The following is a 57,671-nucleotide window of genomic DNA, read 5'->3' as shown; positions in this document are numbered from 1 at the left end:
TTTTGTCAAATATCCCTTATTCCCAAAAAACTGATTATGGTGCTTTATATAAATTAGATACAGATAACGCTGACGCAGTGTGTGTAAAACATATGTGGGACGCATTAAAAGACGGAGGAAGAATGGCGGTTGTTGTGCCAGAAACTTTTTTATATGAGGAAGGTATAATTAAATTACTACGTGAACATATCTATTTTAATTCTGATGAAATTACAATAATTTCCTTACCTAGAGGGGTGTTTAATCCATACACCCCTACCAAAACTTCGGTGATAATTGTTAAAAAGCGTCACAATAACAAACCTGAAGGGATATATTTCAAAGTAATAGATAATGATGGATTTGAATTAGGAGCAAGAAGAAGGCCATTGAAAAAAGCTTCCGATTTAACAAACCTAAAAAATAATATAGAAGAAAAGTGTAATGACCTCCCCAATAACTATTATTACAAAGGTGATTTAAATGATAATTTTTCATTCCTACCATTTGATTATTTTGAAGATGTACCTAAAGAGATAAAGAATAACAATGTAAGTTTATCCAACGAGATTATCGCTTTGCCTAAGAAAAAATTGAAAGACTTAGACGATATAAAACAAATAGCAATACTGACTATATCTCAAAATGGAACTTTTTTAAAAGAACTAACCGAGGATTATGAAGACTACATGAATCACACAATAGTAAAAAAAGGAGATATAATTTATAATCCACACAGAATTAATGTGGGTAGCATTGGTAGTGTAACTTTAAACTATGACATAATGGTTGTCAGCCCGATTTATGAAATATTTAAATTGAAAAATCTAGATCATAATTATTTAGTGAGTCTATTAAAGACAAAGCCCTATTTACAAGTAATAGAGCACTATACTAAAGGTGGCGCTAGACCGACTTTGAAGATAGAAGATTTAGGAAAAATAAAAGTCCCAAAATTAGGACAGCATGAGATAGAAGAACATAGAAAGATAACTTTAAAGATTGAATCTTTATTAGAGCAGATAGAGAATCTGGAAAGTGGGTTTAATTTAAATATTTAAAAATAACCCACATCTGCGTAGTGTACTTGAGGACAACTGTTGCGACGGTTGCCATTTCCCCACCACACCCCATCGGTGTGGTATTTTTTATGAGTAAAATTTAAAAAAGTTAGTGAAAAGGGTTGTATTATCACGAAATTCGTGATATAATTAATATAGAAATTAGGAAAGGGGTGAAAAAATGAACCGAGTCGATAGAGAGGAAACTCTCAAAGAAAAAAAGATAAGGCTTTATAAGGACATTACAGAAATTGTGAGAAATGTAATGGTTATCCTTACAAGCCTTATCGCAATAATCAAAATGATAGTCGGGGGTTAATCCCCCCTCGGCTTCATTATATAATGAGGTGATGAAAATGACAAACAAACAGAAAGATATTATTTCGATAGTCTTTAATGTAGTAATAATTTTGTTGTGTGTCTTTGGCGTTGTGTATATGCTAAGTAATTAAGTATCGACTCGGTTCGTTTAAAATATGGAAAAAGAAATATTGGCAAAAGTTAACGTACTTCTTAAGAATCAAACAAGTTATAAGATTTCTAAAGAAACCAAGCTACCATACCAAACAATTCAGGATATTAAAAACGGTAAAACTAAACTATTAGAATCTAAGTTTAAAACTGTAATACGTTTATACGAATACCAAAAACAACTCGAACGAGAAAACGAATAAAAACCGCCCCGCCTGCAATAGGTGGGGCGGTTTTTATTGGCTGTCGAGAAGTTAGTTTGGTCAACATTTGGTCAACATTTGGTCAACATTTGGTCAACATTTGGTCAACGAGAGGTCAAAAAAATGAAAAATCCCCTTATTTGACCAAATTTTGACCACTTTATTTCAAAACGGATAATAAGGGATATTAAGTGAAAATAAAAAGAACGCCGTCATAACAGCGTTCTTGGTGATTTTAAGGAAACAAATATTAGCCATTGTTTCCTATCTAGCGGAAACGGAGGGATTCGAACCCTCGCGCCGCTTTCGCGACCTACACCCTTAGCAGGGGCGCCTCTTCAGCCAACTTGAGTACGTTTCCATGGCTCCACAGGTAGGACTCGAACCTACGACCGATCGGTTAACAGCCGATAGCTCTACCACTGAGCTACTGTGGAATAACTTTTCAATCACAAATATTATTATATCAACATCATTGGAGAAATCAAGGGTTAATAACAAAAAAGTTAACGGAACATTTACACTATGCGTATATAAATTCCGCTAACTTTACACTTTGTTAAAGAAATAGTCTAGATGAAACATGTTGCGTTTTCTCTCAAGTCATACCATCATGATTCATTCAATACAAGAATTCAAAATAACATAGCTACAAGTAAGTCGCTTTTTTCTTCTTTTCTTCTAATTCTCTCTTTGCATTTTCTAATAAAGCATATTGCGATAGTGCTTCAAAAATATTAAAAGGTTGCTGGTCGTAATCAATAGGTTTTTCAGGATTATGTGTTTGTACTTGATTAGACCTTCCTACTAAATAAGCGAAATAAACACAATTCAAAAATTGATGTTTAATACTATGATGCGAAATAGGCAGCGTGACAGTTAAATCATTGGCAAAAGTGACTTTACAACGGGCGCCTTTTAATGGTTTAAGTTTGACTACGTAATGCATGTTCAGCCAACTATTTTCAGGAACCCTATCCGAGTGAGTGGGGAAAAAGTAGGTTTGATAAATGGGAGTGAGCAATATTGGTGTCTTGTTAGAGATATTGGCGATACGTTTAGCTTGTGCTTTTCTTCCAGAGTACGATTCACCATAATGTCTACAACTGCGCTCAATAATACGTTGGGCACGATCGTGAATAATAAAATGATCACCATCATATCTATAGATTTCCGTACTCGTGAGCGCACCATCAGGACCATCTACTGGTCTCAAAAACATATCTCCTTTACTAATTGCATACATGATGTTGGATTTTTGGTCCATAATAGAACCCTCCTATCTCTTAAGGTGTCGGGTCTCTCTGTCTAATTCTCATTATATGAATATTCTGAATTAAGTCAACGTCGTTTTGTAAATATATGGATAATATTACAAAAATCAGATAAAAATTTGACTTAATTACTTTAAAAATTCAGAAAATTCGTTGCGTTTTGCGCCATGTTTCGTTATACTATTTAATAACTTAATACTATGCATTTAACACAAAGGAGTGACTCAACATGAAAAATCAAACTGATGTAAAGAAACAAATGGTTGCTGACCCGGTCCGTACGATTAATCAGCTGGGCGTTGAACTTGTGATTGCACATGCATTGAAGAACCAAAGAAAGCAGAAATTGCAGTATTTAATTGATGAAGCATTGGTCAATAAAAATGAACAAGCATTTCTAAAGTATACTGATGAATATTTAGAGTTGGAGGCAGTCAACGGTGAGTAGTCAAATTGTATCCACGTCTTCAAATTAAACAGGACTATCCGTCATGTATGGGGTAGTCCTGTTTTTACGTCATTATGTTAAATTTTTAACCCTCTTATATTCAGAAATTAACTAATGAGGTGATATTTACACTTTAAGCAAAAGTAAAATATACTACATTTGCCTCGGAATCAGACGAAGTTAATATACAATATGATTAATGACAGTGTCGTTTACGTGTATTAAACCATCATGTCGATGAGACCATCACGAGGAATGTCACCAAAGTAATGATAAAGATCATAATCTTTCAGCGCTTCTTGAATGGCTGCTCTTTGGTGTAAAACGTCTGTCAGTGCATTTTCAAGTTCGGTCACATCACCTTCACCGAAAAAGTCTCCGAAAATTTTAGCATGCGCAATACGACCTTTTTTGACATCAAGTTTAATTTGAACAAAACCTTTTTCAAATTTATGCTCACGCTCAAAGTTATATTTTGGATTTTTACCGTAATTCCAGTCCCACGCACGATATTTTTCGTTGCTTAACTTTTCAATATTTTTCCAGTCTTCCTCTGTCAAAATATAAGATTCGACTTCTGCTTCACCGAACAATTTTTTGAGTATAATGGCTTTGAATGTCTCAATATCGAGCGGTTCATCTAAAAATTCTTGAATGTTAGCGACACGTTTACGGACAGATTTGACGCCTTTAGATTGAATTTTTGCAGGATTGACACGCAATGCATTTTGCACTTCATCTAAATCGCTGTTCAACATAAGTGTCCCATGACTAAACATACGGTCTTTTACTTTGACCATCGCATTGCCCGAAATTTTAGCTTGACCCACTTGAATATCGTTACGGCCTGTGAGTTCAGCCTTTACACCTAAATCGTTGAGGACTTCAACAATCGGCTGCGTGAATTTTTTGAAGTTATGAAAACTATCGCCATCATCTTTAGTAATAAAGCTGAAATTTAAATTACCGAAATCATGATACACTGTGCCACCCCCAGAAATACGGCGTACGACATCAATCGCATGTGTTTCGATGTAAGGTTGATGCACTTCTTCAATCGTATTTTGATTTTTGCCCACAATGATGGACGGTCGGTTAATGTAAAATAGAAAATAACTATCGTCGTCATCCATAGGTACGGTTTTTAATACGTACTCTTCCATCGCTAAGTTTAATGTTGGATCAGTATGGTTTTGATTACTAATAAATTTCACTCAGAAACACTCCTTTCCCAAAATATGCCCTTACTTATGTTATGCATGATTTAATTCGATTTTTCCAATCATTTATCTTAAAAAGACACTGAATGTAAATAATTTCTGACAATTGACGTAAATTGTTTATTTAAAATGTAAATTTTAGTACAATATATGCTAGTAAATTTCTAAGGGGGACAGAAAGATGACAATTGCAGAAGTAGGAGACATCGTAGAATTCTATGATGGGATACGAGGAAAAGTTGAAAAAATCAATGATAACTCTGTCATTGTTGATTTAACAATCATGGAAAATTTCAGCGAATTAGATTTGCCTGAAAAAACAGTGATTAATCATAAGAGATATGAAATTATTGAACAAAAAGGATAAACGTATATGAAAAAGATCAACAAACCGCTACTTTGGTTTATACTGAGCTTTATTGCTTTCCACATTATTTTAATGTTGTTGTGGGGTGAGCATGGTGTATATTGGCAACTCTATACAGGAATTATGTTAATCGCAGGCATTAGTTATGTTTTTTATCAAAGAGATTTTGCCTCCAAACGACTATTAACTTCCATTGCGATAGGGTTAGCGACTGGCGTTGGGCTTGTACTGATACAAGTCATTTTCTCATGGATCACTTCAGAACTGACGTATGCTTCGTTGATTAAACAATTATCACGAACAGGTGTTTATTTTAAATGGCAAATTTTAGTGACGCTCTTATTTGTTATGCCATGTCATGAATTATATATGCGTACCATTTTACAAAAAGAAATCGTGCGTATGACTTCAAAACCGTGGCTCTCTATATTAGTCGGAGCTTTAGCTTCAGGTTCATTTTTCATCTATTTAGATCAATGGTGGATTGTGACATTCATTTTTGTTTGCCAATTGTTGCTCGGTTTTAGTTATATGTACACACGTCGAATTATCACCACAACAGTCGCTCAAATTGTAGCGGTCGTCATTTTATTGATTTTTCATGGTTAAACTTTACACAGTAAATGTTGTCATTCGTGCAATGTTTGCTGTGTTTTTATGTTTTTTAATGTGATAAAAAGTTATCCAAGTCATCTTTTTGAATCAAACGGTTGCATCTTTTTTCAAATCAGGGTATAGGATAAAATCAAGTCCATCACGCGATGAGATTGCATGCGCGATACTATTCAATCGCATACAATTCGTTCAACCCGATGACTAATCGATCAGTGCGGCGTTCGTTCGTAAGCACCAATTCGTTCGTCAATGTATCGATACTCGCGATATAGCCTTGAATGGTATGGATATGTCCAGCACGCCAATAGTAAATTTTACTAAAAGCGTTGTGCGATATTTTTAAATGCAGCATTTGGTTCAGTTCGTTGATTTGATCTTCACTTAAGTCAGGCCGGTCGATTTTAAGTTGATTGGCTTCGAATTGTTTAATTGCTTCAAACTGTTCGGGCAATGTTGCGAAAGGGGCCCATTTCACAATGCCGCGCCCTCTAGGAATTCGAGTGTTAAGATATTGTCTTGGAATTTTTCGATAGTCTGTTTCGGATTGGTATGCTGTAGGGAGCGTACGATCATGCATGGAAATCACCTCAACTCAATTATAGAACATTTGTTCCGTTTTGTGAAGTATTTTTAGAACGTTTGTTTGTATAAATATTGGAGTATTTTTAAACGTCGGATAAATAGGCTAAAATGTAAAGAGTGAGGTGACTCAAATATGATTAGAAAAGCAACACCCCAAGATGCGCGTGCGATTGCAGAGTTAACATACATCGTTTGGCAAGATATGGAACTTGAAATTGTGCGTCGTTATGAGAAAGAAACCGTGATAGCAGCACTTGTTAAAAGCGCAACAGAAGTTCATTATCGCAATCATATTGAACACGTAGATATTTATGAAGTTGCAGGACAAGTGGCAGGCATCTTGATTGCGTATCCGAGCCAATACGAAACGACATACGAACAGGCTTGGCAAAATTTAACTTTAGCTGAAAATATTCAATTAGAAACAGGCACGCCATTACCTGTATTAGAGGCAGAGTGTGGAGATGTCTATATTGAAACGATTGCCACTTTCCCTGAGTTTCGTGGTCGAGGCATTGCAACAAAATTGATTCAAGCAAGGCTCCAATCGAATCCAGAAGCGACATGGAGCTTGAACTGTGATGAGCAGAATGAACGTGCCTATCAACTGTATCGTAAGTTAGGATTCCAAGAAAAAATGAAAAAAGTACTTTATGGGCATGAATACCGCTATATGATTTATCAAAATGAGGGAAACGCCTATGCTTGAGTTAACAAATGTCAGCTACGAAAGCGGTGAACGCAAAATTTTACACAATATCAGTTGTCATATCGACAAAGGTGAAGCGGTGGCTGTTGTCGGACCGTCTGGAAGTGGTAAAAGTACGCTGTTGAGGTTAATTGCAGATTTAATGAGCCCAACTAGTGGAAATATTGAATTTAAAGGACAACCTTATGCACACTATTCACCGGAAATATTGAGACAGCATATCAGTTATTTGCCGCAAAGTGTGGAATTGTTTGGTGAGACGATTCAAGATAATTTAGCTTTTCCAGCAAAGGTGCGTCAAGTTTCGTTTAATAAGTCTAAAGCAAAAAAGCTGTTAGAAAAAGTAGGTTTAAAAAAATATAAACTTTCGGACAAGGTGCAACATATGTCCGGGGGTGAAAAGCAACGGATTACGATTGCACGCCAGCTCATGTTTACGCCAGATATACTGATGCTAGATGAAGCGACGAGTGCGTTAGATGACAAGAGCAGTCGTCAAATTGAAAAATTGGTGTTTGATTTAGTTCAAGAGGGCATGTCCGTTTTGTGGATTACGCACAATGATGCACAAAGTCAACGCCAATTTCACCGCAAAATGGAAATTCGTGATGGTATGTTAACGAGGGAGGCGCGTTTGTCATGATGAGTACGACTTCGCTATTACTGACATCATTATTGCTACTCATTCCCATTTTAGTTTCGTTTAAAGAGCGATTACATATTGCTAAAGATTTAATTATTGCAGCGATACGTGCAGTGATTCAATTAGTGATCATTGGTTATTTACTGGAATTTGTTTTTAAATTAGAAACGACATGGATTGTACTGTTACTCATTTTAGTCATTATGGTTAACGCGGCTGCCAATACACAAAAGCGAAAACCAGAAGTGGTGCGTCATGCATTTTGGATTTCTTTAGCAGGGATACTCACAGGCGCAACTCTATCTTTAGGTGGTGTGCTTTTAACGGGCGCTATTGACTTTAAACCGAATGAAATTATTCCAGTTGCAGGCATGGTGGGCAGTAATGGCATGATTGCGATTAATTTAAGTTATCAAAATTTAGATCGTATTTTTACGAAAGAGACAACGGTCATTGAAGCTAAACTTTCTTTAGGTGCAAGTCCAGCTATGGCAGCAAAAGAAGCGATTAGGGAAAGTGTCAAAGTCGCGATTGTGCCGACGATTGATTCTGTCAAGACATATGGCCTTGTGTCGATTCCGGGTATGATGACGGGCATGATTATTGCAGGTGTGCCACCGATACAAGCGATTAAGTTTCAGTTAATGGTCGTATTTATTCATACTACAGCGACGATTATTTCAGCATTGGTTGCGACGTATTTAACCTATCGACAATTTTTCAATGCGCGCCATCAATTAGTACAAGCGTCTCAGAATTAGCTGAAGTCGATCATTTGAGGTATGACGTTTAACAGATACATGCATACCGTTATGGTGCAGTATGCGGGACACTCAGAAAAGCTTCTCGATTTTATAAAGTGCGTGAAAATATCAAAAGCGTGGCATTTCTTTAACCTTACGTATGAAAATAGGGGATGACACGAGTGAGAAAAATGGTAAAGTAGAGATATATTAAAATTTCGTAAATACATTTTCGTTTATAAGCGAATAGTGTGGTACGATATATAAAAATGTAAAAAAAGAATCGAAGCCTTTGTTATTCTAAGACCACGATTCTATCGAGTATTTTAACTTATACGCCACCAAGCAGTGCACTAATGTAAATACCCAATGCGTAAAGTAGACCGAATAATGTATTCGTTTTACCTGAAGCCGCCATTGCAGGCATCATTGATTGCGGTGTATCATTCTTTTGGAAGCGACGATACACTTTCACTGGTAGTGGGAAACTCAGTAACACGAGCAAATAGAACAGTGAACCGCCATCTTTGAATAGTGCAGTGTAAATGACAAACAGGTAGGCAATCGCGTAAAATGTTGCTAAAAAGATAAGCGAACCACGCTTTCCTAATAAAATAGGTAAAGTGCGTCTACCACTTTGACTGTCTTTAACTCGGTCACGAATGTTGTTTGACATGTTGATGAGCCCAATCGTAATGACAATAGGAATACTAATCCAAAAAGCATAATTTTGAAGGTTGCCTGTTTGGATGTAAAAAGCGATCACGATAATAATCATACCCATGAAAACACCTGAGAATAATTCGCCAAACGGTGTCCATGAGATTGGGAATGGACCGCCTGTATATAGGTAACCAATAGCCATACATAACAGACCAACAGGAATAAGCCAAAATGAACTTTGAATTGCTAAGTAAAGCCCAAGTATTGCTGCAATGATATAAAAAATAATTGCAAGTCTTAATACATGTTGGGGTGTCATCCCATTACGTACGATGGCGCCACCAATACCTACTGATTCATGGTCATCTAACCCTTTTTTGAAGTCGTAGTATTCATTGAACATATTCGTTGCGGCTTGAATTAACAAACAAGCGAACAACATTGCTAAGAATAAACCGAAATGGAGATGGTCCTCGCTACCTAATAAAAAAAGTTTTGCAGTCGCTGTTCCGACTAAAACAGGAACAACGGATGCTGTTAATGTATGAGGACGCATGAGTTGCCAATATTTGTGAAACGTTGAATGTTTTTCAAATTGAGACGTCATGTTAGTCAACCTCTTTTTTATAATATTTATATTACATTGATATTATAAAAAAGTTCGTCAATGAAATCAATAACAATATTATGGAAAAGACACTTGTGCACACAATCGTCTTTAAAAATGTTAAAATGTAATAATGGATAAAACTTGATTATGATGAAAGAAGTGAGTATGGGATGAGTGTTGATGTCTGCGAACAGGCAATCATCGACGCGGTACAACAAACAAAACAACAATGGGTCTCAGTTGAAGTCAAATTAGAACAACAATTAGATCCGATTACGTTGTTCGATATGTCGAAAGAAGATGCAGGGGACCGTTTTTATTTTCGATTAAATGATAACGAAACTTCTTTTTTTGGATACCGTGTTGCAGCAAAAATAAAAAATGATTTTACAAATAAACGTTCTATTTTTAAAGAATGGGAAAAATTTAAAGATGATATCGCATTAATCCATCCCGATTCTGAACGCCATCATTTACGTATTTGCGGTGGATTTCAATTTTCTACCAAGCGGATGGGGGATGAATGGCGTCGCTTTGGTGTGAATCATTTTATTTTACCTGAAGTCTTAATATCGCAAGTCAATCAAGAAACGTTTTTAACATATACTGTACAAAAAGAAGCGTTTTCGATTGAACAATTATATGAGTTAGTTGAAAAGTTAAATCATTTACCGCGTGTGGTCGTGCAAAATACAACGCCGCCACAGATTAAGCGGATTGAAGATATATATAAAGATGAGTGGGAAGCATTAGTCGAGGAAACGACAGCAAAATTAGCACATGATGAAAAGGTCGTGCTCTCTCGACGTCGTATGGTGCAATTTGATGCGGATATTGAAATCGGGGCCGTATTATATCGTGCACTTAAAAATGAAAAAAATAGTTATTTATTCGCGTTAGAGTCAGAAGATGATATTTTTATTTCTCAAACGCCCGAGCAATTATTTAAGGTTACAAATGGCATGTTATCAACGAAAGCCGTTGCGGGAACAATTCCAAGAACACACAATGAAGCACAAGATCAGGCGCGTATTAATGCGTTGTTAAAAAATGAAAAAAACTTAATTGAACACGGCATTGTCGTCGAAAGCATTCTTGAAGATATTCGACCGTTTATTCAGTATGCCGATTATAATCGTGAGCCACAAGTATTGAAAAATGACCATTTATACCATTTATATACTGAAATTGGAGGCCCATTAGCGCATAAATCCTATATTGAGCTGATAGATGATTTACATCCAACGCCTGCGCTAGGGGGATATCCGAAAGCACGTGCATTAGAATATATTGAAATGCATGAATTTGGTGCACGTGGCCTTTACGGTGCGCCAGTCGGTATGATTGATATGTACGATGATTGTGAATTTATCGTGGCCATTCGCTCGATGTTAATGAATCATCAGCAAGCGTTACTCTTTGCAGGTGCGGGCATTGTGAAAGATTCGGATGCAGCAGAAGAAGTCGCTGAAACAGAATTAAAATACAAACCGATGATGGTAGCTTTAGGGGTGAGTGAACATGACTAATCAGCGCTTTTTGACGGAGCAAGTGTTTCATTTTGTATCAGAATTATATGCATATGGATTACGTGAAGTCGTGATCAGTCCGGGGTCACGCTCCACGCCTTTAGCACTCGCGTTTGAATGTCATCCGCATATTCAAACGTGGATCCATCCTGATGAAAGAAGTGCGGCTTTTTTTGCGTTAGGTTTAATCAAAGGGAGTCAACGTCCGGTCGCGATTCTTTGTACATCTGGCACAGCTGCTGCAAACTATGTGCCTGCTATTGCTGAAAGTCATATTAGTCGTTTGCCCCTCGTTGTACTGACAAGTGATCGACCGCATGAATTAAGAGGTGTAGGTGCGCCACAAGCAATCAATCAAGTCAATATGTTTCAAAACTATGTGCGTTTCCAATTCGACTTACCGATTGCAGATGGTACGCCTAATACATTGGATGTGAACAAATACCAATTACAAAAGGCGAGTCAGTTTTTCGACGGTCCACACCAAGGTCCAGTGCATTTCAATTTACCTTTCCGTGAACCGTTAACACCGGATCTGTCGCGTCAAGATTTGTTGACGTCATTGCATTATGAACGGCCCCACTATCAAAAAACGATGGATTTCAGTGCAATTCTTCCAGTGTTAAAGCAATCTAAAGGGCTGATTGTTGTAGGGGACATGCAGCATCAAGATATTTCACAAATTTTAACTTTCGCGACGATATATGATTTGCCGATCTTGGCTGATCCACTTAATGGTATCCGCGCGACACAACATCCGAATGTCGTCACGGCGTATGATTTATTATTACGTTCAGGGCTCGACTTGTCGGCTGATTTTGTCATTCGTGTCGGTAAACCAGTCGTCTCTAAAAAGTTAAATCAGTGGTTGAAAACGACAGATGCGACACAAATTTTAGTTCAAAACAATGCAGATATCGATGCGTTTCCGAAAAATCCCGATTACTTTTTTGAAATGTCGGCCAATGACTTTTTCAGAGCATTAGGAGATATTCCTGCTGCTTACCGAAAAATGTGGTTGCGACAATGGCAAAGTATGGAAGAACAGGCGCGTCATACGATTAAAGCACACCAAGAAACAGCGAATGATGAAGCGGCGTATGTCAGTCGTGTACTCGATAAATTAGGCGCTGACGACGCGTTATTTGTCAGCAATAGTATGCCGATTCGTGATATCGATAATTTATATATTGACCATCAAGCACGCATTTATGCCAATAGAGGGGCGAATGGCATCGATGGTGTGGTTTCTACAGCACTCGGTATGGCTGTACATCAAAAAGTGACATTGCTTATAGGCGATATTGCATTTTATCATGACATGAACGGGCTATTAATGTCGAAACTGAACGATATCCATATGAACATCGTCTTATTAAACAATGACGGTGGCGGTATTTTTTCTTATTTACCACAAAAAGAAGGAGCACCTGAACATTTTGAACGGTTGTTTGGTACGCCGACAGGTTTGAACTTTGAACATGCAGCATTGTTGTATGACTTTAACTATAAACGCTTCCAAGACTTACAAGCGTTCGAATACAGCCATTTGACGACGATGACACCGACATTATTTGAAGTTGTGACGCAACGTGAAGCCAATTACGAAGCGCATCAAAATTTATATCAGAAATTGAGTGAAGTTGTGAATGTTACATTATAACTGGTATAGAGCACAGTCAGAAACGAACAAAATGATCATCCTCTTGCACGGCTTTATCAGTGATCAACGCACATTTTCATCTCATATTGAGCCATTGACCCAAGCGGCGCACGTCTTATGTGTGGATTTACCTGGTCACGGTCAAGATCAATCATCAGAAGAAGTTGTGTGGGATTTTGACTGGATATGTACGCAATTAAATGCTGTGTTGGCACAGTTCGGAGCCTATACGCTATACCTTCATGGCTATTCAATGGGGGCGCGTGTTGCATTAGCTTATGCATTGCAATATCAAGATGCGTTGGCAGGTGTCGTGTTAGAAAGCGGCTCACCTGGAATTGAAGATGATGATGCACGTCTTGAACGTCAACAAGTGGATGCAGCTCGGGCGCGTGTTCTTGAAATTGCGGGCATTGAAGTGTTTGTGAATGATTGGGAAAAATTGCCATTGTTCCAAACACAGCGGTTTTTAAAGGAGACAACACGCCAACATATTCGCGAGCTGAGACTTGCGCAACAACCGAAGCGATTAGCGAAAGCATTGCGTGATTATGGGACAGGACATATGCCAAACTTATGGCCACAATTAATAAGTTTGAAATTGCCTGTGCAACTCATCGTAGGGGAATGGGATGAAAAGTTTGTGCATATTGCTGAACGTATGTCTGACGTGCTTTCAGAGGCACAATTGACAGTCGTACCGCAAGTCGGTCATACGGTAAATGTGGAAGATGGCGTTAAATTTGATACAATACTATTAGAGTTTATAAAAGGTTAACTTGAGGAGGTCCACCATGGAAAGACAATGGGAAACATTAAAAGAATATAAAGAAATCAAATATGAATTTTTTGAAGGGATTGCGAAAGTCACAATTAATCGTCCGGAAGTACATAATGCATTCACACCGAATACAGTACAAGAAATGATTGATGCATTTACACGTGCAAGAGATGACGAACGTGTAGGTGTCATTGTATTAACGGGTGAAGGCGACAAAGCGTTCTGTTCTGGTGGAGACCAAAAAGTACGTGGCCATGGCGGTTATGTCGGCGATGACCAAATTCCACGTTTAAATGTGTTAGACTTACAACGTTTAATTCGTATCATTCCAAAACCAGTTATCGCGATGGTAAAAGGGTATGCCATTGGTGGCGGTAACGTCCTTCAAGTCGTATGTGATTTAACAATTGCGGCTGATAATGCAAAATTTGGTCAAACAGGGCCTAAAGTAGGTTCATTTGATGCTGGTTACGGTTCAGGTTATTTAGCGCGCATTGTCGGCCATAAAAAAGCACGTGAAATTTGGTACTTATGTCGTCAATACGATGCACAACAAGCGTTGGATATGGGTATGGCGAACACAGTCGTACCACTTGCTGACATTGAAGAGGAAACAGTGCAATGGTGTAAAGAAATCATGCGTCATTCACCAACAGCGTTACGTTTCTTAAAAGCAGCGATGAACGCAGATACAGATGGTCTAGCTGGTTTACAACAATTCGCTGGTGATGCGACATTGTTATACTACACAACTGATGAAGCGAAAGAAGGCCGTGACGCGTTTAAAGAAAAACGTGATCCTGATTTTGATCAGTTTCCTAAATTCCCATAAGTCTTTAATTTAAAGATGTAAGATGAAAAGTCCGTTTTATTCATTAAGTGAGTAGAATGGGCTTTTTGTTTTGACATTGAATATTTTTTGAACATAAAACGTGACATTAAAAAATAGCAGATATTGCTGTTGAATAATCTTACAATATCCGCTACTTTGATCATGTATTAAGTTAATTATAGCGTAATTCCAAATATTGTCGTAACCGTGCCATACCTTCTTGTAATTGTGCCATATCATAAGCGTAGGAGATGCGGACGTAGCCTTTACCAAAATCAGTAAATGCGGAACCTGGTACCATCGCAACGCCTACATTTTCTAATACATCGACACAGAAGGTAAAGTCATCTTCGGCAAAGGCTTCGATGTTTGGAAAAATATAAAATGCCCCCTGTGGCACGCCGTCTAAGCGAAAGCCCATCGATTGTAATGCGTTGATGAGATAATCTCGACGTTCGACATAGGCTTGGTTCATCTCTTGAGGTGCATCGACGGCTTCACGTAATGCAACTATGGTTGCCACTTGTGCGGGTACGTTGGCACAAATACAGTTGTACGCGTGCATAAATGTCAACTTGTCGATTAAGTATTGTGGACCTGATAGAAAACCAATACGTATCCCTGTAGCTGAATGAGATTTACTTAACCCATTGATTAACAATAATTGATCACGTATGTCATCAAATTGCGCGAAAGATGTGTGCGTGTGACCAAAAGTGTTCTCGGCATAAATTTCATCGCTTATCACAAATAAAGGGTGTGCCTTTAATACGTCGACAATAGCTGCCACTTCTTCAGCCGTCAATATTGCTCCAGTTGGATTGGAAGGGTAGTTGAGTAATATCGCACGTGAACGTGGTGTGATATGCTGTTGAATTGCTTCAGGTGTCACTTTAAAACCTGTCTCCCGTGTATCGATAAATACAGGTACGCCACCTAACGTTTGAATTAACGGAATATAGCCCGCATAAACAGGTCCAGGTAATAAAATTTCGTCTCCTGGATTAATAATACAACGGAGCGCCGTGTCTAACGCTTCAGACGCCCCATTTGTAATAATGATTTCTTCTGGATCATAATGCACGTTGAAGTGGGATTGATAATAATGTGCGACAGCTTCACGTGTGTCACGACGGCCTTTGTTGTGAGAATAAGTTGTATAATCATTCGCAATCGCATCTTGATACGCTTGTTTAACGACATCAGGCATGTGAAAATCGGGTTGTCCAATTGTTAGATTGATTACATCGTCCATGTCATTGATTTTACTTGAAAACTGGCGGATACTTGGTGCTTTTAAAAATTGTGCGTATGTATTGAGTTCTAATTTCATCCTATCACGTCCTAAAAAAAGAGAAGTTAACATTTAGAATAACACGACCGTATAGCCAAAATCTAATGTAAAGTGATGACTATAGGCGATGTCTTCTCATGTTAACTTCATGATTTATTGATCATAAGGTTTAAATGCAGAAGGGCGTTGTAAATGAACGGCAGGATTCGTCCATTTCGCCACAATGTTAGTCGACCATATCCAAACGATAAAACAAGCGAGCAAGAAGTTATAGATTAACCCTAACCCAGGTTGTTCAATAAATGGATAAATTTGATGCCCACGAATGACGCCGATAAATAGACCATGGAGCAAATAGATATACATCGTCCGTGAGCCAATATACGTAAATACATGGTGTGCTCTCGGGACTAGATTAAGAAAGGCACACATCGTACCTAAAATAATGACATATAAGCTTAACCTTTTTAATGGGCTAAATAAAAATTCGATGCCTTCAATATTTTTATACGGTGAGCTCGCAAGTAACCAATCTGAATCGATAGGATGTAAAGTATAAAAAACAAAAAAGCTCACGAATACCATCACTGATACTGGCATAAAACGTCTGAATCGGATATAACGACTAAACCTGTCATCCATAATGTAACCGATATAAAAAATAGGGAAAAAGACGAGTGTACGTGACCAACTCAGATACCCGTTGACATCAGTGGAATAACCCGCCAATACTGCAATTAAGATCGCAATCGGAAGCACATAAATCGGTTTGAATTGACGGACAATGACAATAATGACATTGAAGAAAAAGAGTGTTAATAAAAACCAAAGCGCAAATACTGGGTCAAATGGATCTAAGTCTAGTGAACTATTTTTACCGGTAATAAAGTAATAAATCGAGAAAAATGCGAAAAAGATTAAGTAAGGGCCTAACAATTTTTTGCCGACTTTTTCGATATAACCTGCACGTCCGACATTTTTAGCGAAGTAACCAGATATAAATAAAAACGTTGGCATATGAAAGCTGTAAATGACTAAATAAAGTGCATACACCGTTGGATGTGTATCAGTATAAGGTTGTATTAAGTGTCCGAACACAACGAGAAATATTAAGATTGCACGTGCATTATCAAAAAATGCGTCTCTCTTTTTAGTTTGTGCCATAATCTTGTGTGTCTCCTTTTTAAAATCTCAACATTAGATTATTATAAACGCTTTTCATAATGCAAAGAAAATGAATATTAAACAGTATCATTTGCACGAATATGAAAGGTACAGTGTTGAGAAAGATAAAATTTAGCTTATAATAATTAAGAGGATTCAAAATCATCGTTAAAGCGAGAACAAAGCATACGCCGCTTCGACATCTCGTGTCATCATCGTATGAAAATCAAGTGATGATATGCAATCAAGCTTTGACGCTACATCATATATTTTCTGTTTTATTTAGAATGATTTTGTGGTAAATTGAATATCATATACCTTCAAATCGTTTCTTAATAAATCATCAATTAGGAGAATGTTGTTATGTTACATCATAATTTTACTGGAATGAAACGATTGCAACATCCACCACGGTATTTGCCGGGACTAGATGGGTTGCGTGCAATTTCAGTGATCGCGATCATTATTTATCACCTTAATGCACAGTGGCTAGCTGGAGGATTTTTAGGTGTAGATACATTTTTTGTGATCTCTGGTTATTTAATTACATCACTATTATTATTTGAATATGAAAACTATCAAACAATCGATTTAGCAAACTTTTGGATTAAACGTTTTAAAAGGTTAATTCCAGCGATGTTATTCGTGACTTTAGTATCAGTCTTGTACGTCGTTTTATTTGCTCCTCAAATCTTACATTCGATCAAAGGGGATGCGATTGCAGCGTTGTTATATATATCGAACTGGTGGTACATTTTCCAAGATGTAGACTATTTTGACCAGTTCAAACCGATGCCATTGAAACACTTATGGTCATTGGCTGTTGAGGAACAATTCTATATCTTTTTCCCAATTGTTTTAACGTTATTTTTTAAAATATTTAAAAGAAAAAGATGGATCGTACTCGCGTTTTTCATCATTTCTATTGCGTCGGCAGTATTAATGTTTTATATGACAACACCTGATACGAACCATGCACGTACATATTTTGGGACAGATACCCGTTTACAAACATTATTACTAGGTGTCATTTTTGCATTTATATGGCCAGCTTTTCGATTGAAAGAACATCCGCCTAAATTTGCGGCTAACATTATCGATAGTCTAGGCCTTATCGCATTACTCGCTTTACTTACATTATTCTATTTTGTAAACGAACAGCAATTCATCCTTTATAGCGGTGGATTTTACTGTATTTCATTACTCACATTGATACTTATTGCAAGCCTTGTACTTCCGAATGGGCGATTAGCTAAAGTGATGAGTAACCCTGTATTTTTGTATATCGGTAAAAGGTCATACAGTTTATATTTATGGCATTATGTCATCGTGACATTTGTACATCAATACTTTGTGGCAGGTCAATATCCCTATTATGTTTATATCATTGACATTGCGTTAACATTTTTGATGGCAGAAATTTCATATCAATTTATCGAGACACCATTCAGACGCTATGGTTTCAAAACATTCTATTCAAAAGATAAAATTTGGATAACGGTGATTCGTACACCAATCGTTTTGGCTATTATCGTTACAGCCGCATTAGTACTCAATGGTCAATTTGACTATCTCGCTAAACAAGAGAAAAAGGCGAGCAGTTATCAAACGAATCATAAAAATAATGGTAAAGACAATGAAAAGCCAGCAGAAGATCCAACTGAAAAGGAACAAAAAGTAGAAAAGTTTGATCCTAAAAAGCAATCACCGCTCTTTATTGGCGACTCCTTAACAGTAGGGATGGGCTATTATCTGGATGAGCATTATCAAAAGCCTACCATTGATGCACAAGTCGGTCGTTCAATGGGCGCAGCGATAGAGGTTGCGAGAAACTATACGTCATTTAATCAAAAAGGGCAACCGGTCGTCATTCAGATTGGTACGAATGGTGATTTTGACCAAGCCCAATTAGAAACACTTATCAAAGATTTTGATAAAGCCGATGTTTATTTAATCAATACGACAGTGCCGCGTGACTATAAAGATCACGTGAATCAATTGCTTAAAAAAGCAGCAGATAAACATAAGCATGTGACGCTAGTAGATTGGAATAAAGTTGGTGTCGGTCATACGGAATATTTTGCGTATGATGGCATACATTTAGAACATCCAGGTATTCAAAAGCTCGTGTCAGAGTTGGATAAAGAGATGAAGGCGAATCAGAGTAAGCCTAAAAATAAAGCAGAAGCGAAATAAAGAGAAGCGGTTGATGGTGAATGCCATTGACCGCTTTTTAGTGCGCCCGGCATGGGTAACATCTTGACGGTGAAAGTCCGTTACAGGCTTGGTAGTGGGAACTGTTAGCGAAAGACAAGGGTGTCCATTGCGAAGTCAGACTGCTACTGCGTTAAATAGTAAGCATTAGGTTGAAAAAATCATTGACATTTTAAGGGAAGTATGTTTATGCTTTAATTGTCTGAAATATCTGATAATTAAAGGAGGAATAACTATGAATATTACATTAAGTATCAAAAAGGTGGATTTGGGAAAGTTAATGTGTTGTAATGCGTTTGCTAAAGGCGATGGATGGAGTGATAATTTATAACTCTAAAAGCACCTCACCGAGTGAGGTGCTTTTAATAAAATGTTAAAAATTATTGTATTCCGCCTTTTCAACTCATTTACACTTGCCTACACCTTTTTATTTTTAATCTATTTAAAAGATATTGATATTGATGTTTTTCATATTGGGATTTTATTTTCAGTTATTTATACCTCTAATATAGTCGCAGAAATTCCATTTGGTTATTTTGCTGATACAAAATCAAAAAAATTAAGTTATTACATTGGATCGCTTTTTACTATGTTTTCATTGGCCATATTGATCGCGTATAGAAGTTTTAATCTTTTAATAATAGGGTCAATATTGTACGGGATAGGTATGTCTGGAAAATCCGGTTCAGCTGAGGCTGTTCTTATTAACAGTTTAAATAAAGATGATCAAAAAGTTTACTTTGAAATAGGAAACACAATCAATTTATATTCAAATGCTTTCATGGCCATATTGATAGGATATCTATATAAGTTGAATATGGTGTCACCATTTTATATTTCTTACATAGCTGAGTTGCTCTTATTTACTTTTTTAATATTCATCAAAGAGACAAAAGTGACTGAAGATAAAGAACTAATAAAGCGTTCGGTATTTCGTGATACTAAGTTTTCTATATTAAAAAATTATGATGTATACGTATTTTTGTCTTTTATATATTTAGTGATACCGCAACTATCAGTTTACTTACCCGCTTATTTAAAAACGCATATTGAAGTTGAATATATTAGCATGCTTATATTTTTGTTTAATATCATTCCTATATTTGGCGCTAAGATATACAATAAAAAACTTAGAAATATTGAGAATAAATATGTGCTATATATGACGCTCATATATTTTACAGTGTTATTATTCATGATGAGTATTTCTAATTTCTATCTCTTTTTATTTCTATATGGCTTATCAAGAGTGGCTAATGGATGGATTTTTATGGTGATTTCAAAAATGATTAATTCTATTTCAACCGATGAGAATAGAGCGACGATGTTATCTATAAAGAGTACAGTAATGAGTTTAATGTTTGTTTTTTCAGACCCATTATTCGGATATATCATTTCAAGGCATAGTATAAAATTTAGTTATTTCATTTCTGGATTGATTATTCTAACAGGAATCATCATTTTTACATTTTCAAGGAGGGATAAGGATGTTTAAATTAAGTGATAAATATTTAATTAGAAGAGAATTTTTTGGTGGACTTGCTATTATCTTAGGTGGTGGCGAGTATGAGTTAGATGAATTAAGTACAGAAATACTTTTGTTTTTTGAGCATTCAAATGATATAAATCAATTAAAAATATTCTTGGAAAATGCTATGAATTTAGAACTTAGCTTAGAGGAAATTAAAAATCTATTAAAACAATTGGGAATATTTTTCGAAAGTACCACAACTATATACAAATTGTATGACATTGAGAAATATATTTCTCATATGAGTTTTGAAAGGAATTCAATAAATAAAACAAACTATTTATCCGCACCATTATCCTTATCTATTTATCCAAATATGAGATGTAACTTATCATGTGTCAATAGCGGTTTGAAAATGTCGTTTTTTGGCGGTTTAAGAATGACGTATGTTTAAACTTTTTTCACTTTTATAGTCTTTAAGTCGGTATGAATCGCCTGTAATTTTAAATATTTTTGAATGGTGAATAAGTCTATCAATAATGGCTGCTGACGCTATCTTGTTACTAAATGAGTCGCCCCAACTAGAAAAAGGGATATTCGTCGTTATAATCGTGGATTTCATTTCATATCTTAGTGACATCAATTGATAGAAGAGGTCTGCCTGTTCTTTTGAAATGGGTGTATAGCCTATCTCATCAATGATAAGCAGATCAATTCTGTTTAATTGTTTTAAAGTTTTATTGAATATTTCTTTTCTGATGTAGTTAAGAATTCAATTAATTCTTTAAAAGTATAGAATCGGGTTTTGATATTTTGTTTACAAGCTTCTACGCCTAGCAATATTGCTAGATGTGTCTTACCGACACCACTATTACATTGGATAGCAGTCAGTTGCTTGCGATATTTCGTTATGGTTCATTTCATGACAAAAGTGATTGACAAGACTGATAAGTTCAACAGCGTTATAAAATTCGTAATCGTAGGGCCTTAAACGTTGTTCCACAAATTTAGCTAAAGATTCCACAGAGCCCTTGGTTTGCGGCCTATAAGGCCTACACGCGATGGGTTCAAGGTTTGCATCTTTTCTATATTGTGTTCTAGGACAATCAACGACCGTTTTCATATTATCGAACCATATTTCCTTAGGAACACCTCCAGTGTACTCAAAAGATTCTTTCAAACATTGAAATAATGTATCTTGTTTTCTATCCCAAGTTAATGTGATATACTTCATTTTTGAATAGTGTAGAACGTAAAGAAAGATATTGAATTGATAACGTTTCCCAAATTTATCATGCATGATCATATCTTCTTTCCAGTCTACTTGAGCAGCTATACCGTGGTGTGTTTCTACCCGTATAGTTGCTTTTTTAATTTCCTTCCCTTTTTTATTCTTACAATATTCTCTTAGAATCGTATATTTGCCTTCATACCCTTTTTTAGTAATATATTTATAAATCGCCATAGCCGTACAACCTATCTCTAATTTTTCGTCTATGAGCGTTTTATAGGGTTCTAATTTTGATACTCTCTTTGTCGTTTTCCTTGTTTTTAATTTTTTCAACTCATTGCCTTTCCCAGCTTCATAATATTTTTTTACTGTCCTTGGATCGCAATGATATTGTCTAGCCAGCTCAGCGTAATTTGGTTTTATACCTTTCATAATGTAAAATGACACTCCTTCGTATATATCATGTCTCAATCAAACAACCTCCATTCAAAGATTGAGTTAAGACATGATTATATTATTTTAGAAAATAAAAATGCTGTTTTTGCTACATTTTATTTTCAAATGCTATCAACATAACTTAATTATAGAAGTTTTAATAAAAAAAGCTCTAATCACCGTGAAGATGACTAGAGCTGCTTTCGTTATATTTACTTCTTATACACATCGACGTCGAAGTATTTACCTGTTTCACCGATTTGATCATAGAAATATTTCATACGTTGTGCGTTCACATTTGCCCAATTAATATCAGTCGCATATTGATGTGTGGCAGGGTGTTCTGGATTCCAACGCATACGATACAATGTGTTTTGTCCTGAACCGATGTATTGATCACGGATGAATTTCGCGCCACCGATAATCGCTTTGCTGACCGTATTCCAACCATATCTTTCAGCAGTTTTAAAGCCATTGCGTAAAGCGTCTGTATCGATTGCCCCGATACCGAACATGTTGTAATACTTCGGTTTACCTGTTGTTACGACTTTATTATTTTTATCTACGTGACCGCCATTCGCAAGTTGAGAAGTCCCGTTACCTGTTTCTAAAAATGCGTGAGACATTAAGTAAACCTCATTAATGTTATGCTTTTGTGCGGCTTCTTTAAACGCGGCACCTTGACCTTCTAAAATGCCTTTACCTCTTAACAATTTATTGAGTTCTTCCGCGCCGAGACCTTGGTATTGATCAAGTTTTAAAAATTGATACATGAGTGTCGGATCTTTTTCAAGTGCTGCGGTATTCATTGCTTTTTCAGTTTCTGAACGATTCGCATTGACCCACTTACCAGCTACACGTTGAACTTGAGGCGGGTAAGTCAACGCCATTTGTTTATCGAGTGCTGCTTTCAATGTGCTACTGACTGCAGTGTGTTGAATGAATGATGAGCGTACGTCAGCTGCTTTAATCCATCCTTTCGTACCATTTTGGAATGCGCCATAGTACCAAGTAATACCATTCAGTAAAGATGATTTTTCGACTTTAAAAAGTTGTTGATAAAAGCCTTTTAAAGCACCAGCCGATTTCGAATCTCCAACTTTAGTGTAATAATAACCGTTTTTGTTCGTAATCACGTAATCTTCTACTTTTTTCAAAGTTGTGATTGCGGCCCCTTTAACAGCGCTGTTCGATGCGGTTTTAATGTTTGCGACTTTTGCCGCTACAGCTGTTAAGTCTTTTTGATTAATCCAACCCAATTTTTGATTCACTGTACCGAATAAGAATGTATCATTACCGACTTTAACTGATTTTGAAGCTGTAAATAAACGACTTGCTCCATTTTTTAATGTATCGACACGTTGTTTCGTTGTACCCCAAGGCATAGCGTAGAGGCCAGATGTTTTACTATTGACTGTGTAATTACCTTTAATAGCTGTTTCTGCACCTAAGCTACGTGTTGTGACATCTTTTGCATAAAACCAACCGAGTGGCGTGCCTCCTGTATTGTTTTGCAGTAATACATAGTCTTCGTTATTGGCAGAAGCTGTTTTTGTAATTTTATAAGTTTGACCTGCCCATCTCGCTGCACTTTTTGCTGTTTTGTCATAAATAGAAGCCTTGATACCGCTATTTTTCGTGTTCAGTTGACCGATTTGAGAAACTGCTTTTGTGACGCTACTTGCTGCTGCTTTTTGTACTGTTAATGCTGTTGAATTAATCCAACCCGATAATTTACCAACTGTACCGTACAAGTAGGTTGCTTTACCTACAGTTTGGGATAGTGTTGTTTTGAATGTTTGTGTTGCAGCACCTGTCACTGTACCGGCAACCTGTTTACTTGTACCCCATGGCACTTGATACAATTTCGCGCCTGATTTAATCGTATAATTTTGCCTCACTTTAGAAGGGGCTTTACTTGTTTGATATTCGACATCAGCTTGTTTAGCCCAACCGACATATGTTCCTGTGGCATAGTCTGTTACTAAGTAGAATGATTGCCCATTTAGACTTGCTTTTTTCGTTACTTTTAAGGTTTGGTTTGTGGCTGAAGTGCTTTTACCAGTTTTATCATATACTGTTACATATAAGCCACTATTTTTATCTTTAATGCGACCGAGACCTGTGTCAGTTGTTACTTTTAATGCGGTATTCGTTGATGGTTTTTGGTCGTTTGCTGCAACACTGCTCGCATTAATCCAACCCGATAATTTACCAACAGTACCGTACAAGTAGGTTGCTTTACCTACAGTTTGTGATAGTGTTGTTTTGAATGTTTGTGTTGCAGCACCTGTCACTGTACCGGCAACTTGTTTACTTGTACCCCAAGGCACTTGATACAATTTCGCGCCTGATTTAATCGTATAATTTTTGCTCACTTTAGAAGGGGCTTTACTTGTTTGATATTCGACATCAGCTTGTTTAGCCCAACCGACATATGTTCCTGTGGCATAGTCTGTTACTAAGTAGAATGATTGCCCATTTAGACTTGCTTTTTTCGTTACTTTTAAGGTTTGATTTGTGGCTGAAGTGCTTTTACCAGTTTTATCATATACTGTTACATATAAGCCACTATTTTTATCTTTAATGCGACCGAGACCTGTGTCAGTTGTTACTTTTAATGCGGTATTCGTTGATGGTTTTGATGGTTTTGAAGACGAGTTAGCAGGTGAAGCATAACCCATTTTCACTTGGTATTTTTCATTGATTAAATCATATAACTCATCATACGAATAACCATGTTGTTTTAAATACCCATGTGGATCGGTATGGTCTGTACCACCTAAAAATCTAGAAACAGCATCATGTGTCCAAACTGTACCACGACCATCATATTCAGCACTATCCGGTACAAGGCCATAATATTGTAAGTTTGTTGCTGCGTAATCCGCCATATTGTTCATTTGACGTGCAAAATCTTCTTTCGAATGAACGTGAACAAGCTCGATATGAATAAAACGTTCATTGGCAATGGCACCAGCACCCCATGCTAAATAATCTGTCGGTTGTGTTTCAATAATACGTTGACCATTAATAAAACCGTGCACGAATGCATTCTGATAATTTCGTTTCATGTAGCTGATTTCGCCATCAATGGTAGAGCGGTCATTTGCTGTATCATGCACGATGATGCCTTCAGGTTTACCGACTCCATTACGATAACCGTATTTAGGGAAGTAACTTGAATAATCTTCTTCGTATACCGGCACTTTATAGTTTTGCTTACGAATATAGTCATTGATAGACGATTTCACTTTAGGTTGATATGCACTCGGTTTACTAGCGACAGCTGAACGGAATGCGGTTTGACCAGTCGATTGGAGTGAAAGTGAAGCAGGGGGACCGCCTTTACCGCCAACGCGTGGAGGTGTTGGACCGTCCGGATTCGCATTGATGTCTTTGTCAGTTGCTGTTTGTGCACTGTAAGTTGTTGCCTTCTTGTCTGTTGTCGTTTTCGCCTGTGTATCAGCTTGACGTGTTGCTGAAGCAGGTGCTTCTGTTTTCGCTGTTGTAGCATCCGTTTTTGTTTCGTTTGTCAATAATGCGCGTTTTGTGACTTTGTCAGTATTGTCTTGATTCGTCGCTGCTGACTGTGTTGTATTTTGAGTTGCTGTTGCTTTACTGTCAACTTGCGCTGTGTCTTTTGTGTCAACTTGAGGTGTTTTATTTTGAGCTGTTTCCGTCGTTGCCTTCGCTTCAGGTTGTACAGCTGCTTGAGGTTGTGTAGCATATACATCTTCTGTTGTCGCAACAGCCTCTTTGTTATTTACATTTGTTGACGTATTTGCTTGCGTCGCTTCAGTTTGTGCTGTTGTTGAATCGCTTACATTTGTTGCTGAAGGTTGTTGCGCAGGCGTGTCCGATGCTTGATATGTATCTGGTGACACAGTTGCGTCTTCATGTGTATCGATTTCACTTGAACGATAAGGATATTTTGTCGCATCTTCAGTAGCGTTTTGTGTACGGTTACTAGCCATTTCATCTGAATTGGCTTGGGCGTTTAATGTGCCTTCATCTATAGAAGCTGTTGCAGGTGATGCACTTTCATCTGTACTTTTTGATGCAGTATGATTTGTTGATGTCGCTTCATCAGTTGTAGCAGGTTGTTGTGCGTCTTGTTGTCCTTCTTCTACGGGCGTTTCAGTTTGTGCTGCTGTATCGACTTGAGCCGTATCAATTTGTGAAGGATCCTTGTATTCTTTTGAACCTGCAAGTGTTGTGCCTTGTGGCGTTTGTTTCGCATCATCAGCTTGTTTTAAAGCGTATTGATCATCAAGTACATTCGTAGGTGTTTTTTCAGGTGCAACTTGTTCAGCGGCATTGGCTTGGTGCCCAGAAAATGCAGTTCCAGCCAAAGTAAGTGCAACGATTGTAGGTGTTTTATAACCAAATTTTTTGACCATTTTATTGCTCCTTTTAGATAAAATAATAAAGTTGATTATTCACATTATAGAGTTATTGGGAGGCGATTTGTGTATTTTAACTGGATTGTAATTTAATTTTAATAATCGTCCTCCGTATTTATATTTTTACGTTGTTTTTAATTAGGAGAATTTGTTAAAGTTAACATTTAATAATTTAAAAGTGAATATTTTGGAAGAAAGAAAAGTTAGAGAATTAATGTTTACGGAGATGAATTGATTGAATCACAATATTAAATGATCGAATTGAAATCGCCTAAGTTAGGACATATCTCAATTCGAACCATTAATATGAATGGAGTAGGAAAAGTCTATGATGTGAGGTGCTTTTCCATATGATAGTGAGGGATTCCTGCATCTAAAAATTCTTCGCCATACGTATGATAGCCTAAAGATTCATAAAATGGGATCGCATGTGTTTGGGCACCTAATTTGAAATGACGGTGGCCTTGTTCATATGCGACTTGTTCAAGATATTGCATGAGTTGTTTGCCAATACCTAAGCCACGAGCACTTTGCAACACGGCGACACGTTCAACTTTAGCACTGCCATCTACATGACGAAAACGCGCTGTTGCGATAGGCTGTTGGTCATCGTTGTAGGCAATGACATATTGTGCGGTATGTTCATGTTCATCAATTTCTTCTTCTCGAGAAACACCTTGTTCATCGATAAATACTGTTTCACGAACGAAGAGAACGTCTTGATATTCTTGTTCCGTTTCGACTGTTTTAATCATAGGGCGCATTCCTTTCATAAGAGAGTGAGTTTAATGTTTATCATAATCGATTGAGCTGTAGAATAAAAGTGTTTTTCAAATTGAAATGACGGCGCGACAGATGATACGCGTTGAAGACTTGTTGTAATGAGATAAAAAAGTACCCGACATCGTAAAAATGACGGATACTTATGATTAATTCGTATTTGACGGTGTTACATCGCTTGTTGGCGTACGAGGGCAGTATATTGCCAGAAAAGGCGCATTTGTACGAGATTCCAGTTGTTCATGCCCATTGTATAGCCAGAAGGTTTGAAAATATTCACGTCTGTCACTTCTAATGCCGCAGCGACAAGATATTGAATCGGCACGCTTAAGTTTTGCATTGCGGGTGTTAAGCCATTCTCATCATAAACCCAAGAAAACGGTAGCGGCGATTCAAAGACATCAATCGCATCAAAAATTTCAGGAAGCGCGACGATATAACATGCGGCATTGATGACAGGGTTCGTTTCACTTTCCTGATAATAAAGCAATAGCGCTTCATAATTTTCACGATGTGTATGATTCACATAGAACAACTCTTGGCGAAAATGCGCCATGTCTTTACTGTGAATGATTTGTTGCTCGAGCATATTAAAAATGCCATTGATATGTCTAATTTTATCTTGTGTATGACGTGCCATGTGTGAACCTCCTATTAGTAGTATGAACCATCAGGATTTTGGCTTTGCTCCGGTACGCCTTGTTCCTGATTATTCGTTGCGCCACTGGTGTTATCAGCTGCTTCACCTGTATTATTTTGATCATTTTTCTCATCGTTCGGGATTAACTTTTTAACGTCCTGTAACAATGATTCTTCTAAATATGTGAGCGGTGGGATATCACCATAGTATGCTTTCACACGCTCCACTAAAAATTGATTTCTGTCTTTAATAGGTGCTAAACCTAAGTCTTTACGTAAAGTGTTAGACGTTTCAATTAAATTATCAACGTCAGGATTAATGTAATAAATACCATTCAGTAATTCATTTTCACCTTTAAGTTGTTGCGATTGAATGTCTACATCATTTGCTAAGTAGTTTGTCGCGAGTGCCTTGATTTCTAAGTAACTTAAGTTGTGTTTTGAATTTTTTCCTACAATTTCAATGATATCATCTAATTTGTGTAAAGATTTAGTCTCTTGGGCTTTTTTGAACAATATTTTTAATACTTCCATTTGTCGTTGCCCACGTTTTAAATCAGAGTCTTGCTTACGTGTACGTGTCACAGCAAGCACTTCATCACCGTTAAGCTGTTGCTTTCCTTTTTTAAGTTTGATACGACCTTTGTCCTTTGTGTTCGGTTCGTTCAGATCGTATGGGACATCATATTCAATACCACCAAGTTCGTCTACAGTTTTGGCAAAAGCTTCCATATTAATACGCACATAGTAATCAACTGGGACATTTAAATTCGCTTCTACCGTACGCATTGAAGCTTCTGGTCCACCGTATGCATGCGCGTGCGTAATCTTATCATAATAACCGACCTCTGGAATGTAACTTAGCGTGTCACGAGGGATACTGAGCAAACGTATTTGATGTTTGTCAGGATTCATGGTTGATAAGATCATTGCGTCGGTACGCGCATTTTCAGGGTTTTGCCCGTTTTTTCTTCTTGTACTGCTATCATCTATACCTAGAAATAAAATAGAGATAGGTTGTTTGGCAGCATTGACTTTTGAATCTCTTAATTGGGATTGACGCTCATCCGATTGTGAGAATGAGTCGTCAAAAGCATTCTTTGATGAGTTAAAAAGAATGAATGCGAAAATTGTAGGAACAATGATAAGCATGAAAGCTAATAAATTGAGTAAAAATTTGAATCCTTTATTCATAGTGAATTGCTCCTAACAGGTATTTTACATATGATTATATATTGTAATGAAGTGCTGATGACTTTTCAATCATTTCATACATTTTCATCTATTTTGTAGAGGTTAGTCGAATTCTATGTTGGAAGCGTGTCGTTCATGTATAATGAAGTTATTATTATGAATGAGGGATATCAATCACATTGGCGTCCCGTTAATTTTAATCAATGAATCATATGAGGATGGTGGATGTTTTGAAAGCACAATGGATGTCAAAACTAGATGAAAGTTTAGTACGCGAATTTTATGAAGGACAAACCGAAGAAGAACGACAAGCAGGCTTTGAAGATGTACTTACATTTGGGACTGCAGGAATTCGAAGTACTTTTGGCATTGGACCTGGACGTTTAAATAAATTTACAGTTCGTAAAGTTGCGCTTGGTCTAGCACAATATTTAAACGCGAAACAATCAGATGCGACGGTGGTCATTCATTTTGATACACGCTTTTTATCTGAAGATTTTGGACGTGAAATTGCACGTGTGTTAGCGACTGAAGGTGTCAAAGTAGTACTGGCTGACAGTTATAAATCAACGCCGGAGCTGTCTTTTGCGGTACGTCATTTACAAGCGACAGCAGGTGTGATGATTACAGCAAGCCATAACCCAAGCAATTACAATGGCATTAAAATTTATGGTCCAGATGGTGGTCAATTGTTGCCAGCTGCTTCAGAAGATTTAAGCCAATATATTAATGCGATTGAATCACCATTAGACATTACGGCAAATGATTTCGAAGCTTTACGTGATGCCGGCATGATTTTACCATTAGCGGATGAAGTCACTGAAGCGTATAAAGCGGGCGTTAAAGCATTAGTAGGTCCAATTGAATCACAAGGCGAAAAAGTCGTACTAACAAGTCTTCACGGCACAAGCCTACCATTAGGTGCGACATTATTAACGGAGCTTGGCTTTGAAGATTTTGTCATTGAAACAACACAATCACAACCAGACGGACGTTTCCCGACAGTTAAAAGTGCGAATCCAGAAGAAGCAGCGGCATTTGAGTATGGCATACGCCTTGCTGAACAAGAAGACGCATCATTAATCATTGCGACTGACCCAGATGCTGACCGTTTCGGCTTTGTTGAAAGATATGAAGATGGGACAACACGTTATTTCAATGGTAACGAAATCGGCTTAATTTTGATGAAATTGCGCTATCAAGAACTCCAACCGACTGGTGATGCATTTTATATTATCAAATCGATTGTGACAGGTGCTTTAAGTGAAGCATTTGCGAAAGCTTTAAATATCGAAGTGGTCAACGTTTTAACAGGCTTTAAATATATTTCTGAACAACTGCAACAACGCGAAACAGATGACGCACAACTCGTTTTAGCATTTGAAGAAAGTCACGGTTACCTTGCGAAAGATTTATCACGCGACAAAGATGCCATTCAGTTTATTCCGTTATTAGTGAAATATAAGCAAATGTTAACGCAAAATGGTTTAACGTTTAAAGAAGTGTTAGAGGATATTTATGCACAAATTGGTCGTTATGATGATCTGACACTTTCACCGACGTACGCGGGTCAACAAGGCAGACAGAAAATTGATCAGCTTATGACGCACTTTAGAAATGATACGAGCGATACGTTACTTGGTTTAAACATTGTGACGAAAGAGGATTATTTAGCACAACAAACGACGCATTTGGCAGATGGTACGACGACTGTGATTGATTTACCACAGGCTGATGTGATTCGTTATACATTTGAAGAGGGCTTTATTGCTTTGAGACCGTCTGGTACGGAGCCGAAGATTAAAGTGTACTTCTCGTTGAATGTGGATGATTTTGAAGGTCTAGTTGAGGCATTTAAGTCGACGTATTTAAGTGAGTAAAAGCGACATTCGTACATGAGTTAATAGTACAGTTTATTTAATTGCTACCTATGGTCTCGCGTTCTTCCCGAGGGACTTGCCTCGACTAAATTTGGCTTAATTAAAGTGTACACTTTAATTAAGCTAAATTGGATTTTCGGGAGCAGTACAGAAATCTCATGTGTCTCAAAGATTTCGTCGTACTGCCCCCGCAAGGCTGACTAGACTTCTCAAAAGCATCAGCATTGAGAAGTCAGACAGCTACTGCGTTAAACAGTAACTACTATTAGAGTAAAGAAGTAACTGTTAGTAATATGCACGTATCCCTCGGGAGTCCGACCGGGTAGCAATATATAAAAAGCGACATTTCTCTTAATGTGAGGGGTGTTGCTTTTTTACGTGGCATGGTTATTTAAACGCTTATGCATCAAAATGATTTGTTTCAACTGAACTTTAACTTAGTCTCATACCTATCTTGAAATTGACCAGTGTGAAAGATAGCTCAACGGTATTTTTCATTTTTTACCGCTACTTACACTTCACTTGTTGACGAGGAAAAGTGGTGACAATTTTTGAACGGCCTAATCAAATTTTCCAAATGGTTGTGTTTTTGGCTTGAATCCGTATTTGCCATCACTATAACCGACTTGTGCATAATACCTTTTGCCATTTTTTTCAAAACCAAGCCATACGTAACCATCATGAATATATTTGTAGTCGTAGATTAAATGTTGATCCTTCTTCAATGTAGTGAACTGTTTTTCATCATTGTTCGGTTGCTTGTATATTGCCACACCTTTATCTTTAGTGACTTTAAATCTGCCATTTTCGTAACGCATGGTGATACCTAATTTTGTTTTCTGCCATTTGCTTGTGATTGCATTACTATTATAAAGAACGTCTGAATAGCTTGGTTCAGCAAAGTTCACTTTAGTAAAAGCACCGAACGGCTCGCTATCGATTTTGTAGCCTCTGTTCCCATCACTGTAACCGGTTTGAATATAATAACGTTGATGATTTTTCATAAAACTGACCCATACGTAGCCATCGTTTACATATTTATAATCATAATTGAGTGTTGTAGCAGCCTTCAAATTCGTGGTCACTTTCCCGTTAATGCTAGGCGTACTGTACACTGTTAATCCATTGTTTCTCGCTACAGTATATTGTCCGTTTTCATGTCTATAGGTCATGCCACTTTTCGTTTTCATCCAACCACTGACAACGGCATTTGAATTTAAAGGTGTATCGGAATAGGAAGATGGTGGTGGCTGATTTTTATTTGAAAAGTGAGGCCTGATAAAATAAGCGACACCTTTATATTGATGTTTCACTAACGCCCCCACGCCGCCAAATGATAAGTTACCTTTCGTATTCTGTTCTAAAGTCGTAAAGTGTTTAGAAGAGGCTTCTTTCACAATACCAATGTGACCATAATGTCCATTCCATGCTTTTGGAGACCAAACGACAATGTCCCCAGTCTTTGGTACAAAACCAGATTTTTTTGAATACACTTTTGCATAGTTGCCCAAGTCGTTATTCTTCGCTTGATAGGCATTGCCGTTTAAGCGGACATTGCCATTGGATAATTGATACATATAATCCACAATTAAGTCCATGCATTGATAACCGTAATCACCATCAAAATCGATACCAACTCCGATATGTTGTTGTATATATTGTGTTGCATTTTTTTGTGACCAATTAAGTTTATACGTCGTTTCAGCATAAGCGCTTTGATTGTTAAATACGTTTATTAAATTGAAAGCTGCAACGATTTTTTTGTGTTTTAATAAGAAGTTTTTAAAATAGTCATCTTCAACGTTGTAAGCATTTGCAAAAGTAAATCCTCCTAAAATCAGAAATGTCGTCATACTTACTTTTACATTACGTTTGAATGCTTTTGAGCGACGTTTCATCCACTTTCCTCCTTGAGCATGTCATCATTCTAATCTATTTATATCAAACGACTATTAAAATCAAATTATAAAACATTAAAATTTTATAATTATTTCATTAATGTACCACTGTTTATGTTAAAAACTTTTTTATTTCATTCGACTCGAAAATGTATTAAACCTCTTTGTATTCAACGAGTGAAAGAGAGTAGTTACAACAATTCACTCATTTCAAAGTAATAAAAATATCAATGCATCTCTAATCATCCTCAATATCAATACACGCTAAAAAAGGTAAATTAGAACGACATTTTTTAAATATAAAATTTACATTTCAGTCTCTTTTTAGCACGTTTTGTAAACTTAATGCAAAGATTGTTTATTTAATGTTTATCTGATTATAAAATATAGTAAAATAATAGATTATTTTCTGTTTTTAATTGAAATAACAGTTCATATACTTAAAAATTGACATAGAAATCTTATTTAACTAAGAGAGGTCATTTGAACTGAGTTAATAAATGAAAGCTCCAAAAATTTCTATGGAAGAAAGGTGTATGAAAGTGAAACTCACAACTGTAGGATTAGGTTACATTGGTTTACCGACGTCAATTATGTTTGCCAAGCATGGTGTAGACGTTATAGGTGTAGATATTAAAGAAGAAGCTGTTAATAGTTTAAACAACGGGCAAATTCACATCGAAGAACCAGGTTTACAAGAAGCCTACGAGGAAGTTTTAGCGACAGGAAAATTCAAAGCGTCACAAACCCCAGCTGAGGCAGATGCATTTATTATTGCAGTGCCCACACCAAATAATGATGATCAATACGAATCTTGTGATATTTCCATCGTCATGAGTGCAACTAAAAGCATTATCCCATATTTAAAAAAGGGGAATACTGTCATTGTTGAATCGACTATTGCACCGAGAACGATGGATGACCATGTGAAACCATTATTAGAAGAACATGGGTTTACGATTGGTGAAGACTTATATCTCGTCCATTGCCCAGAACGTGTGTTACCTGGAAAGATTTTAGAGGAGCTTGTGTACAACAATCGTATTATCGGTGGCGTGACGCCTGCTTGTATCGAAGCGGGTAAACGTGTCTACAGTACATTTGTGAAAGGTGAAATGATTGAAACGGATGCGCGTACAGCTGAAATGAGTAAATTAATGGAAAATACGTATCGTGATTTAAATATTGCTTTAGCGAATGAGTTAGCTAAAATCAGTGACCACTTAAATATTAATGTGTTAGACGTGATTGAAATGGCAAATAAACATCCGCGTGTGAATATCCATTTGCCAGGCCCAGGTGTCGGGGGACATTGTTTAGCTGTAGACCCGTATTTCATTATTGCGAAGGATCCTGAAAATTCTCCATTGATACAAACAGGGCGTCAAATTAATCGTTCCATGCCAGCATATGTCGTGGAAAAAACGAAAAAGATTTTGCGTGAATTAAATGGGAATAAAATTGCAGTATTTGGCTTAACATACAAAGGCGATGTGGATGATATTCGTGAATCACCTGCTTTCGATATTTATGAATTGCTTTGTCAAGAATCGCATCTTGATGTTGTGACATATGATCCGCACGTCAAACTTGATTTTGTAGAGAAAGATATTCAAAAGGCAGTTGCGGATGCTTCTCTCGTTTTAATTTTAAGTGACCATTCTGAATTTAAACAATTGACGGACAACGATTTTGTAAATATGAAAGATAAAGTTATTTTTGATACTAAAAATGTCATTCAAAGCCAATTCGAGACAGTTCAATACTATAACTATGGTAATTTATACGAATTTGATAATCAAAAGCAATTAATTTAATTTGAAGAATAAGTGAGTTTGTATGAGAAGTCATTCTAAAACCATCTTGATAGAGGATGATTGCGTTTTTGATTGAAATGTCTGCAAGCTCATTTTTCTTTAAAAATATATTTTAAGAGGTTAGTTTATGGATGATTTAAGATCATATTTAATTGAAAACCAAATTCTGTTTAACGTTTTTTTAGATGAACCGGGGTATCAATTTATATATAGTGATGTCAATTTGAAAGAAGAAGTCGGCACAGTAGAAGCATTTAATCATAAAGTTTATCAAGTGTTGAGTACAAGAACCATGGAAGGTCAATTGTACGGCTATTTAAAAGGTCAAAGAGAAATTGGATGGGTTAAGTTAAAAAACTCTCACTATGTTTTTAATAAGCAGAATGAAATCGTTTTTGTGAAAAAGTATGCAGAAATTCAAAACGCATTAAATATTACATACCAGTTCGCGGACCGTTTTACACAAGATGTTCAGAATAAATATTTAACGTCTACAGGTTTGGTGAAGTATAATGATGAATTTTATGAGCTGTTATTTCAAAAAAAGAGATTCGTAGGCTTTATGAAACCGTCTGATCTTGATGTGGGCTATCATGTCAATGAAAATGTCAATTTACGACAAGGGACAGTATTGTTTTTAGAAAGTCGTCTTAAGACAAAAGCTGAAAATGTTCATGTGAAAGGTGATTTTCGATTAAAGTTGCTATTTCCAGAAAAAGGTATTGGTAAGTTAGAAGAGGAGAAACAAGTCTACTGGATTGAATTAAAGCATGTCGATCCACAACAACTTGAACGTATTTTAGATACTTTGCCAGATTATAGTTCAACTGAAGAAGTAGAAAAGTCTGATCTCATTCATAATTTTTTAACAGAACGACAGCAAGCGAAACATGTCATTACAGCGTTAGTGAATGACAAAATGAATCAAGGATGGAATGCACAAGTTGATGGATTTGAGGGACAAAGCAATATTCATGAACGCTACCAAAATTTAAAAAACTCCAAATTAGGGCAGTTACAAATTAAATATTGGAATATGAGAAAAAAGTGGGGGAAGTCACATGGCAAATCAACCTCAAACTAAAAAGAATCAACTAAGGGAAGCGATTGATTTACTGAATACAGATTATCTACTTGGTTTGAATCGATTGGAAGAGACTTTAAATTCAAGTGATGTGGCGATGTATTTAAAGTTACTAGAAAAAAATGGCAAACTGAACTTTATGCATCAATTTAAGGATGAGTTAAATAAAGAAAAAGCGAGTAATGGTTCTCGTATTTTGAAAAAAGCGCAGTATCAAATTGGTATGATTGCAGATGAGTTTTTATACAATTCATTTAAAGATACAGCGGATGTTACTTTTATTCCGAGTGATGCTGAAATTGAAAAGATGCAGTTTGACTTTGTCATCGTGGCGACAACATGGCGAGGGATAGATGCATCATGGCAAGGTGTCGCTAGCCCTAAAAGTAGAATGCGCGCACATCTCATGCAGTTACTTGATGAACTTATTGAACGTCAAATTCCGTTAGTCTTTTATTCTAAAGAAGATCCTGTTAACTTCCATTTATTTAAAGATATTGCACGAAAATGTGATTATATTTTTACGACTGCACAAGAAATGGTTCAAGATTATATCGAATACACGAATAATAAAAATGTGAAAGTTTTACAGTTTGGGGTGAACCCACATTATCATAACCCAATTGGAACGAGAACGAATGAAGCGGCAAACAATAAAGATAACGTCATTTTCGCTGGTAGTTGGACTAAAAAATATCCACAAAGAAATAAAGATTTAGCACGTATGTTTGATGGTTTAAGTTTAAGTGGCAACGATTTAACGATTTTTGATCGTAATTTACACCTTGAAAGAGAACGCTATTTATTCCCTAGCAAGTATATACCTTATCTGACGGGTCCGTTAAGCCATGATGAACTGATGAAAGTACATAAGATTTTTAGATGGGCACTCAATGTGAATTCAGTCAAATATTCAGACACGATGTTTGCCAATCGTGTGTTTGAATTACAAGCATTCGGTAATTTGATGATTTCTAATTATTCAGTTGGTGTGAACAATCAATTTCCTAATGTGTTTATGGTGAATGATGAATCGGATGTCGGTCCTATTTTAAATCGGTATTCGGAGCACGAGTTGAGAGCCTTTCAAGCGAAGAATATAAGGAATGTGATGTTAGAACATACGACGTATCACCGCATCAATGAAATTGCGAACTTTATGGGATTAACGAGCACTGCCGTCCAACCGGTCATAGGTGTCGTTGTGCGAGAAAGAACAGAAACTTTAGTAGAGATGTTTCAACGTCAAATGAATGTGAAGAAAATTTTATTAACCGAACAAGAATTCAACGACCGCATACATGAATTAGATTTCGTGACATTTTTTGATGACCATTACATTTATGAAGAATATTATTTAGCTGATTTACTCAGTGCATTTTATTATACCGATGTCGATTTCGTACAAAAAACTTTAAACACAAACGTCCAAGTACATGACTATGTTGAATCGTATGATGATAAATATTTAACGCTCTTTGACGCACAAGCTTATCAATCTGAAGCGTTCAAATTAGGGTACACGTTAGATGATGCTGAAATCTTTGACAATGAAAAACAAATTTTAAGTCAAAATGATTTAGTTAGTGTGATTGTTCCGATTCATAATAATGGACGTTATTTAGAAGATAAATGTATGCGCAGTTTGAGACGTTCTTCAATGTTTGACCGCTTCGAAATCATTTTTGTGGACGACGGTTCTACAGATGAAGAAACACGTCATGTTATACAAAGATTAAGACGAAAATATCCTAATATTGTCTATTATCGATTTGAATCAGGTTCAGGTAGTGCCTCCAGACCACGTAATAAAGGCGTCGAACTGGCAACAACACCATATATTACGTATTTAGACCCTGACAATGAAGCGATAGGGGATGGCTATGCCCAACTGTATGAAAAATTAAAGGAAAATCCTTCTATCGATATGGTAGTCGGCAACATTATTAAAGAAGACAATCGTAAAAGGTCTGTGTTTAATTATTACGGCACGATTAAAAAATATAACCATGATGAACCTTTGATTACCAATACGAAAAAGTTTCTTAAAACGGCAGGCTTACGTGCGCAAAGCATTCAAGCACTAATGATTAAAGCAGAAGTGATTAAGAACAATCGTATCAAAATGGTGGAAGGTGCTGCCGGGCAAGATACCGTCTTTTTTCAAGAGCTGATGTTATATTCTAAAAAAGTGTTAGGTATTAAAGCACTCATTCATATGTATTATGCAGCAGTTAGTGGATCAGTCACGAACTCGACTTCAAAAAAATTATTTGATAAGTACTATAAACTCGAACTAGAACGTATTCCTTTTTTAGAGCAACATCAACTTATGGATGCCTATATGCAACAGCGCTTTAATTTGTACGTGAAAGGTTGGTACAGACCTCGACTAGATATCGTGAAAGCGGAAGAACGACAAGCTGCCATTCAACGATTTTTAGAGATATATCAGCTTTACGAAAAATATGACCGACCACAAGATATTGAATTAGATGATTACATTAAGGCGTTAAAAAAAGAAGTGCAACAGCGATAAGGGGGATGGCAGATGCACAATGACTTACAATTCATCAGTTTTGCTAAAAATTTTTTTATACTGCCAAATGAACAAGCGTTTGAATTAGACGGTTACCTTAACCAGAAGATCAGTCAAAAAACGATTTATTTTACGCCAGATTTGAATCATATCACTTTTTCAGTGCGAGGCTATCAAATCTTAATTCTTGGAGAGTTGGTCGACGTGAGAGACAGTACAAAGTCGGTTGTTATGATCGTAAGTGATTTGTTGCAACATCCCATCGATTCTGATGCCTTTCTAAATGAAATGTCTTTTTTTAATGGCAGATACGGCTTGTTCATTGCTATAGAAGATAAACTGTATTTTTATAACGATGCGACTTCATTTTTTTCTATGTATTACCATGATGTACAACCGGTTTATGCATCTCATTCAAAGCTATTACATCAATTGCTACAACAGATTTACGGTATTGAAGAACGATGTATTGTGGACAAAATGCGTGGTTTTCTGGATTTGAGCAAATATGAAAATATATATAAATTTAATGCGAATATGCGTTTTGAACTGAATGCGCATACATTGAAAAGGATATATCCTGTTGTTCAACATCAAACCTTGGATACAACTCGCATTGTCCAACAAGCCATTCCCTTGATGCAAGAGATGGTGGCATATATTTATCGTATGGGCCGACCTGTTGTGATGTCACTGACAGGCGGCTTTGATTCAAGAGTATCCCTTGCACTATTAAAAGACAAGTTACCGCAAACGTTATTTTTTACGTATTTAAAGACAGATGGGCAGGAAATCACGCGTGCACAAAAGAGAATATATGATATGGATCAAAAAGCGGTGCACTTTCTCGTGGATCAACTGCATTTAAAGCATCATTTTTTCAATATTAATCATAACGATGGAGATCAAACGGTGGCTGATTTATATACGCATTATGAATCCAGTCATTCTGAAAATATGATTCATTACTATAGTCAACATGGACAATTTCAAAACGTATCGCATGTGAAATCGTCCGTTTTTGAACTAGCCAAAGGGATAAGACCTAGAGAAGTCGAACAGCATTATGACAATATCGAGACATATGTCCCGTATATCGAAAAATGGTCGCCGATTAAAGAGAAATCATGGATTCAACATGCATTCGCACAATTTATTACAAGAAATGAAATAAGCGTATGTGTAGAAAAAGGCTATCATCCCTATGATGTTTTGTATCTAGAGTCAAGAATGAATGGATGGCATAGTGCCATTATTCAAGAAAGCGACCCGTACATGGAGGTTTATAACTTAATTCATTGTCGTTTCATTTTATTTCAATTGATGCAAATGGATTATGATGCACGAAAACAGCACGCGTTTCATAAAGCAGTGATTGAGCGATGTTGGCCATTACTCCACTTTTTTGGATTCAACACAGATAAACATTTATATCATCAATATGTCAATCTAAAAAAAGAACTTGAAAGCTATCAAAATCAGTCTAAAAAGACACAAACGACAAAATTAACTTACGAAACACAAGATTTTAAACAGACGTTTCAAGATCAACGTATTCATTTTAAATTGAACCGTCAAAAATTTGTGGAACATGAAGTTTATCAGTTAAACATTTTGAATGCCCATGATGAAGCAATTCCAATTTCTATTCGCACTTTTTACAGGAATCATAAAGGAAGAGCACGTATCTTTATCACAATTGATGATGAAAAATACGACATTGTAGATTTAGGGTATAAAGGGGTAGAGAAAACAATGGCACCGCAGTCGCAATTGTCTATCTCTCTGCAATCCACGAAAGATATCGATAAGTCATCTTGGCTAGAAGCGGCTAAATTTCAAGTTCAAGAAATTAATTCAAAATAAGAAGGTTATAGGATGAGAGCAATCATAGAGATTTATAAAGAACAAATTACGAATTTACCTAAAATTTTCAAATTAGCGATTTATAACATGAAAAGTCAATATGCCAATCATTATTTAGGTATCTTTTGGAATATTCTGCAGCCGGTTCTCCAAGTGGCCATCTACTACATTGTGTTTGGTTTAGGGTTAAGAGGGAGTAATAGCTCAATTATGGGCGTTCCTTTTATTGTTCATTTAATCTCAGGTTTATTTCCTTGGCTATTTATTTCTCAAGGTATCAATTCCGGTGCGTCAGCGATTCAAAAAAATATTGGCTTGTTAGCAAAGATGAAGTTTCCTTCTTCCATTTTTATATCGATTGCGCTAACAAATAATATGCTTAATTTAATGGTTACAACTGCGATCGTTTTTTTAATTTCATTAATCAATGGTTATGTACCTTGGTGGCATTACGTGTGGTTTATTTATTTCTTGATTGGATCGTTTTCCATCATTTTCGGCATATCTTTAATTATGAGCACCATGACTGTCATTGTGAGAGATACGAAAAATTTGTTGCAAAATGTCATTCGCATGCTCTTCTTTATGACACCGGTATTCTGGGTGTTAGAGGAACAACATGGCATATTATCAAAGTTAGCAAGCTTGAATCCTTTTGCATATCTCGTTGGCGTTTACCGCACCGCATTCGTTCATCATCAAACGGCTGTGTATGGCACTTGGTCTGATCATATTTACTTTTGGGTGACGACTTTTTTACTTATTTTAATAGGTTCAGTCATTCATATGAAATTCAGAAAGAGAATTCTAGATTATATATAGGGGCTTAAAATATGAAATCGAAAAAACTCTTAATGATTACACAAAACTTTTATCCTGAATTAGGTTCAGCAGCAAACCGAATGAAAATGTTGTTTAAACAATTTACGAACGAAAGTGTCATTACGCATGTATTAACAACAGAACCTTCTTACCCGAACCTTGAACTGTATCAAGATCAAAGTTATTTCGATGATGAAGCGGTGAATCGCTATGAAAATGAGCGAATTATACGCATGCATATGATTTTTGAAAAGCAGAATAAAAACCTCTTTGTGCGGCTAATGTACTATATTGAGCAATATGTGAGGGTACGCTATTACATTTTTAAGCATAAACATGATTATGATTATATTTACGTTACGAGTCCAAATATCTTTATTGCTTGGGCAACTTTGTTTATGAAAAAAGCGAAGAGACCGGATTATATTTTAGAAATACGAGATTTATGGCCTGACAGTGTGAATGGCATAAAAGGGATTAATCTAAAACTGACATGGCCACTACTTAAACGATTAGAGAAGTTAATGTATCAGCGCGCGGATAAAATTGTCATTAATCATCAAGGGTTTCGACAACATATTCAACAAATGTTAAACAAGGATAAGCCCATAGAATTTATTCCTAATTCAGTAAGTGCAGAAGAGCGTTTTATAGAAGAAAAATATAAAGATTTTCATGTCATTTATACTGGGAATATTGGTTACGCACAAGACGTCAATCACTTAATCGAGTTGTTTAATGGTTTGAATGACAATCAGGTGCATATTACAGCCATTGTGTATGGGGTGAAAGCACCAAAATTTCGAAAAGCGGTCCAACATTTAGATTATGTCACACTTAAACCTGCCATGAGTCGTAAACAATGTCTCAAAGAAATTTCTAAACATCACATTGCGCTATCGATTTTAAATGAAAATGAGACGTTTTTAAATGTCTTGCCTGGAAAGATTGTTGATGCATTAGGGGTGAACACACTTCCTGTCACCAATATAGGTGGAAAAATGGCTGAAGATATTCATGCTTTTCAAATCGGTTTTGCGGAAAAGAAAGCAACGCCTGAAATATTATTAGACCAAATTTTAATGTATAGAGACTCCCCCTCATATTTTGAAGACCAATTAAAAAACGTCCGTCAATATCGTCAACAATTTTTAAACTGGGAAACGAATATTAAAAAATTAATGAGCTTCCTTAAGGAGTGAACGGTATGCCAGCACCACAATATAATGTGATTTGTGAAAATGTCACAAAAATTTATGACTTAAATCGAAGTAGAGCAGACAAATTACTGTCTTTATTCACTTTTGGTAAGACGTATTCATTTAAACCGTATTATGCGTTAAAAGATGTCAGCTTCAAAGTGGAACGAGGCACCTCTGTCGGTATCATTGGATTAAATGGATCAGGGAAATCCACGCTATCGAATATTTTAGGAGAAGTGGTGATGCCGACATACGGTGAAGTTCATACAGAGGGGAAACCTTCACTCATTGCAATAGGCGCAGGTCTCAATCCTTCTTTTACAGGTGAAGAAAATATACGGTACAAATGTTTAATGCATGGAATGTCAACGCAAGAAATCAACGAAAAATTTGATGAAATCGTCAAGTTTAGTGAACTGGATGAGTTTATTTACCAACCCCTTAAATCGTATTCCAGTGGTATGAAATCGAGATTAGGGTTTTCCATTGCGATTCATACAGACCCTGATATTCTCATTGTGGATGAGGCGTTATCAGTGGGTGATGAAACTTTTTCAAATAAATGTATTGAGCGGATGAAAGCCTTTCAAGAGCAAGGAAAAACGATTTTCTTTGTATCTCATTCTGCTAGCCAAATTCGAAAAATGTGTGATAAAGCGCTGTGGATTCATTACGGTCAAATGGTCGCCTATGATGATGTTCATTCAGTGATTAAACGTTATAACGCACTCGTTCAAAAAATTAAACATATGCCTAAATCTGAACAGGTCGCCTATAAGAAAAAGAAATTAAAGCAACAACAAGTCAGTGATTGCGACGTGTCCACAATATCACAACAACAAGATATCTCATTGATGACGCAGGGCCTGATTGGTGTTACTTTCATTGGTTGGATCGCTGCGATATATTTTCAATTAATCGGATAAGAACTGGGGGAGACCTTCATGATTCAATTTAATTATGAGACATTAACAAAAGAAGACTTGTTAAATGCAAATAATCAACAAGTCAAACTGATGTTAGATGGTATCGATTTTTATATTTTTGTTCATATCAAGCCGAATTCTGAGCGACTTCTTGTACATACGAATGGGGCAATTGATAAAAATAAAGCGAAACCACCTGTATTTTTAAGAAAGAGTTGGCGTGATGATTTTGAAGCGCACTGTCTGTTTATTGATGATCGTACCATTCATGAGAGTCCACTCAATTTAGGATGGGGATTAGGGACAAAAGAGCGATATTATGTTGAAGATTATGCGCGAATTAGCCAAAAAGTGAGTCAACTTCTGAATGTGGATGATAATCAAGTGACGTATTTTGGGAGTTCAGGCGGTGGGTTCATTTCAATGATGCTAGCGACATATCATCAAAATTCACGTGCTATTGTTAACAACCCACAAGCATATGTGCATCGATATAGTCGAAATCACGTGACAAGGGCTTATCAATTTGTCTTTGGGGAGATGTCCTTTAACGAAGTGAATCAAACGTATGCACATCGTCTTTCTACCACAAGTCTTATGAAAAAGCGCAATCACATTCCTGAGATACTTTATATTCAAAATCGTTTAAGTCATGAAGATATGGAAGACCATGTGATGCCATTTACTCAAATGCTAGACAAGTACAACCTTGATAGTTCGCGCATTAACTTTCTATTATATAATGATAGGAAATCGGGGCATAATCCGCTACCTAATGACAAAACAGTAGAATTAGTTAATTTGTTTATGAAGCGACAATTGAACATTTATTAGGAGATGATGTTGAATAGCAATCATCAAAAGGGAGATGATAAAGTGAAAAAAGTATCGATGTTCGTGTGGAATCATTTCACCAACGATGCGCGGGTCAATCGAGAATGTACGGCACTCGCTGAAGCGGGATATGATGTTGATTTAATTGCGATTAACGACCCTAAAAATAAAGATATTCAACCATTTGAACAACGAGAAGATCATTTTCGTGTTCATCGTGTCAGACGCTATCCCATACTGATTCAAGCATATGCCGACTATGGAAAGAAGTTTGTCATTACGATCGGTGGCATATCATTTTCGATTGCAGCAGGGTTATTTTATATTAATTTCAAGCTGATGTTCGGCTACGCGATGTTGTTAATGGCTGCATTTGCGGTGCTGAAAGTTAAAAAAATACGTAAATGGTTCATCAATAGTGCCATTATTGCACGAATGATTGTGAAGGGTTATATAATGAAGGCTGATATTTATCATGCGAACGACTTGAACACATTACCTCAAGGGATTGTTTGTTCAAAATTGCGACTCAAACCGAAACCACTCGTTTATGATAGTCATGAAGTGCAATCCGATCGTACGGGATACAATCCAGAGCGCATAAAAAAAATAGAACGCTTTTTGTTACGCTTTGTGGATACGATGATGGTCGAAAATCATACACGCGCAAAGCATAACGAACAATTGTATGGCTTTTATCCGCAACCTTTATACAATTATTCAGCATTGTATGATATTGAAGAGCAGCCACGTATCAATTTGCACGCTAAGTTAGGTATTCCTACAGACGAGAAAATTTTACTCTATCAAGGTGGTTTACAACAGGGGCGTGGTCTAGAAAAACTCATTGAAGCGATGCCAATGATTGATGAAGGGGTGCTTGTTTTCGTTGGAGGTGGAAAGCTCACGGAAGCATTGAAAGCACAAGTACATGCCTCACCTTCAAGAGACCGCATCTACTTTTTAGATAAAGTCCCATTTGAGCAGTTGCCAAGTATTACGCGAGAGGCATTCGTCGGCTTTCAAGTGTTGCAAAATATTTGTTTCAACCATTATTCGGCAAGCTCAAATAAGCTGTTTGAATATATCATGGCGCATGTGCCTGTTATTTCATGTGATTTTCCGGAGATTAAACGTGTCGTGGAAGAAAACCAAGTGGGTATCGCAACCGACACGCATGAAAGTCAAAACATTGCAGATGCGGTGAACCATATGTTACATCATCCTGAAGATTATGAACGTTATCGTGCTAACACTCATCGTGCGAAAATGATTTATAATTGGCAAAATGAAAAACAAAAATTATTAAATGTGTACAATACACTTGATGATAAAGTTTCATTTATAGGGAAAATACAACCACAAATGAAATAAATTACTCAAACTTTTATCCGATATTGAAATTGATTTGATATGAATATGTCTTAAAATCCATTCAATTGGGTATATCAATTATAAATACTAATATCGGAGGTTTTTAAATATGAAGTTTAAAATGTTGTCTTTATTATTAGCATCAGGAATCGTCTTAGCAGCTTGTGGTAACGATGATGATGATCAAAAAAATACAAACAACACAGATAATGACACTAAAACAGAACAAACGACTGATAACAATCAAAATAGCGATGACAATGATCGTGATGACAATGATGATCAAAACACTAAAACACAAACGATTGATGTTAAAGACGTAAAAACAACACCTGAAGATGCCATTAAAACCGCAAAATCTTCATTTGATGGCGACGTGAAACAAGTAGAATACAAAAAAGAAAATGGTCAATGGGTTTATGACATTGATTTAAGAAACAATAATGAAGAAGCAGAAGTCAAAGTATCTGACAAAGATAATAAAGTGCTAAATACGAAAAAAGAAAAAGAGATGGATAACGATAACGACAAAACGATTAATTACGGAGATGCCATTGATTTTAAAGAAGCAGTGAAAAAAGCACAAGACCAACAAAAAGGTGACTTGAAAAAATGGTCATTAGATAACGATGACGGTCAATTTGTATACAACATCGAATTAATGACAGATAATGGTGAACAAGAATTAGTACTCGATGCCAAATCTGGTGAAGTGTTACAACAAGAAAATGACTAATCTGTGATAAAAAGGAAGGGTCTGGGATACAAAAATTTTTGACGCTATTGATGCAGTATTTTTGTTTAACTTGCCCTCTCCTTTCGAGTTATGTTTTTGATTGTCCTCGTGGCTGCCCTTTCCTAGGCTGTCCCTCCAACAAAATTCGGCTTAATTAGAATGTACATTTGATGGAAGCCGAATTGGATTTTCGGAGCAGTACAGAAATCTCATGTGTAACAAAGATTTCGTAGTACTGCCCCCCGCAAGGCTGACTAGACTTCTCAAAAGTTCAAATATTGAGAAGTCAGACAGCTACTACGTTAAACAGTAGTCGCTTTTAAAGTTAAATGACGTTATTTTTGCTTTTAACGTTATCTCTCAGGAGTGACAGCCTTCTGGGCAATCTTATCTCTAATATAACGAAACTGAGGGCAAGATTTTGAAGTCAAGAAAACAATAGCATCATTTTTTGACAGTTTTAAAATCATTAATGAATAATCAATCTATAAATCGTAGAAATAAGGCTGGAAAACTTGAAATGCCCCCTGCCTTATTCCTACGATTTAATTGTTGATAGAAGTATTAAAGAGAATCAGCCGTCAATTTTGACTATTTACCTCAAAGGCACAAGATACAAAAGACTGAAAAACTAATGATGTTCTCTCTCTTCGATATTGATTAACTCATTTTTCAGAGATATCTCATTTTCTATATTTACTTTTCTGAAAATATGAAATATACTGGAATTTACTATAATTAAACTCAATATCTTTTCTCGATAAGTTTACATATGATCATATTGAACAAAAGACTATCGTAAGACGTCATGATAAATATTTAGAGCCAATAAGATTGAACTAACATTTTTAGCGATGTAACAACAATGAAAACGAGGTAATGTACAACTGTGATGACATCTCAAATATTTAAATTCATTTCAAATGATTTTGTCGTAGGATTAGGAAACAGTATTTTTAACTTGGCTTTGATGTGGTATGTCTTAGAACAAACAGGTTCAGCATATTTCACAGCGACTATTGGTTCATTATCACATATTGCTCAAATATTAGTAGGATCATATGCTGGAATTAAAGCAGATCAATGGAATCAACCCATAAAAATAATGGTTTACAGTTTGCGTTTCAATAGCATATTTCTTTTAGTCATGTGTTTCGTAGTATTGATGTTTGACTTTAAATTATATCTAATCATAGTTTTACTTTTTTTGAGAGAAATAACGATGGTTTTTCAGTTACCAAATCAAAATATATTAATTCCTAGATTAGTACAAGCTCAGGAAGAGGTTAAAAGTGTTTTGAGTTATAGAAGTTTAACGAAGAACGTATCCATGATGCTAGGTTTTGCAATAGCGGGATTTTTATTTTCTGCTATTCCTTTTTTTATGTTAATTCTATTGATTATGATGTTATTTATCATCGGTTCCAGTGCTATCAGTTCTATAAAAACCACAAACGAAATGCATCAACCCTTACACAAACTAAAAACGCATAAATCTTTGGACGAATTCAAAGCGGTGTTCAAAATGATTTTACGAGATTATTATTTAAAACGCGTGATGATCACGGCAATGATGCTCAATATCATTAGTATGGTTGCACCCACATTTGTGGTTTATTTTAATCAATATTTGAATGCGCAACCAAAGGATTATGGTATGTTCCAATTTTTCATCGCTTTGGGAAGTATGCTTGCAGCTTCAATCGGATTAAAATTAAAGCATAAGATGTCTGCTTATAATATTTTAGTTACTTTTTGGTTGTTGATGGCGATGACTTTTATTTACATGTTTATGAATCATTCATCTCAAATCGCCATTGTTTTAGGTTTGATGATAGGTGTATGTCTCACATTACCGAATATTTTATTCAACACGTATAAATTATTAATTATTGAGGATGAATATAGGGGACGTATATCAGGTACAATTCAATCAGTGAGTACACTTTTCATCCCAATAGCATATTATTTTTCAGCATTTATTACTGAATATTTAGGAGCGAATTTCGTATATTTAATTGCGGGTATGATTCAGTTGATTATCGTTATGACTTTAATATTTGATCAACGTGTGAAAAATCGTTTCAACCAGTTAGTTTGACGTTAAGGGGGATGCCATATGTCAATGAGTTTTGAAGAAGAACAAGTATATTTAATTGAGACACAACATTTCATTGAGAAAGCATTGGAAGATTTATCCCAATCCCAAGATGCCGTTAAAAATAAAATTATGAATAGACGTAAAGAGATGAATGCTCACGAAGCTTGGATGCTTAATATGGATGATGCTAATGGGAGTGATCATGCACAAGATTTAAACTCATTACGTATGGATGAGCGTACGTATAACCAATATCATGACAAACTCAATGCTTATCAGCGCTTGCTTGATAAGCCTTACTTCGGCAAAGTAGTACTGGAAGATGGAGCGCTGTATATAGGTACGCAAACGTTAATGGACAGTAACTATCGTGTATTAGTTTGTGATTGGAGAGCGCCGATTGCAAGTTTATTTTATGAAAATGAATTAGGAAAACTGTCGTATGAAACTGAAACGGGTCGGACTGTATTTGAAGAAGTAAAAGGCAGACGCCAATTTAAAATTGTTAAAGGACAGCTAATTGATTATGTTGATAGTGATATGTTTATTGGTGATACGGAGTTGATGGATTATCAAATGAATATGTCTCGCCATAAATTAGGGAATATCGTCAGTACCATTCAAAGTGATCAAAATGAAATTATTCGTTTGCCAATGAATATAGATGTTGTAGTTCTTGGTCCTCCGGGTAGTGGCAAAACAGCCATTGCTATGCAACGCATTGCGTATTTGTTATTTAAATATAAGAAAAAGGTCACACATGAAAATTTAATGTTATTGGCACCTAATCGTATTTTTAATGATTATGTATCAGATGTTCTACCTGAACTTGGAGAACGTCATATTGAAGTGAAAAGTTTGATGAATATCGTTAATAAAATCACTTATTTCAAGTCGATAACCGTTGAAAGAAAGTCGGCAATGATTACAAGGGTATATCGTGATAAAACAGCAGAGCAACAATTTTATCACAAATCGAGTGTAGAATTTTTTCAATTTATGTCAAAGCAATTAGTGTCTTCCACATATCCTTTGTATTTTAAAGATGTGACAGATCAAACGGGACGAATTGTGATATCAAAAGAAGACATTTCAACATTATATAACAATTATCGTGCGCATCATGATTTATCGATTGCTATTCAAAAGTTAACAAATGACTTAATTGCATTATATCAAACAGAATACAAACGTTTATTTGCACAAAACTATGCAGAATTAGAAAAACAAAATACTTACATTGGAGAAAAGGCGGATATTGTAGCGCAATCGAAGGCTCAAACGGTGCGAACATTAAAACGTACGAAATGGATGTTGCAATCGTATCGTTTTATTCATATTGAGAAATTGTATCAACGTTTATGTCGAGACTATCATTTGAACCAGCGATTGAAAAAAGAAAGTATGCATTATGAGGATTTTTGGGCTCTTGTATGGCTATATACGAAAATAGTGCGACGACCAGACAATCATTTCAAACATATTCTGGTTGATGAAGTTCAAGATTATAGCATATTTCAATTGGATATTTTGCGCCAATGTTATCCTGAAGCACATTTTACGTTTTTAGGAGACTTGAATCAGAATTTCTTATCAAAGCCCTTCATCGATTTTGAAAACTTCAACATGCCGATAAAGCAGTTGACGACTTCATACCGCTCGACAAAAGCAATTAACCGTTATCTTGAACAATTAAAAGGTACTCATACAAAAGTCGTGAGCGTAGAGGGCAATCCGATTAAAGAGGTTTCAAATGCGACGATACAACATATACGAGATATTTTAAAACAAGCGAAACATGATGTCGCGATTGTAGTACCGTCTCAAACTGAAGGGGAGATACTTTACCATGCACTACGTAATGACATTCAGTTAAAATTAATTGAAGAAGACGATTCTTTTGTAACAGTAGGGCATATTGTCATTCCTTATGATCTCGTTAAAGGATTTGAATACCATACAGTCATTTCTTGGAGACATAACGATTATGAAAGTACAAATATTCAATACATTATTGCTTCACGTGCTATTTCACAATTGTATTTATTAGAAGTGAGCACATAGTATGAAAGAGCTGAGATAAGTGGTATCTCAGCCCTATAATTGTTTCTATGGACAATATTGCAACATTTCAAGGAAAGCAGTTTGAAAGTCTTCTGCTTGAATATCCATGAGTACGTGTGTTGAACTGTCTGTCACGTTAAAGTCAACAAATGTTGCGCCACGTGCATGGTTGCCACTTAACTCTACTTTTACTTGAGCAGGGCGTACTGTAAATAACTCAGGATAACATAAATACATCATTGTATAAGCGTCATACACGTTTAACCCATCTAAAAATGACTCACCACGATAATGTTGGAAGAGATGATACAACATATTGCCGGTATGATTCATTTCCTTGATTTTTGGTAATAATGCATGAGGTAGGTTAGATGCACGTGCAATATCGAGTCCTGCCATGACGATGGGTAACCCGGATTGAAAGACGATATGTGCAGCTTCCGGATCAGCATAGACGTTAAATTCTGCAGCAGGCGTAATATTACCTGATCCTACACTGCCACCCATGAGCACGATTTGATGAATATATGTATGAACTTCTGGGTACATTTTTAAAAGTAATGCGATGTTCGTTAATGGTCCAATCGGTACTAATGTCATCGGTGTCGTCGATTGGAGAAGTAGGTCTTTCATCGCTTCTACACTATTGTTTGACATGAGTGGTGTCATCGGTTCGTCAAATGTGTAACCTGCCATGCCGCTTTCACCATGAACATGAGGGGCGTGGACAGCCTTTTGAACAAGTGGCGATGCTGCACCGGATGCAACGGGTACATGGGCATGAAAGTATTCAATTAATTGTTGGGCATTTCTCGTTGTGCGTTGGAGTGGCACGTTACCATGTACGGTTGATATCAGTTGTACGTCAAGTTGTGGATGATGTAATGCCAAACTGATGGCAGCTGCATCATCAATGCCAGGGTCAGTATCAATAATAATCGGAATGGGCATAGTAAAACCTCCTTTTTTATCTATAGTAATGGTTGTGTACGTTCGCTTCAACTTGTTAAAACTGTTTTTGGAAAAAAGATGTGACAATAGCAAAAAGGGGAGTGCAATAGAAGTGTCAGACTAAAATAAGCATGAAAAAAGCACTAACACGTGATGTGTTAGTGCTTTTTGCGTCATGGATTAAATATGTGAACCATGTCCGCCTTGCATTACCCAGTATGTTCCGATAACTGTGATTAATGTAATGATAATCGCGAAGATAACTTTCGCAAGTTGAACACGACCATCTTTACCTTCAGTTAAGTGCATGAACATTAAGAGTTGTAAAAACGCTTGGATAAATGCAAAACCGAAAATAATTGTTACTTTTGCTTGGAATGACAATGATGTATATAGAGTCACGAAAACAGCGAGTAAAGTTAAAATGATTGAGGCGATAAAGCCTATTGTATGTTTTACAATTGTATTCATCCGCTATACACCATCCCTATCATATACACTGCAGTGAAGATGAAGATCCACACAACGTCTAAGAAGTGCCAGTATAAACTTACAATGAATAATTTTGGTGCATTATACTTTGTAAGTCCGCGAGTGGCAACTTGGATTAATAAACAAATAATCCAGAAGATACCAACTGTAACGTGGGCACCGTGTGTTCCTAAAAGGATGAAGAAACTTGACCAATAAGATGCAAGTTGTGGTGTCGCACCTTCATGCACATAGTGACTAAATTCGAAAATCTCAAAGCCAACGAATCCAATACCTAAAATAATTGTAATAATCATCCAAATTAATAACAATTGCTTGTTCTCTTTACGCATGTAGTAAATTGCAATACCACAAGTGTAAGAACTTGCTAAAAGTAGGAATGTCATGATTAAAACAAGTGGTAATTCAAACAAATCTGTTGTTAACATACCACCGTAGCTACCACCATGTTGGAGCGTTAACAATGTTGCGAAAAGTGTACCAAAAAGTGCGAATTCAGCTGTAAGGAAGATCCAGAAACCGAGTTTATTTAAATCGCCTTCATGTGTACGAGCATCAATAGTATTCACATTTTTATGACTCATGATTCATAGCCTCCCTTTCTTTTTGGCGAGCTTTTCTCAAGCGCGCTTCAGTTTCAGCTACTTCACTTGCAGGGATGTGGTAACCGTGATCTTGTTGGAAACTTCTCCAGATCATTAAACCGAAGATACCAGCTAATGCAAGGATCGCAGGTAATAATGTTTCAAATACTAAGAAGAAACCACCGATAAAGAATAGGATACCCATCCAGAAACCGATGTGTGTATCGTTCGGCATGTGAATGTCGCTGTAATTGTGATTGTCAAGATAGTGTCTACCTTGTTTTTTCATTTCAACAAATGTATCAATATCATCCCAATCCGGTGTAATCGCAAAGTTGTATTTAGGTGGAATTGCAGATGCAGTAGACCACTCTAAACCACGACCTAAACCGTTCCAGTTATCACCAGTTGCTTCACGTGGTGCTTTGAGGTGACTGTAAACAATGTTACCTACAAAGATTAAGAACGCAATAGACATCATTGCAGCACCGATTGAAGAAATGACGTTTAATAGGAACCAACCATCTTCTGGCATGTAAGTGTATAAACGACGTGGCATACCATCAAGTCCTAAAATGAATTGTGGTAAGAATGTCACGTTGAAACCAACCATGAAGATCCAGAAGAACCATTTGTTTGGTTTTTCGAATAATTTGTAACCCATAGCTTTTGGATACCAGAAAATCATAGCTGCGAAACATGCAAATACAACACCGGCAACAATTGTATAGTGGAAGTGTGCCACTAAGAAATATGTGTTGTGGTATTGGAAGTCTGCGGATGCCATCGCAAGCATAACCCCGGTAACCCCACCAATTGTAAAGTTAGGAATAAACGCTAATGAGAATAACATTGGCGATTCAAATGAAATACGTCCTTTGTGTAGTGTAAATAACCAGTTAAAGATTTTTACACCTGTTGGCACAGCGATCAACATTGTTGTAATTGAGAAGAATGAGTTAACTAATGCACCATTACCCATTGTATAGAAATGGTGAACCCAAACTAAGAAACTCAAGAATGCGATACCAGCTGTTGCCCACACCATGCTTTGGTGTCCAAATAAACGTTTACGTGCAAATGTTGGAATAATTTCTGAATAAATACCGAATGCTGGAAGGACAAGGATATATACTTCAGGGTGCCCCCATACCCAGAAGAAGTTTGCCCATAACATCGGCATACCGCCATTAGCTACTGTGAAGAATGCAGTATCAAACACTCTGTCAACAGTCATTAATGCAAGTGCTACAGTTAACACTGGGAATGCCAAGATGATGATTAACATTGTGATAAATGTTGTCACAACGAACATTGGCATTTGCATAAATGTCATACTTGGTGATTTTAGACGGATGATTGTTACAAAGAAGTTCACACCCGTTGCTAAAGTACCAATACCTGAAATCTGGATGGCAATTAAGTAATAGTTGACACCAGGTCCAGGACTGAATTCACCGGCAAGTGGTGCATAGTTTGTCCAACCTGCAGCAGGTGAACCACCGACGATGAATGAAAGGTTAAATAAAAGCATACCCGCTACGAACAACCAAAAGCTAATGTTGTTCAATACTGGGAAAGCAACGTCACGTGCACCGATTTGTAATGGGATAATGATGTTCATTAAACCAATTACAAGTGGCATTGCCATGAAGATAATCATGATGACACCGTGCGTTGAGAAAATTTCGTTATAGTGATTTGACTCTAAGAATGGGTTATCTGGTACAGTTAATTGAATACGTAATAGAATTGCATCAATACCACCACGTACGAACATTAACACAGCACAGATAAGGTACATCAAACCGATTTTTTTGTGGTCGACTGACATGAACCATTCCTTATATAAATATCCCCAGAGCTTAAAGTAAGTAATGGCAGCAATGACACCGATAACTAAGAAAGGTGCACTGATTTGAGCCAATGTAATCATCCAGTTACCTTTTACGATAAGCTCATTCCATGGAAAGTCCATCATTAATGTCCACCTCCACTTTTATGATCTTTGTGTGCCTCAGCGTCTTTGGCACCTTCATGCATTGATTCCATTTCGTCCATAGTATGTTTTTGCTCATTTTTGAACTCGTTATCAAACGGTTGATCGTTCTTAAGAATTGCTGCTTTCATACCATGACGTTCGTAGTTGGCATTCGTAATTTGTGTTTTACGAGCTGGCTTATTCGGTTCGCTTAAGACACCTTCTTTATCATCATAGAAGTTGTGGTCTTTTGGCGTATAGTTAAATCGATCATAAGCGTAGAAGATGTATTCTGGATCAGCTGCCGGATCAACAAATGCCATGTGTGTACCACTGAATGTTAATTCTTTGTTTTCTGTGATAGGAAGAAGTTGCTTATCAAATGTATCCTGGTCGAGTTGTTTCTTAGATTGTGATTCTTTAACCCAAGCATCATACTCTTTTTGGCTCACAGCTTCAACGTTAAATGTGTGACGTGAGAAACCTTCACCGTTGAAGTTTGAGTTACGGCCACGATATGTACCTTCTTCATGTGCTTCGTAAGTCCACTCCATAGTCATCGCAGTCATTGCGTATTTTTGACCACCTAGTTGTGGAACCCAGAAACTTGTCATTGTATCCATCGCTTGAAGTTTGAATGTCACTGGACGATCAGTTGGAATTTTAAGATGGTTAACCGTCTCAATTTTTTCATCCGGATAAGCGAAGAACCATTTGTATCCACCACTTACTGCATAAATGACGATAGGGTCATCTTCAGATTTAGGTGGCTCCTCATATTGATATAAGGCTTTAACAGTTGGGATCATCAATGCAATTAAGATAATTACAGGGATTAAGAACCAAACTGTTTCAAGAAGTGCGTTGTGATGCACCTTACCAGATTCGCGCGTATTATTATAGCGGTATTTATAAGTGAATATCGCGAATAAAATAAGTACGACAACAACAATGGCAACCATGAAGATGATTGAATAAATAATCAAAAACCTTTGGTCGCTGGCCATTGGCCCTTTTGCGTTTAAAACTTCTACATCAGAACAGCCCGCAAGCAAAAACAATGTTCCAAATGCAAGAAGCAAAGACTTTAATTTTGACACTTTTTTTGACCTCCTAATACTACAATTGTAGGGCTTACATTAATTTTAAAATAATATGTGATATTTACAAGTGGCTTTTTAAAAAAACAATCATTAAAAATTAGAGAAACCCTTGTTACTCTAGGTGTGGCGCCGTTTCTGAGATTTATTAAAATTATGTGTACATTTTGTGAAATGTCACAATGTTTACTTATTAATGAAGAAAAAGGGGGGGATAATAAAATTTACATCTGTTAACAGAAAATTCTTACGGCTTAGACAGAGGGGATTTTGAATTAAAATTTAGGGAATTGGCTAATAAAAGTTTGTGAAAAAAAGTGTAAAATAAAAGTGTAGGGTGCGATAGTATATAGAGCCTGATAATGAAATGTTAAGGTCTGCTCTATATACTATGTGGGATGATGATAAAATCCAGTTTCGATGCTTAGGATAAAACAATGGACAAGTGGACGACTGAAAATAAAGAAACGTTATGCATTCATAGTAATTGTATTGTTAGCTACTCGTTAAGCGGGGCGTCTACAACTTTAATGGTACGGGATGACGTTTCGATAGCACCATCAGAATCAGTGACTTCATATTGTAATGTATAAATACCTTGTTTTGTTGTATCAATATGCCCATTGACCTTAATTTTATCAGTTAAGTCACCGTCTTCTTTATCGTATGCTTTGACACCATCACAAGGATTGTAGTCCTCGCCGACTTTGATGACTAAATCCTCTACACCTTTAATAGAGGGAACATTATTCGTTGTTGCCTCTGCATTAAGATTAGGTGAAACGAGTGTCGCCGATACACCCAGTGCTGATAAAGATTGAAGTATTTTGTTCATAAAATAAGGCCTCCATTCAACGCAATGATTTCGATGTCGTTTGATTAATTAGTATTATACATTTTTGAGCAAAATAAGCTATCCTACTATGGACCGAATTATGATTAAAAATTTGTAAGTTTATTGAATGATTGATAGCGTTGATGTAAAGACGGTTTATTAATAGCACATGACATATCAATTCATATAAACTATAGAATGTAAACTTTAAACAGGAGTGATGATCAATGTTAACGCAAGAAGAAAAAGGGATTATTTTAGAAACAGTACCGGTATTAAAAGAAAAAGGCACAGAAATCACGTCTAATTTTTATAATCGCATGTTTAACCAACACCCTGAATTACGTAACATGTTTAATCAGACGAACCAGAAAAAAGGATTCCAATCTACTGCACTCGCTCAATCTGTATTGGCTGCTGCGATGAACATTGAAGATCTAACACCGATTTTGCCAGTTGTAAAAGAAATTGGCTATAAACATTGTGCGTTACAAGTATTACCAGAACATTATCCTATCGTAGGAGAAAATTTACTTGCGGCGATTCAAGAGGTCGTAGGTATTGATGAAAATCACCCAATCATTCAAACTTGGGCCAAAGCGTACGGCGTAATTGCAGACGCATTTATTATGGTTGAAAAAGAAATTTATGAAGGCATGGTATGGGACGGTTTTAAACCATTTAAAGTATCAAAAATCGAGACAGTGACAGCTGACATCAAGGCATTTACAGTTACTTCTGAAACACAAGATTTAAGTCAATTCACACCAGGGCAATACATTACAGTCGATATCGAAAGTGAAAAATTACCGTACAAAGCGAAACGACACTATTCCATTGTTGATGGTGGCAAAGACTTCTTAACATTCGGCGTTAAACGTGACGTGAATGAAGGGCACGAAGGTGAAGTATCAACGGCATTACATGATGAAGTTCATGAAGGAGACACGTTATACTTATCTGCGCCGGTGGGTGGTTTCAAAATCCATCATCCAGAGCGTCCGCAATTATTCCTTGGTTCAGGTGTAGGAATTACGCCACTCATTTCAATGTATCGTCAAGTAGCAAGTGATGACGTATCTGCAAAGATGATTCATGTTGCGGCAACTGAATCAGCAGCGGCATTTGTACCTGAACTTGAGCATATTACTGCATCAGGTAAAAACAATCATTTACACATTCATTTGAGAGATAAAGAAGGGTATTTAGAAGCAGACGAATTAAAAGCGTACCTTTCAGAGAATACAGAAGTTTACGTTTGTGGTGGCACAGCATTTTTACAATCGATGCTTAAATCATTACAAGCATTAGGTGTGGAACAAGAGCGCGTCCATTTCGAAACGTTTGTACCACGTTTAAGCGTA

48 protein-coding genes and 2 tRNA genes (2 of these 50 only partly in view) are annotated in these 57,671 nt (G+C 36.5%); 28 read left to right on the top strand and 22 right to left on the bottom strand.

Features of this window, described 5'->3' with window-relative positions; translation table 11 throughout:
• Positions 1-1,040, top strand: partial view of an N-6 DNA methylase gene (locus EL101_RS09755; protein WP_096598269.1) — the 3' portion only. It extends 553 nt beyond the left edge of the window; only the last 1,040 of its 1,593 coding nucleotides appear in the window; the start codon falls outside the window, past its left edge; it ends in the stop codon at positions 1,038-1,040.
• Between the two features lie 946 nt (positions 1,041-1,986).
• Here the strand turns inward: EL101_RS09755 and EL101_RS09745 are convergent.
• The 3 genes from EL101_RS09745 to EL101_RS09735 form a co-directional block, all read right to left on the bottom strand.
• Positions 1,987-2,075, bottom strand: a tRNA-Ser gene (locus tag EL101_RS09745).
• A gap of 1 nt (position 2,076) precedes the next feature.
• Positions 2,077-2,151 (bottom strand) — tRNA-Asn (locus EL101_RS09740).
• 212 nt (positions 2,152-2,363) lie between these two features.
• Positions 2,364-2,981, bottom strand: coding sequence for a competence protein ComK (locus EL101_RS09735; protein ID WP_096598265.1), 618 nt, complete (start codon positions 2,979-2,981; stop codon positions 2,364-2,366).
• 236 nt (positions 2,982-3,217) lie between these two features.
• Between EL101_RS09735 and EL101_RS09730 the strand changes: the two genes are divergently transcribed.
• Positions 3,218-3,436, top strand: a complete 219-nt coding sequence (locus tag EL101_RS09730) for an IDEAL domain-containing protein (protein WP_096542675.1) — start codon at positions 3,218-3,220, stop codon at positions 3,434-3,436.
• A 221-nt stretch (positions 3,437-3,657) separates the two neighbouring features.
• Here the strand turns inward: EL101_RS09730 and EL101_RS09725 are convergent, their stop codons facing one another.
• Complete coding sequence (locus EL101_RS09725; RefSeq protein ID WP_096598263.1) at positions 3,658-4,650, bottom strand: lipoate--protein ligase; 993 nt, start codon at positions 4,648-4,650, stop codon at positions 3,658-3,660.
• 187 nt (positions 4,651-4,837) lie between these two features.
• On the opposite strand from EL101_RS09725, the gene EL101_RS09720 reads away from it, so the two are divergent.
• Together EL101_RS09720 and EL101_RS09715 are read left to right on the top strand one after the other, a co-directional pair.
• The gene (locus EL101_RS09720) at positions 4,838-5,023 is read left to right on the top strand and encodes a YkvS family protein (protein ID WP_096598261.1); all 186 of its coding nucleotides are present in this window, start codon (positions 4,838-4,840) and stop codon (positions 5,021-5,023) included.
• Positions 5,024-5,029: 6 nt separating this feature from the next.
• Positions 5,030-5,632: a CPBP family glutamic-type intramembrane protease gene (locus EL101_RS09715; protein WP_096598259.1), complete on the top strand. Its 603-nt coding sequence runs from the start codon at positions 5,030-5,032 to the stop codon at positions 5,630-5,632.
• 172 nt (positions 5,633-5,804) lie between these two features.
• Here EL101_RS09715 and EL101_RS09710 read toward each other — a convergent pair whose 3' ends face one another.
• Positions 5,805-6,215, bottom strand: coding sequence for a YolD-like family protein (locus EL101_RS09710; RefSeq protein WP_096598257.1), 411 nt, complete (start codon positions 6,213-6,215; stop codon positions 5,805-5,807).
• A 138-nt stretch (positions 6,216-6,353) separates the two neighbouring features.
• On the opposite strand from EL101_RS09710, the gene EL101_RS09705 reads away from it, so the two are divergent.
• Genes EL101_RS09705 through EL101_RS09695 form a run of 3 tightly spaced genes read left to right on the top strand, consistent with a single transcriptional unit; the run spans position 6,354 to position 8,333 of the window.
• Positions 6,354-6,929, top strand: coding sequence for a GNAT family N-acetyltransferase (locus tag EL101_RS09705; RefSeq protein ID WP_096598255.1), 576 nt, complete (start codon positions 6,354-6,356; stop codon positions 6,927-6,929).
• Positions 6,922-7,572, top strand: coding sequence for an ABC transporter ATP-binding protein (locus EL101_RS09700; protein ID WP_096598253.1), 651 nt, complete (start codon positions 6,922-6,924; stop codon positions 7,570-7,572). Before EL101_RS09705 ends, EL101_RS09700 begins: the two co-directional genes overlap by 8 nt.
• Positions 7,569-8,333, top strand: coding sequence for an ABC transporter permease (locus EL101_RS09695; RefSeq protein WP_096598251.1), 765 nt, complete (start codon positions 7,569-7,571; stop codon positions 8,331-8,333). The genes EL101_RS09700 and EL101_RS09695 overlap by 4 nt, the downstream gene beginning before the upstream one ends.
• A 313-nt stretch (positions 8,334-8,646) precedes the next feature.
• Here the strand turns inward: EL101_RS09695 and EL101_RS09690 are convergent, their stop codons facing one another.
• Entirely contained in the window at positions 8,647-9,585 is a 939-nt protein-coding gene (locus EL101_RS09690; RefSeq protein ID WP_019165636.1) for a 1,4-dihydroxy-2-naphthoate polyprenyltransferase, read from the bottom strand.
• A 173-nt stretch (positions 9,586-9,758) separates the two neighbouring features.
• Here EL101_RS09690 and EL101_RS09685 point away from each other — a divergent pair, with 173 nt between their 5' ends.
• From EL101_RS09685 to menB, 4 genes are read left to right on the top strand one after another with little or no spacing between them, the layout of a single operon-like run.
• Positions 9,759-11,117, top strand: a complete 1,359-nt coding sequence (locus EL101_RS09685; protein WP_096598249.1) for an isochorismate synthase — start codon at positions 9,759-9,761, stop codon at positions 11,115-11,117.
• Positions 11,110-12,780, top strand: coding sequence for a 2-succinyl-5-enolpyruvyl-6-hydroxy-3-cyclohexene-1-carboxylic-acid synthase (gene menD / locus EL101_RS09680; RefSeq protein WP_096598247.1), 1,671 nt, complete (start codon positions 11,110-11,112; stop codon positions 12,778-12,780). Before EL101_RS09685 ends, menD begins: the two co-directional genes overlap by 8 nt.
• The gene (gene menH, locus EL101_RS09675; RefSeq protein ID WP_096598245.1) at positions 12,767-13,558 is read left to right on the top strand and encodes a 2-succinyl-6-hydroxy-2,4-cyclohexadiene-1-carboxylate synthase; all 792 of its coding nucleotides are present in this window, start codon (positions 12,767-12,769) and stop codon (positions 13,556-13,558) included. The genes menD and menH overlap by 14 nt, the downstream gene beginning before the upstream one ends.
• A 16-nt stretch (positions 13,559-13,574) precedes the next feature.
• Positions 13,575-14,393, top strand: coding sequence for a 1,4-dihydroxy-2-naphthoyl-CoA synthase (menB, locus tag EL101_RS09670; RefSeq protein ID WP_096598243.1), 819 nt, complete (start codon positions 13,575-13,577; stop codon positions 14,391-14,393).
• 172 nt (positions 14,394-14,565) lie between these two features.
• Here the strand turns inward: menB and EL101_RS09665 are convergent, their stop codons facing one another.
• Both EL101_RS09665 and EL101_RS09660 read right to left on the bottom strand, forming a co-directional pair.
• On the bottom strand, positions 14,566-15,726 hold the full coding sequence (locus tag EL101_RS09665) for an aminotransferase class I/II-fold pyridoxal phosphate-dependent enzyme (protein ID WP_096598241.1): 1,161 nt from the start codon (positions 15,724-15,726) through the stop codon (positions 14,566-14,568).
• Positions 15,727-15,840: 114 nt separating this feature from the next.
• Complete coding sequence (locus tag EL101_RS09660) at positions 15,841-16,851, bottom strand: acyltransferase family protein (RefSeq protein ID WP_096598239.1); 1,011 nt, start codon at positions 16,849-16,851, stop codon at positions 15,841-15,843.
• Positions 16,852-17,214: 363 nt separating this feature from the next.
• Here EL101_RS09660 and EL101_RS09655 point away from each other — a divergent pair, with 363 nt between their 5' ends.
• The 3 genes from EL101_RS09655 to EL101_RS09645 all read left to right on the top strand — a co-directional run bounded on the left by EL101_RS09655 (position 17,215) and on the right by EL101_RS09645 (position 20,990).
• Entirely contained in the window at positions 17,215-19,047 is a 1,833-nt protein-coding gene (locus EL101_RS09655) for an acyltransferase family protein (protein WP_096598237.1), read from the top strand.
• 388 nt (positions 19,048-19,435) lie between these two features.
• Positions 19,436-20,560, top strand: coding sequence for an MFS transporter (locus tag EL101_RS09650; RefSeq protein WP_096598235.1), 1,125 nt, complete (start codon positions 19,436-19,438; stop codon positions 20,558-20,560).
• Positions 20,553-20,990 (top strand): hypothetical protein, encoded by a 438-nt coding sequence (locus EL101_RS09645; protein ID WP_096598233.1) that lies wholly within the window; start codon positions 20,553-20,555, stop codon positions 20,988-20,990. Before EL101_RS09650 ends, EL101_RS09645 begins: the two co-directional genes overlap by 8 nt.
• Here the strand turns inward: EL101_RS09645 and EL101_RS13530 are convergent.
• The 7 genes from EL101_RS13530 to EL101_RS09615 all read right to left on the bottom strand — a co-directional run bounded on the left by EL101_RS13530 (position 20,970) and on the right by EL101_RS09615 (position 29,221).
• A complete protein-coding gene (locus EL101_RS13530; protein WP_241971477.1) occupies positions 20,970-21,227 on the bottom strand; it encodes an ATP-binding protein in 258 nt (85 codons plus the stop codon). The genes EL101_RS09645 and EL101_RS13530 overlap by 21 nt on opposite strands.
• A gap of 38 nt (positions 21,228-21,265) precedes the next feature.
• On the bottom strand, positions 21,266-21,376 hold the full coding sequence (locus EL101_RS13525) for a hypothetical protein (protein ID WP_241971463.1): 111 nt from the start codon (positions 21,374-21,376) through the stop codon (positions 21,266-21,268).
• Positions 21,377-21,407: 31 nt separating this feature from the next.
• A complete protein-coding gene (gene istA / locus EL101_RS09635; protein WP_241971462.1) occupies positions 21,408-22,199 on the bottom strand; it encodes an IS21 family transposase in 792 nt (263 codons plus the stop codon).
• A gap of 215 nt (positions 22,200-22,414) precedes the next feature.
• Positions 22,415-26,605 carry a glucosaminidase domain-containing protein gene (locus EL101_RS09630; protein ID WP_096596071.1) on the bottom strand — a complete coding sequence of 1,397 codons (4,191 nt, stop codon included), beginning with the start codon at positions 26,603-26,605 and terminating at the stop codon, positions 22,415-22,417.
• A gap of 329 nt (positions 26,606-26,934) precedes the next feature.
• Positions 26,935-27,363, bottom strand: coding sequence for a GNAT family N-acetyltransferase (locus EL101_RS09625; protein WP_019165629.1), 429 nt, complete (start codon positions 27,361-27,363; stop codon positions 26,935-26,937).
• A gap of 194 nt (positions 27,364-27,557) precedes the next feature.
• On the bottom strand, positions 27,558-28,028 hold the full coding sequence (locus EL101_RS09620; protein ID WP_096596072.1) for a DUF2538 family protein: 471 nt from the start codon (positions 28,026-28,028) through the stop codon (positions 27,558-27,560).
• Positions 28,029-28,042: 14 nt separating this feature from the next.
• Complete coding sequence (locus EL101_RS09615; RefSeq protein WP_096596073.1) at positions 28,043-29,221, bottom strand: LCP family protein; 1,179 nt, start codon at positions 29,219-29,221, stop codon at positions 28,043-28,045.
• Between the two features lie 230 nt (positions 29,222-29,451).
• On the opposite strand from EL101_RS09615, the gene EL101_RS09610 reads away from it, so the two are divergent.
• Positions 29,452-31,101, top strand: a complete 1,650-nt coding sequence (locus EL101_RS09610) for a phospho-sugar mutase (RefSeq protein WP_164715583.1) — start codon at positions 29,452-29,454, stop codon at positions 31,099-31,101.
• Between the two features lie 560 nt (positions 31,102-31,661).
• Here EL101_RS09610 and EL101_RS09605 read toward each other — a convergent pair.
• Positions 31,662-32,999, bottom strand: coding sequence for an SH3 domain-containing protein (locus EL101_RS09605; protein WP_240622727.1), 1,338 nt, complete (start codon positions 32,997-32,999; stop codon positions 31,662-31,664).
• Positions 33,000-33,541: 542 nt separating this feature from the next.
• On the opposite strand from EL101_RS09605, the gene EL101_RS09600 reads away from it, so the two are divergent.
• The 12 genes from EL101_RS09600 (at position 33,542) to EL101_RS09545 (ending at position 50,364) form a co-directional block, all read left to right on the top strand.
• Entirely contained in the window at positions 33,542-34,816 is a 1,275-nt protein-coding gene (locus EL101_RS09600) for a nucleotide sugar dehydrogenase (RefSeq protein WP_096596211.1), read from the top strand.
• A gap of 127 nt (positions 34,817-34,943) precedes the next feature.
• Positions 34,944-35,900 carry a hypothetical protein gene (locus EL101_RS09595; protein ID WP_096596075.1) on the top strand — a complete coding sequence of 319 codons (957 nt, stop codon included), beginning with the start codon at positions 34,944-34,946 and terminating at the stop codon, positions 35,898-35,900.
• On the top strand, positions 35,878-38,439 hold the full coding sequence (locus tag EL101_RS09590) for a glycosyltransferase (RefSeq protein ID WP_096596076.1): 2,562 nt from the start codon (positions 35,878-35,880) through the stop codon (positions 38,437-38,439). Before EL101_RS09595 ends, EL101_RS09590 begins: the two co-directional genes overlap by 23 nt.
• 12 nt (positions 38,440-38,451) lie before the next feature.
• A complete protein-coding gene (locus EL101_RS09585; RefSeq protein WP_096596077.1) occupies positions 38,452-40,305 on the top strand; it encodes a hypothetical protein in 1,854 nt (617 codons plus the stop codon).
• Positions 40,306-40,317: 12 nt separating this feature from the next.
• The gene (locus tag EL101_RS09580; RefSeq protein ID WP_096596078.1) at positions 40,318-41,127 is read left to right on the top strand and encodes an ABC transporter permease; all 810 of its coding nucleotides are present in this window, start codon (positions 40,318-40,320) and stop codon (positions 41,125-41,127) included.
• Positions 41,128-41,138: 11 nt separating this feature from the next.
• Positions 41,139-42,329, top strand: a complete 1,191-nt coding sequence (locus tag EL101_RS09575) for a glycosyltransferase family 4 protein (protein ID WP_096596079.1) — start codon at positions 41,139-41,141, stop codon at positions 42,327-42,329.
• A 5-nt stretch (positions 42,330-42,334) separates the two neighbouring features.
• Positions 42,335-43,255 (top strand): ABC transporter ATP-binding protein, encoded by a 921-nt coding sequence (locus EL101_RS09570; RefSeq protein ID WP_096596080.1) that lies wholly within the window; start codon positions 42,335-42,337, stop codon positions 43,253-43,255.
• Between the two features lie 18 nt (positions 43,256-43,273).
• On the top strand, positions 43,274-44,089 hold the full coding sequence (locus EL101_RS09565; RefSeq protein ID WP_096596081.1) for an alpha/beta hydrolase: 816 nt from the start codon (positions 43,274-43,276) through the stop codon (positions 44,087-44,089).
• A gap of 42 nt (positions 44,090-44,131) precedes the next feature.
• Positions 44,132-45,463, top strand: a complete 1,332-nt coding sequence (locus EL101_RS09560) for a glycosyltransferase (protein ID WP_096596212.1) — start codon at positions 44,132-44,134, stop codon at positions 45,461-45,463.
• Between the two features lie 109 nt (positions 45,464-45,572).
• Positions 45,573-46,199, top strand: a complete 627-nt coding sequence (locus EL101_RS09555; RefSeq protein ID WP_096596082.1) for a PepSY domain-containing protein — start codon at positions 45,573-45,575, stop codon at positions 46,197-46,199.
• 892 nt (positions 46,200-47,091) lie between these two features.
• Complete coding sequence (locus EL101_RS09550) at positions 47,092-48,300, top strand: MFS transporter (protein ID WP_142924898.1); 1,209 nt, start codon at positions 47,092-47,094, stop codon at positions 48,298-48,300.
• 18 nt (positions 48,301-48,318) lie between these two features.
• Positions 48,319-50,364 carry a HelD family protein gene (locus EL101_RS09545; protein WP_096596084.1) on the top strand — a complete coding sequence of 682 codons (2,046 nt, stop codon included), beginning with the start codon at positions 48,319-48,321 and terminating at the stop codon, positions 50,362-50,364.
• A 45-nt stretch (positions 50,365-50,409) separates the two neighbouring features.
• Here the strand turns inward: EL101_RS09545 and rihC are convergent, their stop codons facing one another.
• The 6 genes from rihC to EL101_RS09510 all read right to left on the bottom strand — a co-directional run bounded on the left by rihC (position 50,410) and on the right by EL101_RS09510 (position 56,307).
• Positions 50,410-51,315 carry a ribonucleoside hydrolase RihC gene (rihC, locus tag EL101_RS09540; RefSeq protein WP_096596085.1) on the bottom strand — a complete coding sequence of 302 codons (906 nt, stop codon included), beginning with the start codon at positions 51,313-51,315 and terminating at the stop codon, positions 50,410-50,412.
• Positions 51,316-51,495: 180 nt separating this feature from the next.
• Positions 51,496-51,786 (bottom strand): cytochrome aa3 quinol oxidase subunit IV, encoded by a 291-nt coding sequence (gene qoxD / locus EL101_RS09535; protein ID WP_014614288.1) that lies wholly within the window; start codon positions 51,784-51,786, stop codon positions 51,496-51,498.
• Positions 51,783-52,391 (bottom strand): cytochrome aa3 quinol oxidase subunit III, encoded by a 609-nt coding sequence (gene qoxC / locus EL101_RS09530; RefSeq protein WP_014614287.1) that lies wholly within the window; start codon positions 52,389-52,391, stop codon positions 51,783-51,785. The genes qoxD and qoxC overlap by 4 nt, the downstream gene beginning before the upstream one ends.
• Positions 52,381-54,369 (bottom strand): cytochrome aa3 quinol oxidase subunit I, encoded by a 1,989-nt coding sequence (gene qoxB, locus EL101_RS09525; RefSeq protein ID WP_096596213.1) that lies wholly within the window; start codon positions 54,367-54,369, stop codon positions 52,381-52,383. The genes qoxC and qoxB overlap by 11 nt, the downstream gene beginning before the upstream one ends.
• Before the next feature lie 2 nt (positions 54,370-54,371).
• Positions 54,372-55,472: a cytochrome aa3 quinol oxidase subunit II gene (gene qoxA / locus EL101_RS09520; protein WP_096596086.1), complete on the bottom strand. Its 1,101-nt coding sequence runs from the start codon at positions 55,470-55,472 to the stop codon at positions 54,372-54,374.
• Between the two features lie 499 nt (positions 55,473-55,971).
• Entirely contained in the window at positions 55,972-56,307 is a 336-nt protein-coding gene (locus EL101_RS09510) for a DUF5011 domain-containing protein (protein ID WP_096596088.1), read from the bottom strand.
• A 227-nt stretch (positions 56,308-56,534) separates the two neighbouring features.
• Here EL101_RS09510 and EL101_RS09505 point away from each other — a divergent pair, with 227 nt between their 5' ends.
• Positions 56,535-57,671, top strand: partial view of a globin domain-containing protein gene (locus EL101_RS09505; protein WP_096596089.1) — the 5' portion only. Its footprint extends 9 nt past the window's final position; only the first 1,137 of its 1,146 coding nucleotides appear in the window; the start codon lies at positions 56,535-56,537; its stop codon lies off the right edge, out of view.

The organism is Staphylococcus delphini (assembly GCF_900636325.1).
In the GTDB taxonomy this organism is placed as follows: Bacteria; Bacillota; Bacilli; order Staphylococcales; family Staphylococcaceae; genus Staphylococcus; species Staphylococcus delphini.
The sequence above is the reverse complement of the archived record's forward strand: the minus strand, read 5'-3'. Positions and strand labels throughout refer to the sequence as shown.

Excerpts from the sequence above, each read along its gene's own strand:
- EL101_RS09660 (WP_096598239.1), bottom strand. The coding sequence starts at position 16,851 with ATGGCACAAACTAAAAAGAGAGACGCATTTTTTGATAATGCACGTGCA.
- EL101_RS09685 (WP_096598249.1), top strand. The coding sequence starts at position 9,759 with ATGAGTGTTGATGTCTGCGAACAGGCAATCATCGACGCGGTACAACAA.
- EL101_RS09655 (WP_096598237.1), top strand. The coding sequence starts at position 17,215 with ATGTTACATCATAATTTTACTGGAATGAAACGATTGCAACATCCACCA.
- EL101_RS09705 (WP_096598255.1), top strand. The coding sequence starts at position 6,354 with ATGATTAGAAAAGCAACACCCCAAGATGCGCGTGCGATTGCAGAGTTA.
- EL101_RS09700 (WP_096598253.1), top strand. The coding sequence starts at position 6,922 with ATGCTTGAGTTAACAAATGTCAGCTACGAAAGCGGTGAACGCAAAATT.
- EL101_RS09650 (WP_096598235.1), top strand. The coding sequence starts at position 19,436 with ATGTTAAAAATTATTGTATTCCGCCTTTTCAACTCATTTACACTTGCC.
- EL101_RS09735 (WP_096598265.1), bottom strand. The coding sequence starts at position 2,981 with ATGGACCAAAAATCCAACATCATGTATGCAATTAGTAAAGGAGATATG.
- EL101_RS09570 (WP_096596080.1), top strand. The coding sequence starts at position 42,335 with ATGCCAGCACCACAATATAATGTGATTTGTGAAAATGTCACAAAAATT.
- menH (WP_096598245.1), top strand. The coding sequence starts at position 12,767 with ATGTTACATTATAACTGGTATAGAGCACAGTCAGAAACGAACAAAATG.
- EL101_RS09620 (WP_096596072.1), bottom strand. The coding sequence starts at position 28,028 with ATGGCACGTCATACACAAGATAAAATTAGACATATCAATGGCATTTTT.
- EL101_RS09690 (WP_019165636.1), bottom strand. The coding sequence starts at position 9,585 with ATGACGTCTCAATTTGAAAAACATTCAACGTTTCACAAATATTGGCAA.
- EL101_RS09575 (WP_096596079.1), top strand. The coding sequence starts at position 41,139 with ATGAAATCGAAAAAACTCTTAATGATTACACAAAACTTTTATCCTGAA.
- EL101_RS09550 (WP_142924898.1), top strand. The coding sequence starts at position 47,092 with ATGACATCTCAAATATTTAAATTCATTTCAAATGATTTTGTCGTAGGA.
- EL101_RS09695 (WP_096598251.1), top strand. The coding sequence starts at position 7,569 with ATGATGAGTACGACTTCGCTATTACTGACATCATTATTGCTACTCATT.
- EL101_RS09565 (WP_096596081.1), top strand. The coding sequence starts at position 43,274 with ATGATTCAATTTAATTATGAGACATTAACAAAAGAAGACTTGTTAAAT.
- EL101_RS09720 (WP_096598261.1), top strand. The coding sequence starts at position 4,838 with ATGACAATTGCAGAAGTAGGAGACATCGTAGAATTCTATGATGGGATA.
- EL101_RS09595 (WP_096596075.1), top strand. The coding sequence starts at position 34,944 with ATGGATGATTTAAGATCATATTTAATTGAAAACCAAATTCTGTTTAAC.
- EL101_RS09585 (WP_096596077.1), top strand. The coding sequence starts at position 38,452 with ATGCACAATGACTTACAATTCATCAGTTTTGCTAAAAATTTTTTTATA.
- qoxC (WP_014614287.1), bottom strand. The coding sequence starts at position 52,391 with ATGAGTCATAAAAATGTGAATACTATTGATGCTCGTACACATGAAGGC.
- EL101_RS09590 (WP_096596076.1), top strand. The coding sequence starts at position 35,878 with ATGGCAAATCAACCTCAAACTAAAAAGAATCAACTAAGGGAAGCGATT.
- EL101_RS09645 (WP_096598233.1), top strand. The coding sequence starts at position 20,553 with ATGTTTAAATTAAGTGATAAATATTTAATTAGAAGAGAATTTTTTGGT.
- EL101_RS09545 (WP_096596084.1), top strand. The coding sequence starts at position 48,319 with ATGTCAATGAGTTTTGAAGAAGAACAAGTATATTTAATTGAGACACAA.
- EL101_RS09555 (WP_096596082.1), top strand. The coding sequence starts at position 45,573 with ATGAAGTTTAAAATGTTGTCTTTATTATTAGCATCAGGAATCGTCTTA.
- EL101_RS09625 (WP_019165629.1), bottom strand. The coding sequence starts at position 27,363 with ATGATTAAAACAGTCGAAACGGAACAAGAATATCAAGACGTTCTCTTC.
- EL101_RS09605 (WP_240622727.1), bottom strand. The coding sequence starts at position 32,999 with ATGAAACGTCGCTCAAAAGCATTCAAACGTAATGTAAAAGTAAGTATG.
- menB (WP_096598243.1), top strand. The coding sequence starts at position 13,575 with ATGGAAAGACAATGGGAAACATTAAAAGAATATAAAGAAATCAAATAT.
- EL101_RS09630 (WP_096596071.1), bottom strand. The coding sequence starts at position 26,605 with ATGGTCAAAAAATTTGGTTATAAAACACCTACAATCGTTGCACTTACT.
- qoxB (WP_096596213.1), bottom strand. The coding sequence starts at position 54,369 with ATGGACTTTCCATGGAATGAGCTTATCGTAAAAGGTAACTGGATGATT.
- EL101_RS09615 (WP_096596073.1), bottom strand. The coding sequence starts at position 29,221 with ATGAATAAAGGATTCAAATTTTTACTCAATTTATTAGCTTTCATGCTT.
- EL101_RS09665 (WP_096598241.1), bottom strand. The coding sequence starts at position 15,726 with ATGAAATTAGAACTCAATACATACGCACAATTTTTAAAAGCACCAAGT.
- EL101_RS09580 (WP_096596078.1), top strand. The coding sequence starts at position 40,318 with ATGAGAGCAATCATAGAGATTTATAAAGAACAAATTACGAATTTACCT.
- menD (WP_096598247.1), top strand. The coding sequence starts at position 11,110 with ATGACTAATCAGCGCTTTTTGACGGAGCAAGTGTTTCATTTTGTATCA.
- EL101_RS09715 (WP_096598259.1), top strand. The coding sequence starts at position 5,030 with ATGAAAAAGATCAACAAACCGCTACTTTGGTTTATACTGAGCTTTATT.
- istA (WP_241971462.1), bottom strand. The coding sequence starts at position 22,199 with ATGAAAGGTATAAAACCAAATTACGCTGAGCTGGCTAGACAATATCAT.
- qoxD (WP_014614288.1), bottom strand. The coding sequence starts at position 51,786 with ATGAATACAATTGTAAAACATACAATAGGCTTTATCGCCTCAATCATT.
- EL101_RS09510 (WP_096596088.1), bottom strand. The coding sequence starts at position 56,307 with ATGAACAAAATACTTCAATCTTTATCAGCACTGGGTGTATCGGCGACA.
- EL101_RS09710 (WP_096598257.1), bottom strand. The coding sequence starts at position 6,215 with ATGCATGATCGTACGCTCCCTACAGCATACCAATCCGAAACAGACTAT.
- EL101_RS09730 (WP_096542675.1), top strand. The coding sequence starts at position 3,218 with ATGAAAAATCAAACTGATGTAAAGAAACAAATGGTTGCTGACCCGGTC.
- rihC (WP_096596085.1), bottom strand. The coding sequence starts at position 51,315 with ATGCCCATTCCGATTATTATTGATACTGACCCTGGCATTGATGATGCA.